General features: G+C 35.4%; 49 protein-coding genes, 4 pseudogenes and 1 riboswitch (2 of these 54 running past the window's edge). Of the genes and pseudogenes, 26 read left to right on the forward strand and 27 right to left on the reverse strand.

The genetic code is table 11. The features are described from left to right. Positions 1–712 (forward strand): annotated as a pseudogene (locus P3T75_RS10415) (metallophosphoesterase) (its annotated part extends 140 nt beyond the left edge of the window); the annotation flags it as partial. 345 nt (positions 713–1,057) lie between these two features. On the opposite strand, the gene yfcC reads toward P3T75_RS10415, so the two are convergent. From yfcC to P3T75_RS10445, 6 genes are all read right to left on the reverse strand, one after another. After that, positions 1,058–2,782, reverse strand: coding sequence for a putative basic amino acid antiporter YfcC (yfcC, locus tag P3T75_RS10420; protein WP_282461538.1), 1,725 nt, complete (start codon positions 2,780–2,782; stop codon positions 1,058–1,060). A gap of 383 nt (positions 2,783–3,165) precedes the next feature. After that, a complete protein-coding gene (locus tag P3T75_RS10425) occupies positions 3,166–4,194 on the reverse strand; it encodes a 3-deoxy-7-phosphoheptulonate synthase (RefSeq protein WP_282461539.1) in 1,029 nt (342 codons plus the stop codon). A 371-nt stretch (positions 4,195–4,565) separates the two neighbouring features. Continuing rightward, positions 4,566–5,243 carry a uroporphyrinogen-III synthase gene (locus tag P3T75_RS10430; RefSeq protein ID WP_282461540.1) on the reverse strand — a complete coding sequence of 226 codons (678 nt, stop codon included), beginning with the start codon at positions 5,241–5,243 and terminating at the stop codon, positions 4,566–4,568. A gap of 117 nt (positions 5,244–5,360) precedes the next feature. After that, positions 5,361–5,663 carry a nitrite reductase (NAD(P)H) small subunit gene (locus tag P3T75_RS10435; protein ID WP_206902356.1) on the reverse strand — a complete coding sequence of 101 codons (303 nt, stop codon included), beginning with the start codon at positions 5,661–5,663 and terminating at the stop codon, positions 5,361–5,363. Further along, positions 5,663–8,092, reverse strand: coding sequence for a nitrite reductase large subunit NirB (nirB, locus tag P3T75_RS10440; protein WP_282461541.1), 2,430 nt, complete (start codon positions 8,090–8,092; stop codon positions 5,663–5,665). Before nirB ends, P3T75_RS10435 begins: the two co-directional genes overlap by 1 nt. Before the next feature lie 183 nt (positions 8,093–8,275). Then, the gene (locus P3T75_RS10445; protein WP_282461542.1) at positions 8,276–8,734 is read right to left on the reverse strand and encodes a precorrin-2 dehydrogenase/sirohydrochlorin ferrochelatase family protein; all 459 of its coding nucleotides are present in this window, start codon (positions 8,732–8,734) and stop codon (positions 8,276–8,278) included. 143 nt (positions 8,735–8,877) lie between these two features. On the opposite strand from P3T75_RS10445, the pseudogene P3T75_RS10450 reads away from it, so the two are divergent. Next, a pseudogene (locus P3T75_RS10450) lies at positions 8,878–9,066 on the forward strand (aldo/keto reductase); the annotation flags it as partial. 114 nt (positions 9,067–9,180) lie between these two features. Here P3T75_RS10450 and P3T75_RS10455 read toward each other — a convergent pair. The 5 genes from P3T75_RS10455 to P3T75_RS10475 all read right to left on the reverse strand — a co-directional run bounded on the left by P3T75_RS10455 (position 9,181) and on the right by P3T75_RS10475 (position 14,730). Further along, positions 9,181–9,966 (reverse strand): Cof-type HAD-IIB family hydrolase, encoded by a 786-nt coding sequence (locus tag P3T75_RS10455; protein ID WP_282461543.1) that lies wholly within the window; start codon positions 9,964–9,966, stop codon positions 9,181–9,183. 112 nt (positions 9,967–10,078) lie between these two features. Then, positions 10,079–11,371 (reverse strand): hypothetical protein, encoded by a 1,293-nt coding sequence (locus P3T75_RS10460; protein WP_282461544.1) that lies wholly within the window; start codon positions 11,369–11,371, stop codon positions 10,079–10,081. Positions 11,372–11,386: 15 nt separating this feature from the next. Beyond that, on the reverse strand, positions 11,387–11,902 hold the full coding sequence (locus tag P3T75_RS10465; protein ID WP_230710142.1) for a hypothetical protein: 516 nt from the start codon (positions 11,900–11,902) through the stop codon (positions 11,387–11,389). A 221-nt stretch (positions 11,903–12,123) separates the two neighbouring features. Next, positions 12,124–13,089, reverse strand: a complete 966-nt coding sequence (locus tag P3T75_RS10470; protein ID WP_282461545.1) for an AEC family transporter — start codon at positions 13,087–13,089, stop codon at positions 12,124–12,126. A gap of 18 nt (positions 13,090–13,107) precedes the next feature. Then, positions 13,108–14,730 carry a malolactic enzyme gene (locus P3T75_RS10475; protein WP_282461546.1) on the reverse strand — a complete coding sequence of 541 codons (1,623 nt, stop codon included), beginning with the start codon at positions 14,728–14,730 and terminating at the stop codon, positions 13,108–13,110. Between the two features lie 159 nt (positions 14,731–14,889). Between P3T75_RS10475 and P3T75_RS10480 the strand changes: the two genes are divergently transcribed. After that, entirely contained in the window at positions 14,890–15,801 is a 912-nt protein-coding gene (locus P3T75_RS10480; RefSeq protein WP_282461547.1) for a LysR family transcriptional regulator, read from the forward strand. A 36-nt stretch (positions 15,802–15,837) separates the two neighbouring features. Here P3T75_RS10480 and P3T75_RS10485 read toward each other — a convergent pair whose 3' ends face one another. The 9 genes and pseudogenes from P3T75_RS10485 to P3T75_RS10525 form a co-directional block, all read right to left on the reverse strand. Further along, entirely contained in the window at positions 15,838–16,161 is a 324-nt protein-coding gene (locus P3T75_RS10485; RefSeq protein ID WP_282461548.1) for a hypothetical protein, read from the reverse strand. Between the two features lie 9 nt (positions 16,162–16,170). Continuing rightward, a riboswitch (SAM riboswitch) is annotated at positions 16,171–16,265 on the reverse strand. A gap of 55 nt (positions 16,266–16,320) precedes the next feature. After that, entirely contained in the window at positions 16,321–16,788 is a 468-nt protein-coding gene (locus tag P3T75_RS10490) for a flavodoxin domain-containing protein (RefSeq protein ID WP_206902336.1), read from the reverse strand. A 259-nt stretch (positions 16,789–17,047) separates the two neighbouring features. Further along, complete coding sequence (locus P3T75_RS10495; RefSeq protein WP_206902335.1) at positions 17,048–18,895, reverse strand: ABC transporter ATP-binding protein; 1,848 nt, start codon at positions 18,893–18,895, stop codon at positions 17,048–17,050. A gap of 12 nt (positions 18,896–18,907) precedes the next feature. Beyond that, positions 18,908–21,298: an ABC transporter ATP-binding protein gene (locus P3T75_RS10500; RefSeq protein ID WP_282461549.1), complete on the reverse strand. Its 2,391-nt coding sequence runs from the start codon at positions 21,296–21,298 to the stop codon at positions 18,908–18,910. 14 nt (positions 21,299–21,312) lie between these two features. Next, a pseudogene (locus tag P3T75_RS10505) lies at positions 21,313–22,004 on the reverse strand (TetR/AcrR family transcriptional regulator). A gap of 573 nt (positions 22,005–22,577) precedes the next feature. Further along, positions 22,578–23,315 carry an alpha/beta fold hydrolase gene (locus P3T75_RS10510; RefSeq protein ID WP_282461550.1) on the reverse strand — a complete coding sequence of 246 codons (738 nt, stop codon included), beginning with the start codon at positions 23,313–23,315 and terminating at the stop codon, positions 22,578–22,580. 10 nt (positions 23,316–23,325) lie between these two features. After that, positions 23,326–23,853: a dihydrofolate reductase family protein gene (locus P3T75_RS10515; RefSeq protein WP_282461551.1), complete on the reverse strand. Its 528-nt coding sequence runs from the start codon at positions 23,851–23,853 to the stop codon at positions 23,326–23,328. A 162-nt stretch (positions 23,854–24,015) separates the two neighbouring features. Beyond that, entirely contained in the window at positions 24,016–24,222 is a 207-nt protein-coding gene (locus tag P3T75_RS10520; RefSeq protein WP_282461552.1) for a hypothetical protein, read from the reverse strand. Positions 24,223–24,271: 49 nt separating this feature from the next. Beyond that, on the reverse strand, positions 24,272–25,228 hold the full coding sequence (locus P3T75_RS10525) for a DUF5655 domain-containing protein (RefSeq protein WP_282461553.1): 957 nt from the start codon (positions 25,226–25,228) through the stop codon (positions 24,272–24,274). Positions 25,229–25,343: 115 nt separating this feature from the next. Here P3T75_RS10525 and P3T75_RS10530 point away from each other — a divergent pair, with 115 nt between their 5' ends. Both P3T75_RS10530 and P3T75_RS10535 read left to right on the forward strand, forming a co-directional pair. After that, the gene (locus tag P3T75_RS10530; protein ID WP_282462599.1) at positions 25,344–26,405 is read left to right on the forward strand and encodes a restriction endonuclease subunit S; all 1,062 of its coding nucleotides are present in this window, start codon (positions 25,344–25,346) and stop codon (positions 26,403–26,405) included. Positions 26,406–26,484: 79 nt separating this feature from the next. Next, positions 26,485–27,414: a site-specific integrase gene (locus P3T75_RS10535; RefSeq protein WP_282461554.1), complete on the forward strand. Its 930-nt coding sequence runs from the start codon at positions 26,485–26,487 to the stop codon at positions 27,412–27,414. Positions 27,415–27,459: 45 nt separating this feature from the next. Here the strand turns inward: P3T75_RS10535 and P3T75_RS10540 are convergent, their stop codons facing one another. Genes P3T75_RS10540 through P3T75_RS10550 form a run of 3 tightly spaced genes read right to left on the reverse strand, consistent with a single transcriptional unit; the run spans position 27,460 to position 33,273 of the window. Beyond that, positions 27,460–28,674 (reverse strand): restriction endonuclease subunit S, encoded by a 1,215-nt coding sequence (locus P3T75_RS10540; protein ID WP_282461555.1) that lies wholly within the window; start codon positions 28,672–28,674, stop codon positions 27,460–27,462. Then, positions 28,671–30,263 carry a type I restriction-modification system subunit M gene (locus tag P3T75_RS10545; RefSeq protein ID WP_282461556.1) on the reverse strand — a complete coding sequence of 531 codons (1,593 nt, stop codon included), beginning with the start codon at positions 30,261–30,263 and terminating at the stop codon, positions 28,671–28,673. Before P3T75_RS10545 ends, P3T75_RS10540 begins: the two co-directional genes overlap by 4 nt. 22 nt (positions 30,264–30,285) lie before the next feature. After that, on the reverse strand, positions 30,286–33,273 hold the full coding sequence (locus P3T75_RS10550) for a type I restriction endonuclease subunit R (RefSeq protein ID WP_282462600.1): 2,988 nt from the start codon (positions 33,271–33,273) through the stop codon (positions 30,286–30,288). A 352-nt stretch (positions 33,274–33,625) separates the two neighbouring features. Here P3T75_RS10550 and P3T75_RS10555 point away from each other — a divergent pair. Beyond that, positions 33,626–33,884: pseudogene (locus tag P3T75_RS10555) on the forward strand (tyrosine-type recombinase/integrase); the annotation flags it as partial. 392 nt (positions 33,885–34,276) lie between these two features. Here the strand turns inward: P3T75_RS10555 and P3T75_RS10560 are convergent. Next, positions 34,277–34,828, reverse strand: coding sequence for a hypothetical protein (locus P3T75_RS10560; protein WP_085389096.1), 552 nt, complete (start codon positions 34,826–34,828; stop codon positions 34,277–34,279). Positions 34,829–35,102: 274 nt separating this feature from the next. On the opposite strand from P3T75_RS10560, the gene P3T75_RS10565 reads away from it, so the two are divergent. The 3 genes from P3T75_RS10565 to P3T75_RS13565 all read left to right on the forward strand — a co-directional run bounded on the left by P3T75_RS10565 (position 35,103) and on the right by P3T75_RS13565 (position 36,524). Continuing rightward, positions 35,103–35,699, forward strand: coding sequence for an ApeA N-terminal domain 1-containing protein (locus tag P3T75_RS10565; RefSeq protein WP_282461557.1), 597 nt, complete (start codon positions 35,103–35,105; stop codon positions 35,697–35,699). Positions 35,700–35,961: 262 nt separating this feature from the next. Further along, positions 35,962–36,318 (forward strand): hypothetical protein, encoded by a 357-nt coding sequence (locus P3T75_RS10570; protein WP_282461558.1) that lies wholly within the window; start codon positions 35,962–35,964, stop codon positions 36,316–36,318. Then, positions 36,228–36,524 (forward strand): HEPN domain-containing protein, encoded by a 297-nt coding sequence (locus P3T75_RS13565; protein ID WP_407649845.1) that lies wholly within the window; start codon positions 36,228–36,230, stop codon positions 36,522–36,524. Before P3T75_RS10570 ends, P3T75_RS13565 begins: the two co-directional genes overlap by 91 nt. Before the next feature lie 409 nt (positions 36,525–36,933). Here P3T75_RS13565 and P3T75_RS10575 read toward each other — a convergent pair whose 3' ends face one another. Together P3T75_RS10575 and P3T75_RS10580 are read right to left on the reverse strand one after the other, a co-directional pair. Then, a complete protein-coding gene (locus P3T75_RS10575) occupies positions 36,934–38,352 on the reverse strand; it encodes an LA2681 family HEPN domain-containing protein (RefSeq protein WP_085391359.1) in 1,419 nt (472 codons plus the stop codon). Positions 38,353–38,458: 106 nt separating this feature from the next. After that, positions 38,459–38,683: a DUF6037 family protein gene (locus P3T75_RS10580; protein WP_282462601.1), complete on the reverse strand. Its 225-nt coding sequence runs from the start codon at positions 38,681–38,683 to the stop codon at positions 38,459–38,461. A 137-nt stretch (positions 38,684–38,820) separates the two neighbouring features. Here P3T75_RS10580 and P3T75_RS10585 point away from each other — a divergent pair. Next, positions 38,821–39,947 (forward strand): IS3 family transposase gene (locus P3T75_RS10585; protein ID WP_113624675.1). Its coding sequence is split into 2 segments (ribosomal slippage): positions 38,821–39,049 and positions 39,049–39,947, totalling 1,128 coding nucleotides; the frame shifts between segments, so codons are not numbered across the junction. Here the strand turns inward: P3T75_RS10585 and P3T75_RS10590 are convergent. Further along, entirely contained in the window at positions 39,908–40,288 is a 381-nt protein-coding gene (locus P3T75_RS10590; protein WP_282461559.1) for a DUF6037 family protein, read from the reverse strand. The genes P3T75_RS10585 and P3T75_RS10590 overlap by 40 nt on opposite strands. 175 nt (positions 40,289–40,463) lie before the next feature. Between P3T75_RS10590 and P3T75_RS10595 the strand changes: the two genes are divergently transcribed. The 16 genes from P3T75_RS10595 to P3T75_RS10670 form a co-directional block, all read left to right on the forward strand. Next, entirely contained in the window at positions 40,464–42,632 is a 2,169-nt protein-coding gene (locus P3T75_RS10595; protein WP_282461560.1) for a SpaA isopeptide-forming pilin-related protein, read from the forward strand. 57 nt (positions 42,633–42,689) lie between these two features. Continuing rightward, positions 42,690–43,816, forward strand: a protein-coding gene (locus P3T75_RS10600) for an IS3 family transposase (RefSeq protein ID WP_113624675.1) whose coding sequence is annotated in 2 segments (ribosomal slippage) — positions 42,690–42,918 and positions 42,918–43,816 — 1,128 coding nt in all. Because the reading frame shifts where the segments join, the coding sequence is not laid out codon by codon here. 28 nt (positions 43,817–43,844) lie between these two features. Further along, complete coding sequence (locus P3T75_RS10605; RefSeq protein ID WP_282461561.1) at positions 43,845–44,408, forward strand: MSCRAMM family protein; 564 nt, start codon at positions 43,845–43,847, stop codon at positions 44,406–44,408. A gap of 57 nt (positions 44,409–44,465) precedes the next feature. Continuing rightward, positions 44,466–44,786: a hypothetical protein gene (locus P3T75_RS10610; protein WP_129160102.1), complete on the forward strand. Its 321-nt coding sequence runs from the start codon at positions 44,466–44,468 to the stop codon at positions 44,784–44,786. Positions 44,787–44,801: 15 nt separating this feature from the next. Continuing rightward, on the forward strand, positions 44,802–45,200 hold the full coding sequence (locus tag P3T75_RS10615; RefSeq protein ID WP_085389011.1) for a DUF961 family protein: 399 nt from the start codon (positions 44,802–44,804) through the stop codon (positions 45,198–45,200). Positions 45,201–45,216: 16 nt separating this feature from the next. After that, complete coding sequence (locus P3T75_RS10620; RefSeq protein ID WP_085389010.1) at positions 45,217–46,653, forward strand: FtsK/SpoIIIE domain-containing protein; 1,437 nt, start codon at positions 45,217–45,219, stop codon at positions 46,651–46,653. A gap of 373 nt (positions 46,654–47,026) precedes the next feature. Then, complete coding sequence (locus tag P3T75_RS10625) at positions 47,027–48,328, forward strand: XRE family transcriptional regulator (RefSeq protein WP_085391360.1); 1,302 nt, start codon at positions 47,027–47,029, stop codon at positions 48,326–48,328. 12 nt (positions 48,329–48,340) lie between these two features. After that, entirely contained in the window at positions 48,341–48,826 is a 486-nt protein-coding gene (locus P3T75_RS10630) for an antirestriction protein ArdA (RefSeq protein WP_085389008.1), read from the forward strand. Then, positions 48,823–49,197: a hypothetical protein gene (locus tag P3T75_RS10635; protein WP_085389007.1), complete on the forward strand. Its 375-nt coding sequence runs from the start codon at positions 48,823–48,825 to the stop codon at positions 49,195–49,197. The genes P3T75_RS10630 and P3T75_RS10635 overlap by 4 nt, the downstream gene beginning before the upstream one ends. A gap of 4 nt (positions 49,198–49,201) precedes the next feature. Further along, positions 49,202–50,221 carry a conjugal transfer protein gene (locus tag P3T75_RS10640; RefSeq protein WP_125180785.1) on the forward strand — a complete coding sequence of 340 codons (1,020 nt, stop codon included), beginning with the start codon at positions 49,202–49,204 and terminating at the stop codon, positions 50,219–50,221. After that, positions 50,222–50,560, forward strand: coding sequence for a TcpD family membrane protein (locus P3T75_RS10645; protein WP_003744475.1), 339 nt, complete (start codon positions 50,222–50,224; stop codon positions 50,558–50,560). A 2-nt stretch (positions 50,561–50,562) separates the two neighbouring features. Further along, positions 50,563–51,252, forward strand: a complete 690-nt coding sequence (locus P3T75_RS10650; protein WP_282461562.1) for a TcpE family conjugal transfer membrane protein — start codon at positions 50,563–50,565, stop codon at positions 51,250–51,252. Positions 51,253–51,266: 14 nt separating this feature from the next. Next, positions 51,267–53,789 carry an ATP-binding protein gene (locus P3T75_RS10655; RefSeq protein ID WP_085406756.1) on the forward strand — a complete coding sequence of 841 codons (2,523 nt, stop codon included), beginning with the start codon at positions 51,267–51,269 and terminating at the stop codon, positions 53,787–53,789. 12 nt (positions 53,790–53,801) lie between these two features. Continuing rightward, the gene (locus P3T75_RS10660) at positions 53,802–55,571 is read left to right on the forward strand and encodes a CD3337/EF1877 family mobilome membrane protein (protein WP_282461563.1); all 1,770 of its coding nucleotides are present in this window, start codon (positions 53,802–53,804) and stop codon (positions 55,569–55,571) included. Next, positions 55,558–56,583, forward strand: coding sequence for a lysozyme family protein (locus P3T75_RS10665; RefSeq protein ID WP_282461564.1), 1,026 nt, complete (start codon positions 55,558–55,560; stop codon positions 56,581–56,583). Before P3T75_RS10660 ends, P3T75_RS10665 begins: the two co-directional genes overlap by 14 nt. A gap of 812 nt (positions 56,584–57,395) precedes the next feature. Beyond that, positions 57,396–57,671, forward strand: a protein-coding gene (locus tag P3T75_RS10670; RefSeq protein WP_113624675.1) for an IS3 family transposase whose coding sequence is annotated in 2 segments (ribosomal slippage) — positions 57,396–57,624 and positions 57,624–57,671 — 1,128 coding nt in all (it continues 851 nt past the right edge of the window). Because the reading frame shifts where the segments join, the coding sequence is not laid out codon by codon here.

Raw genomic sequence — 57,671 nt, forward strand, 5'->3', positions numbered from 1 at the left:
TGACATGTTCGCCCATGAAGGCGATGTAACAATTGCTCATATTAGCGATCTTCACTTTTCTCGCTGGTTCAAGCCACGCAAAATGAATAAAATTATTCGTTCTGTCATGGAGATGCAACCAGATATCATTGTTTTTACAGGAGACTTAATTGATGATTATAAGCATTGGCCAAAAAAACAAACCGATCGCTTAATTGAAAAATTAAAACGTCTAAAAGCTCCGATGGGAAAAATTGCAGTATTAGGCAATCATGATTACAAGCACGGTGGCCAATACTTTGTCAAAGAAGTATTAAAAGAAGCTGGTTTTACTACCTTAGTTAATGAAGAAGTTTTTGGTTCTGATGCGAAGATTTCCATGAATATCGTCGGAATTGATGATTTAAGTGGTGGGAAACCCAACTATAATTTTGAATCAACATTAGCTGAATGGCATATTTTATTAGCCCACCAGCCTGATCAAATCGATGCTATTAATAATTTGGAACAATACGATTTGGTTTTATCTGGTCACAGTCATGGTGGTCAAATCCGACTACCGTATTTATACATCAAAACAGAAGGCGCAAAGCACTATACTGACAGCCTGTACTTACCAACGAAAAATACAATTTTATCTGTGAACACCGGTATTGGCACCACAATGATCCCTGCTCGTGTTGGTGTACCACCAGAAATTGTTTATTATCATCTTTCCAATAAACGCCAAATCTTTGAAAATTTTGATGACAATTTTAATTTTGAAAAACAAATTACGGTCGAAAAAAATGAAGTTGTGAAACAAGAAGAAAAAAATGACTATCTTACACCCGACAGGACAACTGTTCCACAAGAGCCAGCTGAAACACCGACTGATACCCCAGCCGAAAAAAAGACGGATAAAACCGATAAAGTAGTGGATATCAACTTATTCCGCCGTCGTTATAAAAATAAAAAAATTATCTAATACAAAACAATACGACTTTCAAAATTTGATTTTGAAAGTCGTTTTTTTTATCCTATCCAATCTAGCCTACAACAAAAAAACTCCCTCTAAAAAGAGGAAGTTAATTGCGTGCTATTGTAGACCAATTGCAATTGCGATCACGATGAAAATTGACCCTAATACAAAGAAGAAACCTTGCATCTTGATTTGGAATTTCGCCCATTTGGCCCATTCAATATGTGCGACACCTAAAACCCCAATTAAACTTGCTGAAACTGGTGTGAAGGCATCAACAAACCCTGCACCTAATTGATAAGCTAAAACTGCAACTTGGCGAGAAACGCCCACAAGGTCAGCCAATGGCGCCATAATTGGCATTGTTAAAGCTGCTTGTCCTGAATTTGATGTTACGACTAAGTTGAATAAACTTTGGAAAACATACATTGCCCAAGCACCAACCATCGCTGGAACACCGCTTAATAAACCACCAACGCCGTGTAGCATTGTGTTTAATGCAGATGGCATGTTCGCATCAGAACCACCTAAGACAAGTAGAATTCCTTTTGCCATCCCTACAACGATCGCTGTGCCGGCTAAATCAGCCGCACCGCTTTGGAAACTTTTGGCAATATCATTCCAACCCATTTCGTCCAATTTGAACAATACTGCAATAATACCGGCAACTAAGCCCATTACAAAGAATTGAGATGCAATTTCAGGAATATAATATCCTTCTTGGGTTACTCCCCAAACGATCCAAATTAAAACAACTAACATTTCCAACAAAATTAATTTGTGACCTAATAAGAAAGGTTTCTTTTCATCTGTCGTTTTTTGAATTTGATCACGGAAATGTGCATCTGATTCATAAACTTCTGATTTCATTGGATTTTTACGAATACGTTCTGCATATAATGATAAGTAAAGTGCAGAAAGTGCGGTAATAACAAACCACATAACTAAACGGAAGGTTGCACCAGATAAGACTGGAATTCCGGCAATCCCTTGGGCAACTGCCACACTAAATGGACTCATCCAAGAAGCGGCATTCCCCACCTGCGAGGCAACATAAGTCACGGTGACCGCCACAATAGAGTCATACCCCAGCGCTATGACAAAAGGCACCATCACCATTGAAAACGGAATAACTTCTTCGGCCATCCCAAAAGTGGCACCACCAAAAGAAAAGGCAAAGAATAATAACGGAATCGCTAGCCGTTCTAGACCACGCGTTTTGGAAATAAAGGCAAAAATACCAGCATCAATCGCGCCTGTACGCATAATAATCCCAAAGGCACCACCGACGACGAGAATTAAAGCAACAATCCCAACAGCTGAACCGTACTTGTCACCAGAAACTAATCCTTCAAAAACAAAGTTCATGAAACCAAAACCATTAAAATCATCGGTTCCCCAAATCTTAGCTGTCTTGTGAAGCTTTTCTGACTTATCATAAATTTTGTCACCGTATAATTTATACAGCGCATCATCGGTCAGATTAATGCCATCTAGTGTTTCTTGAGAAAGTTTACTTTCCCCGTCTTTTATGACACCTTCAACATCTTCTTTGGCAACATCTAATTTTTCTAATTCATTTTGATTGCCCGCTAAATCTTCTAGTTTATCAAAGACAAACTCTTTATTTAACGGATAATCATAGCGGAAGGTATCTTGCTCCAAGACCGTCCGTGTTGCTACTTCCCCATTGGCATCTTTGTACTCAACTTCAGTGGTAGAAAACTTACCTGCTGGTACAATAAACGTCAATAGCCACGCCGCGATAACAACCATAAAAATAATGACATAAGTATGGGGCGTACGCATTTTTGTTAAATCACGTTTTTTCTTGTTCTTCATATCTCTATCCTCTCTTTATACGATAACAATATTATAAGTTATTCTAGTCAAAAATCATACGTTTCTTTTGTAATTTTTTTAGATAAGCTGAATAATTATTGAAATTCCTTTTACAGCAATACCTTGATAGAACGCGATTTTAAAAGTTTTTAATTTCTGAAAATTCAAATTATTACCGCTAACAATGATGCTTTTTCCTTATTTTAACTAATTGGATAAAGTTATCTTATACAAAATAAATGATAGCTATAAAATAATAATAAAAAATTAAGGGGTGATAATTCCCACCTTTTTAGGCAATAGAATAACCCAAGATAAATTTTATTTTTTATCTTGGGTTATTTTATTGCCTGTTTCCTGCATCAATTTGTTACTTCAAAAATTTATTCGGCATGTTTTGCAATGTAGCGAACTAACTCTTCTGTTTTTTCCCAGCCGAGACAAGGATCGGTGATCGATTGACCAAAAACGGTTCCATCTGGTTCTTGACGACCATCTTCTATGAAACTTTCAATCATAAAGCCACGAACCATTTTTTTAATTTTTTGATTGTACTTGCGGTTTTCTAAGGTTTCTTTGACAATTCGAATTTGTTCGAAATACTGTTTACCAGAATTATCATGATTGGTGTCCACTACCACAAAAGGATTTTTAAAGTTTCCAACTTCATAACGATTTGTAACTTCGATTAAATCTTCATAGTGATAATTGGGAATATTTTTCCCTACTTCATTTAGTCCCCCTCGTAAAACAACGTGGGCTAATGGGTTAGAAGAAGACTCCACTTCTGCGCCATTATAAATGAACTCTTGTTTTTGTTGCGCAGCATATAGTGAATTGAATAGAACGGTTAAATTCCCACTCGTAGGATTTTTCAGCCCCGTTGGCTGATTGATACCACTGGCCACAAAACGATGTTGCTGATCTTCTACAGAGCGGGCACCAACTGCAATATAACTTACCAAGTCTTCAACGAACTCTAAATTTTCAGGGTAAAGCATTTCATCAGCAGTCGTTAAACCTGTTTCAGTTAAAACACGTTTGTGTAATTTACGTACAGAAACAATCCCGCGAATTAAATTACTTTCTCCATTGGGATTTTGCTGATGCAACAGGCCTTTGTAGCCATCGCCATTGGTTCGCGGCTTATTCGTGTAAATGCGTGGTACCATGAATACTTTATCAGCGACTTCTGCTTGTAATTTTGCTAAACGATGTACATATTCCATCACAGCTTCTTCTTCATGAGCTGAACACGGACCAATGATTAATAAAATACGTTGATCTTCACCGGTAATAATTTTTTCTAATTCTAAATCACGTGCTTTTTTTTGCCCCGCCTCTGCTTCTGATAATTTTGCTAATGACTTTACTGACTCTGCGTTAATTTTTTTACTGATTGCTTTAAACATGTCCTTTTACCCCTTTATTTTAAGATTTAAATACAAAGAAAAAGACCTCATCCTTTCAATTTGAAAGGACGGGTCTTGAAATAGACTCGTGTTACCACCTTTTTTTATAGTCTGCTTGCGCAAAACTACCTCATTAGGTACAAAAATACTTATACCCTGGCAAATTTAACGAAGGCACACCATCCGTCGCAGCCTACTTGATTCGGTGCGAAGTTCAAAGAGGAATTCAGTAAAAATAATTGCGCGCCTCTCAATTACCGGCAACTTCCTGTCTTCTTATTTTTACTTACTATTTCTTGTCATCACTTTTATTTATTGCACTTATTGTATACAGCTACTTTTCAATTGTCAAGAAAATTCTAACAATTATTTTAATCAATCTTTTCTACGTCACTTTTCAATCGTGCAGTATACCCGGCTTTTTCAATTGCTTTTTTTGTTGTTTCGCCAATAGCAACAAACTGTAACGGCAAAGCCGAATAATTTTTATAAACCTTAATAAAACGTCTCCAAGCAGAAGGACTCGTAAAATATACGGCGGTGATTTTTTTTGTCTCCAACACCTTTTCTAACTTTTTTTGACTCCTCAGTGGAAAAAGGTTGTCATACGCAATAAAACTCTGTACCTCGTAATTTGTTAGCATCTGTTCCACATTATTATCTGCCAATTGACTTTTCGGATATAAAATACGTGTTTTTTTAGGGTAGGCTTTTTGCCAAGTCGTTAACAGCATTTCCTTTGTCTCTTTGGGACTAATAAAAGTAGGGGTAAACCCTGCATTTATCACTGCTTGGGCAGTTTTTTGTCCAATTACAGCGATTTTCACACTAGATTGGGCATGCTTTAAAATACTTTCAACCGGGACTTGACTTGTAAAAAAAAGCCACTGGGTTGCTTTAATTTCTGCAATTTCGTTAGCGGATAATTTTCGTAAGGAAATTTCAGTTAAAGGTAAAATTTGCGTCTGATAACCCTTGGCTATAAAAAAAGCTTGATCCAATTCATTTAAGTCAGCTAAACGTGTTAGCAAAATGCACGCTTTTTTCATGATGTTTCCTTTCTAAAATAAATACCCAAACCATTTTTTAGGTCACAAAAGTTAAAATTGTCGCCACCTAAGCTTAAGTTTGGGTATTTTTGTCATTTTGAGTTACACACGCCAAATTTAGATTTCAACGTAAACTTCATCTTCGTCAATCATAACTGGAAAAGTCTTGATCTGACCTTCATCAGGTTCTTGAATCCTACCGTCAATAAGGGAGATTTTGTAATCCCGCATCGGTTCATAGAGGTAATCTCCTGCAACCATGCCTTCTAAAATTGGTCCTTTTGTTAAGGGACAGTAATCAGCTAAAGCGTAAATTTTCCCTTCAGAAGTCGTAAAAATCGCAATTTTTTCATCCTTAAGGGTGACCGAACGCCCCACTCGTGGAATGAGTTTACTTTTTTTGGTGGCTAAAACTTTCATTACGAAACCTCCACTTTTTCCGGTTTTTCAATCGTATACATTTTTTCTCGTAAATCAACATCTTTTGTAATTGGTCCCCACGGATCCCGCTGACCTTTTGCCTCTAATGATTCACGTAATGCTGTCCATAGCTCTACTCTTTTTTTCGTATCCAATAAGACGGTCTTCACATTATCAAAGCCCATCCGTTCAACCCAAGGCGCTGTCCGTTCACCGTAAACGCCTGTTTCACGATAATATTGCAACATTGCACCACAGAGTTCAATGACTTCAGCTTCTGTTTCAAAAGTCCCTAACATTTTGGCTTCAACAAGTTCTGTTCCGCCGTTGCCGCCAATCATTACTTGAAAGCCATTTTCCACACCGATAATCCCAAAGTCTTTTACCGCCGATTCGACACAGCTGCGTGGACAACCCGAAACACCGACTTTAAATTTGTGGGGCGTATCCAAATACTCAAATGTCTCTTCCAATTTTACCCCTAAGCCCATTGTATCTTGGGTACCAAAACGACAGAAGCTTTTCCCCACACAAGTTTTAACAGAGCGGAATACTTTGCCATACGCTTGGGCTGCAACCATATCTAATTCTTCCCATATTTTTGGCAGGTCAACTTTTTTCACACCGTAAAGGCCGATGCGCTGAGAACCGGTGACTTTGACCAATGGGACATTGTATTTTTCCGCTACTTGTGCCAATTTTAATAATTGTTGCGGTGTTGTTTGACCACCACGCATCCGGGGAATAACCGAAAAAGTCCCATCTTTTTGAATATTGGCATGCATTCGTTCGTTTACAACCCGCGATTCACGTTCATCCTCATGCTCTTTTGGCCATGCTACATTTAAATAGAAATTGACCGCCGGACGACATTTAGGACAGCCCTCTTTATTTTTCCAGCCGAGGATTTCAAATACTTCTTTGGTACTCAACAAATGTTTAGCATAAATTTGTGTTACCACTTGATCTCGATTTAAATCTGTACAACCACAGATTCCTGTTGCCGCTGTAACACTATCGCCCAGTTCAGCTTCTAACAAAGTTTGTACTTGCGGTTTACATTTACCACATGAAGTTCCCGCTTTTGTAACTTTCCCAACTTCAGCGACACTGGTTAATCCTTTTTCCCGGATTGAACGGAGAATATCGCCTTTTGAAACACCATTACAGCCACAAACCGTTTCATCCTCATCCCATGATAAAACATCATCGCCTGTGCCAGCACCTTCGCCAATCGCTTGTAAAACTGCGATTGTTTGTAACTCATCTAAAGATTGTCCTTTTTTCATCATGTTGTAATAGCGACTGCCGTCTTCTGTGTCGCCGTACAAAACGATACCGGCAATTTTTCCGTCTTTTAAGAAAATCTTCTTGTATTTTTTACTGCTACTATCAAAAGCTTCAATACTTTCTAGACCTTCTGTATTTACAACATTGCCCGCAGAATAAAGATCTGCCCCCGAAACTTTCAACGAAGTAAACGTCGTTGAACCTTGATAAGGCTTAATATCGGCTTGTTGTGTTAATTTATCTGCTAAAACTTTGCCCTGTTCAAATAAAGGTGCCACCAGACCATAACAAATACCATTATGTTCAGCGCACTCCCCGACTGCGTAAATATCTGGTAAATTGGTTTCCATATAGTCATTTACCACAATTCCACGATTAACCGTCAAGCCGATTTCTTGTGCCAACTCTACTGCCGGACGAATTCCAATCGACATAACAATTAAGTCGGTTGCAATCTCACTACCATCACTAAAGCGCATCCCTTCTACTCGTGTATCCCCTAGAATTTCTTTAGTATTGTGTTCTAACAAAAATTTCAATCCTTGATTTTCAAGCTCAGCTTGTAATAACTTGCCTGCTTTTTCATCTAGTTGAGTTTCCATTAACCACTTTGCTAAGTGAACGACGGTAACGTCCATTCCTTGGTCATATAACCCTTTGGCTGCTTCTAAACCTAATAATCCACCACCGATTACGACTGCTTTTTTATATTTTGCAGCAGCTTGTAACATCGCTGCTGTATCATCAATCGTACGAAAAGCGACCACACCTTCTTTATCAACACCAGGAATCGGTAAGAGAAATGGATGTGAGCCGGTTGCAAAAAGCAGTTTGTCAAAAGGAACGACTTGTCCAGAATTGGTAGTAATAATTTTGTTTTCAGTATCGACTCCGACAGCTTCATCATGATTAATTAATTGAATGTGGTTTTCTGTATACCAAGCAATTGGATTAGTAATAATTTCTTCCACTGTCATTTTATTTTGCAAAACATTGGATAACATAATGCGATTGTAATTTGGATAAGCTTCTTTACCAATAATAGTTACTTCATAGCGATCTGGATCACGACTGATAATTTCTTCAATCGTTCGAACTCCCGCCATTCCGTTTCCGATTACGACTAAACGTTCTTTCATGGATTTTCCACCTTTATTGTTAATAGCTTCACAATAAAAGAAATCACCCTTGAAACCTATTGGGGAATCCCCTATATTTGTTGTTTATTTCACAAAGCAACCAAAAAAATGCTGTCTTTTCCTACAAACACCAAAGTAGCCCATCACCTTTTTCTTATCCTTCGGTCAGATAAAAAAACAGCCTCAGCTATTGAGACTGTCTTCATTTCTTAAGATTTGCTGCAATTTTTCTTTTAATTCTTTTGTTTGACTTGGGCTTTTCCCCTTAGAAGAAAGTGCAATTTCAAAATCATGATACGTAAAACTCGCCAAATTAAAAAAATTACTGTTGGCTTTATTTGTCGTATCATTCACAAGTTGTGTTGGTAAAATCTCTCTTGTGATTTCATGATTCACCCTATCATCATTGGTACAAATGAAAATCATTTGAAAATCAGCAGTGTCCCCTATTTGGTAGATTCGCTTGTGCCACGTTATCTTTTTTGCCACTGCTGCTTTTTGCACATAATCGCTGGCAACAGGTGCAATTACCGTCGGACTATTTCCGGCTGCCACTAGTTTTTGAATTTTTCTAGTAGCAATCTTCCCTGCCCCGACAACTAAAATTTTCATAGTGACAACATCAAGCATGATGGGTAACATTGCTATCTGCCAACCTTTCTAAAATCGCTGCGACCACTGCTGGACTATCCGCCAAAGTGGGTAAAATCGTATCTTTAGTTCCTCGTTTTGTCACAATATCTTGTTTAATTTTTGTCGGTAAAAATCCTTCTGTGAGAAAAAGCCTACGTTGGCATTATGAACGAGGGATTATCCCAATTCCCAAAGCAAGTTCATTAATTCATCAACGATTAAATCTTGATATTTTTGATTTTGCTTTAATGCCAAATGAGATCGCGGCAATTACAGCTTTAAATAAGCCCGACGGTCGGATTAACGACCAAGATCCTAACGAATACGAAGAGTTTGAATAAAATATAAAACACCTGCTGATATTTATGCTTAAATGTAGCGACCGCTAAAGATTAGATCTTAGTCTAACTTTTGAGGTAGCTACAAAAAACATAAACTTCAAGCAGGTGTTTTCTTTATTTAACTAGCCCTAACATCTCACATGCATGCCAAATCCCGTCATCTCCGACTCTTTTGGTTACAAACTTCGCTTTTGCTTTTAGCGCTTGGCAGGCATTGCCCATCGCGACCGGATAACCGACAGCATCAAACATCGCCAAATCATTTTCCTCATCACCAAAAGCTAAAGCTTCTTCTGGTTGAATGTTTAATTTTTCCAATATTTCATGTACACCCGTTGCCTTTGAAACTTGAGCTAAGTGAACATCCATTACGACTGGTGCCACTTTTTCAGCTATCAGTAAATTATTTTCCACTTGGATATAGTTACGATCTTCCATGCGGACAATTAACTGAATAACATCTTGCGGTAATTCTTGAATATCTTTAACATATTCAATATATTTTGCAGCAGCATCTTCTGTCGCAACTTCCATACTTGTTGCTAAAAAACGTTCCGGTGTTTCAATAATGTAACGAATTTTCTGCCGATCAAATTCCGCCATCGTCGCTTTCAATGTTTGCTGATCGATTGGATGAAGCACTAGCTCTGCTCCTTTATACAAAACCTGTGTACCATTAGAAGCAACTAAACTTTCTACCCCCAACTCTGCTGCAAATTCCCGCAGCATCAAATGATTTCGACCTGACGCAATGACAGGCTCAATCCCATTTTGCTTTAGTTGCCGTAATGCTTCTTTAGCTGATGCTGGAATTCTTTGCAAAATTCCCATCTCATGGGGCAATTCGTTGTCAGCTAATGTTCCATCAATATCAAAAAATGCAATTTTAAATTGTGTCATAGTAAACCTCTTTCTACTTTCTCTTAGCTCAATTTTATCAGTTAATGAAAGAGATTACATCGGGAAATAGAAAATAAACTTAAGAACAAAGAGTGTTCCTAAGTTTATTTTTTTACTGCTTAGCTGAGCCATTTCCATGCCCTGGCGTATAATTTGCTGCTTCAGCTTCTGTAATTAGACGAAAATTACCAGGATTTTTTACTTGCCCGTAAGTTTTGCTACTTTCTACCTTTAAGAACTTATAACCTGGTGGTGCCTGATGCCAACCACCAGCGCTTGGAATTGGGGCCGGTATTTCATTATTTGCTGCGGCGTTTTCCCCTTTTTGTGCCTGTGCTGCTTTTTGTTGCTCTGCTTTTTCTTGTGCTTCTTTACGTTTCGCAGCTTTCTTTCTAGCAGCTTCTTCTGCTTGGCGCTTTGCTTCTATTTTGCGCTCATTGCTTACTTTATACGAACTATCATAATTTGTTTTTAAGGCTGTATAGTTACTGGATAAATCCCCCGGTTGGTAATTTTTTAGGCCCAGTGCGTCATTTAGCGCTGTCCTGACTTGGTTTAATTCTGTTTTTTCAGTGGGATTTAAGTTTCCTTTAGCTAATAATTCATTTGCAGCTTGAATTAACTTACGTGCGACTTCTTCATTTTCACTAAAATCTTGTTCGGTATCTTTTGCCCTGTCTTGTAATGTAAAAAGTAGGCTATTAGAAGCTTCGCGCCGACTTTGCAGCGTTATTAGATCATCAGCATCTTTAAAATATTTTTCGTTTTCTTTTTGTAGTTTTCCTAATTCATTTTTATCTGTTTTAGCTAAAAATTTATTTTTTTGTAGTGCCACAGCTGCTTGATTATCAGCTTTTAGATTCGCAACGAAATTTTTCATTTCAGTTTGGTTATCTGACATTTTTTCTGCTAGTGCTGCTGTTTTTTTAGCCAGTTGCCGCACTGGTTTTACTTTTTGTGGTGCGGTAATTTCAGCAAGCTCTGTTGCCAGAACTTCAACTTGCTGCTCATCTGCTTTCTCAATGAAAACTTCCTGACTTTTTTTCGTTAACATATCTAATTCGTCAATTATCTTGTTATATTCGTGAGCTGCTGTTTTGGCTTCATTTATTTCTAGTCTACTATTAATTTTTGCGAGTAATTTTTTTTGTTGCTTAATTTTATCTTGTAGTGAATCACGATTTTCTTTAGTTTTGGCTTCATCAAAAGCGACCACTGTTTGTTTTAATTCGTTTTTATCTTGTGGCGTAATAAATTCTGAAGCAATCGCTTTTTGTACTTTTTGTTCTTGTTTAGCCTGTGTATCATAAACTTCTTGGTAAGCGCTGGCATTCATCCCCGTTGCGACAAAGCCGGCACTCATAAATGCCAGTACTACTCCGATAACATCGCGTTTTAACTTCATATGTATTTCCCCTTTTTACACCAAGTCTTGTTTGCGGTTTTCAATCGAATTTCGATACCATTGCAAGGAAATCTCGATATCTTCTTTTAGTTGTTGGTCGTAGGCAATGTAATTATAGTAAGCGGTAATTTCGCCAATAATCTCATTCAAATCAGCAATTGCTTGCGCATCATCTGTAGTATTTTTATTTTTTAACCTAGCAAATAGTTGGCCCGCTTCGTAATCAAAGTAATGCTTTAATTGATAATCAACAAAGAAAACCAGCACGTCATTTTGTAAAATTTCAGGCTGATAATTTTGCAAGAATTCGATCAATTGATGATAATATTCACTTTCTGGCTTCATTTTCTTCATTTGGAATAAAACAATCCCCATTGCAATTACGTACCAGATAAACGGACTAATTCGAAATATATCCAGTGCTGCAATAAAACTTGCCACGCCTAATAAAAGCGCAGATAAAAGAATAAGTTTTGTTAAATAGCGTTTTTTATTCTTATATAGCGATAAAATATAATAGTACTCGCTCATTTTTTACTCCTCCAATTCACTTTATTTTTTTATTTAATTTCATTGTAGCTTATCCTTTAAAATAAAAGCAAAAAATAAAATAATTATTTAATAATTGAATTTGAACTGTCTATTTTAACAACAAAAAAACTCAAACACGCAAGCTCTTCTTACTGCTCCTGAATCAAGCATAAAAATAGCGCTGTGTTTGAGTTTATTTCAACTTTATGATCTTACTTTTACTAGATATATTGCACAATTGTCATTAAAATTGGGACAACGACAACAAATAAGATGGTACTGGTAGTGACTAGATTTGTGGCGTATTTAACATCTCCATGGGCATCTGCTGCCAAAATTGGCAAGACCGCTAACATTGGTGTTGCCGATTGAACGACTAGTGTTTGTTTCAGCAAGCTGACCAAGTGAATGCCAAACATAGAAGACCCCAAACTGATTAATCCAATTAAAATAATCGGTGACAAAACAAAGCGACCAATTAAAGCAACCACGGTATCGCGGTCAAAGCGGATACTTTTTAATCCAGCATCATATAAGACAATCCCAATATAAAGTAGCGACAATGGTGTCACGATACCTCCAATGTAACCAAGCGTTGCATTTATAAAATTTGGTACTGGAATGCTAAAGATCAAAAAGATTAATGCCACAATAAAGCCCAATAAAGGTGGTGGCAGTAACTTTTTCCAATTCAATTTTGCTTTACTACTACCTTTTTCCTTCGTTGGATCATCATTGGAAATTAAGAACACACCAAAGGCCCAAGTCGACACCGTATTGGTAACATAATAAACCAAAAAGTAAGGCAAAGCTTTTTCCCCAAAAAGGGCGATGTTTAATGGTAAGCCAATAAATATCGTGTTGGCATTTACCACTGCATTCATAAAAATCCCTCGTCGTCCCGGACGGATCTTCATAATTTTAACTAACAGATACGCGATAAGATAGCCAATTACAACTCCTAAGAGGGGAAATAATAAACTCCCTGACAAAGAAATCAAACTGTCTTTAGTTAAATACTTTAAAACCGAGACAAAAATTGAAGCAGGCAGGGCTACTTTTGTAATTAGTCCTGAAATATTTTTGCCAAAATTCTCGTCAAACCAACCTTGTCTTTTCAAAATATAGCCCAAAGCAATCATCAAAATAATGCTAATGACACTTTGAATAGATTGGAAGAAAACCACAATAAACCCTTCTCTCTTTTAATATTCAGGAATCCATTTTGTTGCTTTAACAGCAGTTTTAATGTCGCTGATTTCTTCTTTATTTAGTTTTTGATCTAAAACACTTTGACCAACTACTTCGGCGATTTTTTCAGAAAATGCTGCTAATTTTGCTACTAGTGGTAAAACAGGTGCGCCAGGTTGTGTCGTATCTACGATTCCGCCTAAAGCATGACTTGCTTGGGATAACATTTCTCCATTTACACGACTGGCGGTAGAGGCGATGATCCCCAAACCAAGACCTGGATACATTAGTGCATTGTTGGCTTGACCAATTTGATAAGTAACACCATTATATTCCACGTCTTTTGCTGGAATACCAGTTCCAATCAAGGCTTTCCCATCCGTCCATTTAATCAAGTCTGCTGCAGTTGCTTCAGCTAATTTTGTTGGATTTGATAATGGAAAAATAACTGGACGTTTGGTGTGAGCAGCCATTTCTTTCACAATACTTTCGGTAAAAGCACCTGGTTGTGTGGAAGTTCCAATCATGACCGTAGGGTGAATAGCCTTCACCACATTTTCTAAATTGGTTAAATCCAAATCAGTAGAAAATTCACTCCGTTTACGGGCAAAAGCTTTTTGTCCATTGGTTAAATCAGCTGTATCTTCAAATAATAGACCTTGTTTATCCACCAAATAAAAACGGGCACGCGCTTGTTCTTCACTTAAACCTGCCCGCATTAGCTCATCTAACAATTGGTTGGCAATTCCAACACCGGCCGTACCAGCACCAAAGGTTAGAAAAATTTGATCGCTTAATTTTTCTTGGGAAATATTCATTGCTCCTAAAACACCTGCCAAAACCACAATACCAGTACCTTGAATATCATCGTTAAAGGTTGTGATTTTATCTTGGTATTTTTCTAAAATTGTGGCAGCATTGCTACGGCCAAAATCTTCCCAGTGTAACAATAGTTCTGGAAATAATTTTGTAGCGGCCTGAACAAATTTATCAACAAAATCCATATATTTTTCACCATAAATCCGTTGGTGTTTATTGCCAAGATACAAAGGATCGTTTAACAATTTTTCATTATTTGTTCCCGCATCTAACGAAACAGGTAATACTTGGCTTGGATCAATTCCTGCAGCGGCGGTGTAAACCATTAATTTACCAATGGCGATATCCACACCATTGACACCCCAATCTCCCATGCCCAAAATACCTTCTGCATCCGTTACAACGATTAAGCGAATATCGCGGCCTGCAGCTGCATTTTTTAAACTTGCTTCGATATCTTCTGGTGCATCAATCGATAAAAAAGCTGCATCTTGAGGTTCAACGAATAATTCATTGTATTGTTCAATTGAATCTGCCACCGTTGGATCGTAAACAATTGGCATAAATTCCACGATATGTTGTCCCATCAATTTGTAAAACAATGTGCGGTTCGTATTAAAAATGTTCATTAGAAAAATCCGTTTTTCCAAATCACTAGGTTTACTTAAATATTGTGCATAGGTTTGAACTGCTTGCTCTTCTAGCGTTTGAATACGACTTGGCAGCATCCCAGTTAAACCTAATTTTTCACGTTCAACTTTAGTAAAAGCTGTTCCTTTGTTTAAAAATGGATTGTTTAAAATTTCCATACCTTTCATTTTGAAAGCCTCCTCTTAATTTTGCGGTTATCCCTCGTTGACAATGACAAGGTTAATCCTTATTCCTTGCTATAGTCAAAAGCTGCAGTTATGATAAATTTAATTTATATGATAAGACTACCAAGAACTATTCATTCCAAGCAAATAGGAGGCTTTATCATGAATATTCGTGACTTAGAATACTTTCAACGCCTAGCTTTAGAAAAAAATTATTCTAAAGTAGCCGACTTTTACCACGTTAGCCAACCAACGATTACTTATGCCGTTAAACGCTTAGAAACTGAGCTAAATGTCAGTTTGGTCAATCGTAATCAGGCTCACAAAAATATCACCTTGACCCCAGCCGGTCGCCAATTTTTATTACATGCAAATAGTATTTTGCGGGAGTTGCGAATTGCCAAACAAGAGATGACACATTTCACGGCAAAAAAATTGCCTTTGGGATTGCCACCGATTATCGGCAATTATTATTTTCCAAAATTATCTCCGAAACTTTTACAAGCAGATATCCTTCCCCATCTCATTATTCAACGAGAAGGTTCTGAAAACTTATTGCGCCAAATCAAATTAGGCCGTCTGGATGTTGGCTTAATCGGCTCTTTAGATGCCATTCATGAAGATTCTTTAAATACCGAAATCTTAACTAAGAAAAAATTCAAGATTGTGGCTGCACCAACACACCCCCTAGCTACAAAAAAAACAGTAGCTTTCGCTGACTTAGGGGACGAAAAATTTTTATTACTAAGTGAACAATATGTACACCACCATGCCTTTGCTCGCTTAAGCCAAAGTGGCAATACAGATCCAAAAATTATTTATCAAAGTGATGATTTGGATATCTTAAAAGGTATGATTAAGTCTGGTATGGGAATCGGCTTTTTAGCTGAACTTGCCGTTAGTCCTGATGATAACTTAGTAACGATTGACTTATCGGATTTAACACAGCCGCAATTTCTGATTTCTCTCATCCATCGCAACAGCAGTATCGTAACACCAATTATGGAGGAATTATTGGCATTAATTCGACAAGTTGTCACTGAAGATGAAAATAAAAAAGTTCAAAAAGACTAAATTCCATGTCTTTTTGAACTTTTTTGATAGATTGGTTTATTTTCTAGGTCTAAAGGGAATTACATTATCCGGCAAATGCTCTGGCGGAATTGGCGTTCTGTTATTACTCGAGAGAAAATTGTTAGCACTTTTCTCCGGTTGAAGTAGCCTCGCCTTCATTTGTTCAAGTTCTCGTTTTCCTTCTTCTTTTTCTTCTGCCATTTGTTCTTTAATCGCAACTATATCAGCGGGATCAATCGTTAAATGCTGATACTTTTCCTTAAGGTGATGAAAAGCCATGGCTTCAGCAAAACACTTCGGACCACCACGTGCGACAATTTTCAAATACGTTGCATACTGTCCTGTAAATCTTTTTTTCATCTTAAATTCCTCCTATCTTTCCTTTGGGCAGGATGGAGCACCTTGCTTTTAGCAGGTTGCTGAAGCGTCATAGAGCCTGTTCTCTCAGCTTCTCGTGATAGATGAGTTCAGTATAACATGAATTTTTTAAATTTTTTTTAACAATATTCGTTTGCATACTTAACTAAATATCTTAGCTAATTCGTCAATTTTTTCATGCTTAAGCAGATTAGTGTAATTGGTTAATCCCGCTACCTTTTTTATAATAAGTCTACTAAAAAAAGGACATTGTTTCGGATCATAAATACCACCCACAAATGTTTTTATAGTGGCGTGTTGTAATAATTCTGCAGGAAAATTTTGCTCAAAAACTTCTGTCGCCTTTTCTGGCTGTAGCCCACAAAGAAATAATCCCAGTCTATATTGTTTCAATTCTTCTTGATAGGTTGTCATAAAAGTTTTCATTTCTTTACTAATCATGCCGGCAGTTACAGGCGAGCCGATAATGATTGTCTGATACATTTTCAATTCATTGAAATCAGTTCCTTTTAAAGGGAGTGCAACAGCATCAGGAATCTTTGCAGCAAGTTGAGTGGCAACTTGTTTTGTCGTCCCCTGTTTTGTCGTGTAAACAATTGCAGTCTTCATATTTTCTCTCTATTCATCAGTATTTTGTACTGTTTTATTATACCAAATAATTTTGTAGACTTATTTTCTGAACTTTCGTGATTATTTTATTCTAGTCATCACTTTCCTGATTAACTATACTAACGCTAAATTTTGTTTCGTGTTTTATAAATCATTTTAGAAAAATTGATTTAAACGATCCTTGTCATAAAAAAACGTCCCACACTTAAACAATTAAGTTAAGTGTGGGGCGTCATTGTATTTCTAAATAAATTTTAATCTAGCCTGCCAACTCTTCAAATTGAGAATTGTAAAGTTGTGCGTAGTAGCCACCTTTAGCTAATAATTCTTCGTGGGTACCTTGTTCTTTGATATCCCCATCTTGCATGTAAAGAATTTTATCGGCATCTTTAATTGTCGATAAGCGGTGGGCGATAACAAAGGAAGTTCGTCCGGCCATTAAATTGTTCATAGCATTTTGAATTAAGACTTCTGTCCGTGTATCAACAGAAGATGTCGCTTCATCTAAAATCAAAATTGGTTTATCGGCTAAGATTGCTCGGGCAATGGTTAACAATTGTTTTTGTCCTTGGGAGATGTTAGAAGATTCTTCGTTTAACTCCATGTTGTAGCCACCAGGCAATGTTTCAATAAAGTGATGAACATGGGCTGCTTTTGCTGCTGCGTAAACTTCTTCATCTGTTGCATCTAAGTTCCCATAACGTAAGTTGTCCATAATGGTTCCTTTAAACAACCACGTATCTTGTAGGACCATCCCGATATTTTCCCGTAAGTCGGCACGATTGAAATCGCGAATATCATGCCCATCAATTTTAATGGCGCCTGAGTTTACATCGTAAAAACGCATCAACAATTTGACCATTGTTGTTTTACCAGCACCAGTTGGTCCAACGATGGCAACAGTTTGCCCAGGATCAACATGACTGCTGAAATCGTTAATGATGATTTTATCTGGTGTGTAACCAAAGTGTACATGTTCAAAGTCCACTTCACCTTTAACTTTACCGATCTTCACTGGATTTTCGACTGTTTGTGCTTCTTCTTCTTCACCTAAGAATTCAAAAACACGTTCAGCTGCGGCTGCCATAGATTGCAGCATATTCGAAACTTGTGCCAATTGGGCAATAGGTTGTGTCAAGTTACGAACGTATTGGATAAACGCTTGAATATCCCCAACGGTAATTGTACCGTTATACGCCAAGATACCCCCGATAATCGCGACTGCAACATAACCTAAGTTACCAACAAAGTTCATAATCGGTTGCATCAAACCTGAAAGAAATTGTGATTTCCAAGCAGATTTAAAAAGAATGTCATTTTGTTCTTTGAATTCATTCAACGCATTTTCTTCATCGTTAAATAGATGAACAATATTGTAACCACCGACAGTTTCTTCTACTTGACCATTAATTTTACCTAAATATTTTTGTTGCGTAGCAAAATATTTTTGTGAGTATTTTACGACAACCATAATTAGGAGTAACGAAATGGGTACGATCAAAATAGAGATACCAGTCATTTTAACAGAGATCGATAACATCATGATGATTACACCAATAATAGTAAAAGTTGACGTAATCAACTGCGTAACCGATTGGTTTAAAGATTGTCCCAGCGTATCCACATCATTTGTGATACGGGATAAAACTTCACCAGTTGTCCGGCTTTCAAAGTAATTCATTGGCATCCGGTTGATTTTCTCAGAAATTTCTTTACGCATACGATAGGTAACTTTTTGCGTGACCGTGGACATAATCCAACCTTGCATCACACCAAATAGTGCAGCTACTAAGTACAAACCTAACATGAAGAGTAAAATTTGACCGATTTTATCAAAGTTGATGCCGCCGGTACCTTGATATTTTTTAATTAAGCCATTAAAAAGTTCTGTAATGGCTTTAGATAAGATTTTTGGTCCCCAAATATTGAAAACAGTTGATGCTGCCGCGAATATCATGACGAACAAGACAGCAATCTTATAATTTGCCATATAGGAGACTAATTTTTTGATAGTACCTTTGAAGTCTTTGGCTTTTTCGCCACCGGCCATACCGCCGCCCATTGGTCCATGTCCGCCCCGCGGACGTTGTTGTTTACTTTCTGCCATTTTCTTCGCCTCCTATTCTGCTTCCAAACCTAATTCAGCATTACTCAATTGTGATGAAGCAATTTCTTGATAAACAGCAGATGTTTCCATCAATTCATCATGTGTACCTTGCGCCACAATCCGACCTTCATTTAAAACGATAATATTGTCAGCATGCAAAATAGTAGAAATTTTTTGTGCCACAATAATTTGGGTAATATCTTTAACATTTTCTGCTAATGCGCGTCGCAGTGCAACATCCGTTTTATTATCCAAAGCAGAAAGTGAATCGTCAAAAATCAAAATTTTCGGATCTTTTGCTAACGCACGTGCAATGGACAAGCGTTGTTTTTGACCACCAGAAACGTTTGTCCCACCTTGTGAGATGGCACGATCATAACCGTCATCATTGGAGTCGATGAATTCTTCTGCTTGGGCAATCATCGCGGCTTTTTTCATTTGTTCGTCTGTAATACCTTCCACGTCACCAAATTTAATATTAGATTTAATATCGCCAGAGAATAAAATTCCTTTTTGCGGTACAAACCCGATTAAATCATGTAATTTATGCAAACTCATTTGGCGAATGTCTACGCCATCAATGGTAATGCGACCAGTCGAAACATCAAACAAACGGGGAATCAAGTTGACAACCGTTGACTTACCAGAACCCGTGGAACCGATTAAAGCTGTTGTTTGCCCAGGTTTAGCAGTGAAATTCAAATGATGCAATACATCTTCATCTGCATCTGGGTAACGGAATGTTACACCTTCGAATTTTACTTCCCCATTAAAGTCGTGATCATCTTGAGGTTGTTCAGGATTAGTAATTGTTGGTTTTGTTTCTAAGACTTCGTCAACGCGACCAGCAGATACGTTAGCACGTGGTAAAATAATTGAAACCATCGAAAGCATCATAAAGGCCATTACGATTTGCATTGTATACGTAATAAAGGCCATCATATCCCCAACTTGTAATTGTCCGGCATCCATATTGTGACCGCCAACCCAAACGATTAAAACAGAAATACCATTCATCAACAACATCATAATTGGCATCATAATAGACATCGCCCGGTTAACAAACATTTGCGTTTTCATTAGGTCTGTATTGGCACCATCAAAACGTTTTTCTTCGTATTTTTCACGGGAGAAGGCCCGAATAACTGGTAAACCAGTAATGATTTCACGGGAAACTAAGTTCACCCGGTCGACCAGTTTTTGCAAGCTCTTGAATTTTGGCATTGTAAAACCAAGTAAAGTCAAAACTAAAATCAAGACTAAACCAACGGCAACACCAATAATCCAGCCCATACCAGTACCTGTTTTATATACTTCGTAAATCCCACCTAAACCTAATATCGGTGCGTACAGTACCATCCGAATTGTCATAACCAAACCCATTTGGATTTGTTGAATATCATTTGTACTGCGTGTGATTAAGGAAGCTGGTGAGAATTTTTCCATTTCAGCATTTGAAAATTGTAAAATTTGATTGAATTGTCCCACCCGCAAATTTTTACCAACAGAAGAAGAAACCAAGGAAGCAATTAAACCAACTAAAATTGCAGCGGCAGCAGAGATTAACGTTAAAATAATCATTTGCGTACCCTTTTTCACCATATAATCAGTTTGAATTTGCTTAGTATCTTTATTCAAGGCTTTATACTCGGCTAATGTCAATTGGACTCCAACTGTTTTCATGGAATCACTTCCCATATCGCCAAGCTCGTCTTTGGTTTCTTTTCTTGCAGCTGCTAATTTTGCTGGCATCGCATCATTGGTTTTTTTCAACTCGTTTCCAAGTTCTTGGGCCTGGGCACCTTTGGCTTTGGCTTCATCCCCAAGTTTTTGGGCCTCGGCACCTTTTTCTTGGGCGGTTGCTATATCACCACCTGCTGCAGCTTGTTGCGCTTGGGCTGCGGCTTGTTGGGCTTGTTGTCCCAATGTTTTAGCTTCGTTACCAAGTGCTTGGGCTTTTTTGCCGTCTGTGCCTAATTTTTGATAGGTCGTTAAAATTTCTTTGGCAGCATTCCCGTCTTTTGAATCTTTGGCTTGAGAAGAAGCCAGCATCATCATTGGCAATTCAAAAATCTTGGCCAATTTTTCTTTTGTCATACCATCTTTTAAATCAAGATTGTAAACATCAACTTTTTTACCATCTACTGTTTTTGTAGTGGCTTTATAATTTTCTTTAATCGTATCTTTTTCAGCATCCGTCATAAATAACTCGATAGCTGATAGCGTGGACTTGCGAATTGTTTCTGGTGTCGCAGTTTCTAGTCCTCCTTGTTGAATACCTACGTCGACGATGTCTGACGTAATACTTGGTAATGTCAAATCACTATGCGCTTGGATTCCTAAAAGTACCAGTGCTGCTAGGATTGCATACCAATATTTTCCCAGATATTTAAATAATTTCACGTCTGCAACCTTCCTTATCTACTTAATTTTTCATCTTTAGGTTTTGTAGCACCACTTTTTAGCCAATTGAGCTTTAAAGTAAAATCCTTTAAAACTTCTTCCATATCAAAATCGTCTTTTCCAACTAACTGGCGATACCCTTCTGCAACAGACGAAAATACCATGTGCATCAACATTTTGACTAAAATTTTCAACTCATCTTCGTTTGCAACTTTTAAAGTCGTCAGATCAATCATATTGTAAAATTCCTGCATGGTTTCTTTATGTTCTTGGCGTGCCTCTTCAGAATGAAAAGCCACATGGGGATGATTTCGTTTATCAAAATGGGGTGAAACTTTATGGAAAGAACGATAGTCCATATTCATAAACAAGTTCTTATAAAAGGCTGCATTCTCACCTTGCAAAACTTCTTTCACCATTTTGATAAAGTAAATTTCAAAACCGTCAAAAAGTTGTCCTTTTGCCTCTCTCATGGCATTATTCAACTCATGTTGGGTATTGCGCCGCATACTTTGAAAATAATAGAAATATAAATCTTCTTTATCTTCAAAATATTGATAAAAACTTCCCGGGGAATCCCGGCATCTTTAATAATTTGCGCAATTGACGCATCCACTAAAGGTGCTCTGGAAAACTCTTTTTTCGCAGCTTTCATAATTCGTTGCTGCTTTTCTCTTGTCAGATGAAAAAAGGTTTCCTTTGGCATGATCTCTCCTCCTTACTTTAAAAATTTTCACTTTAAATAAATGACGCTATGTCATGTGACAATGTGTCATTATACGCTCATTTTTGGCAATTGCAAGCATTTTGCATAATTATTTTCATAAAAACCTTCAAACAAAAATTGTTATTTAAAAAGTTAAAAATATTGATTTGTCAGCGTTTAAACGCAAAACGTATATTATCTTTTGAAATAAAGTCAGCATTTTACTATTTTCAAACAAAAAAATTTCATACTTTCTTCATATATCAATTTGAAATAACGGTTTCAATTTTATCAAGACAATAACAATTGATTATATTTCTTGCAAAAAAATATACCAATTTGTTTTCACGTTTTTTAATCGTTGACGTTAAGGTTATCAAAATTTTGTTTTTTAAATTTGCCAAGCCATCTCGCCGTTTTTTCAAAGCTGAAGATTAAACTTTAGTACTTTTAATTTTGATTGTCTTAAAAAAATCCTCACATAAAAAGTCGTCCTAACTTTCAAAACTTAAAAACTACACCAACTTATCATCTTTAGGTTTGCTACTACGACTTAATCCTTGAGAATTTTTCCTATTTTATTTCTTGCAACCAATGAATAATAATCTGACCAATTTTCCTTTGTTGTTCATCATTGGAGATTGTTGCTTGTCCATCACCTTTTTGTGCTCCGTAACTGCCAAAGCCAGCATGATTGCCACCTTTAATGATTTCATAAGTAGCCGTCTTTGGTAAATAGTTTTTGGCTTTTTGATACTGTTTATGATTTAATACCTGATCTTTACTAGCTGTAATTGATAAAACCGGTATATTGTTCTTTACAAGTGACCCTTTCTCATCAGGATAACTAGCTAAAAAAATCATACCCGCAATATCTTTGGGCTGGTTATGTGCATAACGACTCGCCATCACCCCACCTAATGAATGACCGACTAAAATATTTCTTTCATGTGGATTCATCACAGCATCTGCTTTATTTGGGGCCATTACAGCTAAATTCAAAGGTAACTTCAAAATATAAACCCGATAACCTGCCGCAGCTATTTCTTGGGCCCAAATGCGATAACTCGCCGGATTGACCAAAGCCCCCGGATAAAAGATAAGATTTGTCTTTTCTTTTGTTTTATCTGCCTGTTGACTAGTAAATAATTCGTAATCTTTTGTAACTTTTACCGGCTTAATTGTACTTGCAGCACTTGTGGGGGTGTAGGTGTTCACTTTTAGATAGAAAACACCACCTGCTATTACTAAAATAAAGGCAACAAAAATTCCCAGCAGCGTTTTTTGCCACCAACGCCATTTCTTCAACATAAAACCTTCCTTACGTCATTTTTTTACGATAATGTAATTCCACCAATTCACCCATTTGCGTTGTCGCAACAAACGTTAGCCGTTGTTGATAATTGCCTGTTGGAAATAACCGTTTACCACTGCCTAGTAACACTGGCGCAATTTGTATCCAGTATTCGTCCAATAGATCAGCTTTCATTAATTGAGTTAATAAATTGCCGCCACCAACAATCCAAATATAGTCCTTGACTTGATTTTTCAAATCACCAATCACTTTGACAGGATCTTCACTGGTAAAATACCCCTCATGAATTTCATCTGTTCGCGTGCGGGAAAAAACGATCTTCTGTTTATTTGGATACAAGGATTCTTCTTGCAGTAATTTCAATACTTCATCGTACGTAACACGTCCCATAACGACCGTCGCAACTTTTTCTGCAAAACTTTCATAAGTCGAAACACCAGCTAAATCCGTATCAAACAACCATTGCAAATTATCATTACTGTCTGCTAAATAGCCATCCAAACTAATCGCACCATAAAACACGACTTTACCCAAGTAAATACCTCCATTATGTATTTAAAAATTTACACAAAAAAAGACCACTTCTTGATTATAGCAACAAGAAGCAGTCTTATAAAAAGATACGACTGAAAGATTTTATTATTATAAGCAAACTCATTTCATACTCAAAAATTATAAGCATTCCAAAATTTTTACTTAATACATTTCAGTTAACTCCAAAGCATCGCGAATATCGCCATTTTCATAAACACGGACTTGAGCTAAAGTTCCAGTTCCACCTTGAGCTCGCCATTCTTTACTTGCTATCTTAATTTGCCAATAATGACCATATTCATCAATTCCTTCCCCCATATCATTATATAAAAGATCATCATTATAATTCACTAGTGTTGTATGAAACATTATATATTTCGTACAACACTAGTGATATTTTCTCTAAATTACAATTGTATCAACGATAATGTTTCCAAGCTTGCTTAATTAAGCTCGCGATATACTCAATATTCTGATTGTCCTTTAGAATAATTTCGTAGTCCCCATTTCCCCAATGGCCTGTTTGACTCACATCTCGTGCCATATTTTCCGGGTCATTTAGCTCACCCGCTTTTAAATTGATCCAAAGTTTCAACGCATTCTTCTGTATATGGATATCCACAATATTGCGCTTTAATTTAAAGGAATTATAGAGTTTCACGGGTTTAATTTGAATATTTCCATCCCACCCAAGAATAATTTCCCTTAAATCATCATACAAATTTTGAATGTCTAGATTACCAATTTGACGATTTTTTTCTTCCGTGTAAATCATTATTTCTTTTGATAAGCCTTTCTTACTAACTGAATTCAATTCATTAGTCTCAATACTTCTTATCTGTCCAAAGTTAGTTTTTTTAAGGAATTCAACATCAAACAAACCATTCTCATATTTTTTTGCCACGAGTAAATCAATTGGTAAGTCAGGGTTATTAAACGCACCATACTGATAATTGGTGTAGTCTCGTGCTATAAACAAAATTTTTGTTTGAGACCAATCAATATCTTTTACCCGCTTCAAATTTGCAGGATAATGTTCATTATAACTTAAGGTAAAATCCCCTTTATGCGCCAAAAGACTGTTGAGATAAGCATAGCCTTGATCAACCACGCTAAATTTTTTTCCCATTTTGTATTCAATGATCACAAAACTATTCGTCTCCTCGTCAAACGCAACTGTATCAAGACGAAAATTGTCCACAACAAATTCAGTTGCCACGAATTTTAAATTGAACAGCACCTCTAAATTGGACTCAATCAAACATTGAAGCTCCTTTTCATTGCTGAACATAACTTCTTTGACTGCAACTAGTTCTTGATTTTTTAATCGATATAAAACCATTCCTATACCTTCTTTTCCGATAATTCTTTTCACTTGTTATCTAAATGATAGCACAGAAGAGGTTTAGGTAAAAAATTGAAAATAGCTGGTTAAAGATTGGGAACAGCGTAAGTTATCAGAAGTAGCAAACCATCGGGGAGGAACGGCTATCGAAAAATACTTCAAAGAAGATGGTAGGTACAAAGTTATTTCAATCGGTAGCTATGGATTAGATAGTAAGTATGTTGACCAAAATATTCGTGCAGTATCAAATGAAGTTACAGATGGTCGAGTTGTTCACAATGGAGAGCTTACTATGGTGCTAAATGATAAAACTGCTAATGGAACTATTATAGGGCGTTCATTGCTGATAGAACAAGATAACCAATATATAATCAACCAACGCACTGAGATTATTTCGCCAAAAGAAAACTTTGATTCTGAATTTGCGTACACAATACTTAATGGACCATTTAGAGAAAAGGTAAAACGGATTGTTCAAGGTGGAACACAAATTTATGTGAACTATTCAGCAGTTGAAAATCTGGCTCTTGAACTTCCATGCTTTGAAGAACAACAAAAGATCGGTACCTTATTCAAACAACTAGACACCACCATCACCCTTCATCAGCGTAAGCTAGATCTTCTAAAGCAGATGAAGAAAGGCTTTCTGCAAAAGATGTTTCCAAAAGATGATGGGAAAGTCCCTGAACTGCGATTTGCTGACTTTATTGATGAGTGGGAACAGCGGAAGTTGGGAGAAGTGACAGATGTTAAGTCTGGTAGAGACTATAAACATCTAAATTCAGGTGTTATTCCTGTTTATGGAACCGGGGGCTACATGCTTAGTGTTGATGAGGCTCTGTCTTATGATGAAGATGCTGTTGGGATTGGAAGAAAAGGAACAATAGATAAGCCATATATTTTAAAAGCCCCATTTTGGACCGTAGATACTTTGTTTTATACACTTCCAAACCAAGAAATTGATTTGAATTTTATTTACGCTATCTTTCAAAATATAGATTGGAAATCTAAAGACGAATCGACGGGTGTTCCTAGTCTTTCAAAAACTACTATAAATAAAGTCAACATTTCTGTACCCAGTAAATCCGAACAACAAAAAATCGGTGACTTCTTCCAACAGCTCGACCAAACCATCACCCTTCATCAAGAAAAGCTAAACAAACTAAAACTACTAAAGAAAAGCTATCTACAAAACATGTTGATTTAATAAAACATTTACTCTCATAAAGATAACAAAGATAATTGAAAGGATGATTTAATCATCAATTATTTTTTGGAGGTCTTTTATGAAAACGAAAAAAAGAAATGAACAGTTATTCCACAACTATTTTAAGGAGTGGGTGAGTCTTTATAAAGTTGGAGCAGTGAGAGAAGTGACTCTGCAGAAGTACCGCATGACTGAACAAAAACTAAGAGAGCTAGTTCCTGATTTAAAATTACGTGAACTTGATCGATATAGTTATCAACAAATATTAAATGACTACGCTCTTACCCATGAAAAACAAACAACCATGGACTTTCACCATCATTTAAAGGGCTCTATATTTGATGCGGTGGACGAAGGATTGCTACAACAAAATCCTACTCGAAAAGTTGTTATTAAAGGTAAGGTGCCTCGGGCAAAAAAGGCAAAATTTTTGAACCAATTTGAAGTACAGCGTTTATTAAGAGAGTTGGACTTATCAAATGATATTAACTGGGATTGGTTTATATTATTGGTTATAAAAACAGGCCTTCGCTTTTCCGAAGCTTTAGCACTGACACCTGCAGATTTTGATTTCTCCATACAGAAAATCGTTATAAGTAAAACTTGGGATTACAAGAAAGCCAATGGATCTTTTCAGCCCACCAAAAATGAGTCCTCTAATCGAAAAATTCAAATTGATTGGCAATTAGCCATGCAGTTTTCACAGCTCATTAAGTCAAAGGAGCAAGATAAACCCATTTTCATAAAGAATAGAGTGTTCAACTCTACGATTAATAATCGATTGAAAACTCTATGTCTTCAAGCTGATATTCCAATTATTACTGTACACAGTTTGAGACACACTCATGCCTCCTTGCTTTTATTTGCAGGAGTTTCTATTGCCAGTGTAGCAAATCGATTGGGACATTCTAGTATGACAACTACCCAAGAAACATATCTTCATATTATTCAAGAATTGGAGAATCAAGACAACGATAAAATTATTCGCCATCTATCTATGTTGATGTAATAGGAAATCCCCACCTAGTTTCTCTTTGCTAGATGGGGATTTGATTTATATAAACAATTTTTGTAGATAAGATTTTTTTAAGGTAACTAGTTTATCCAGTTTTTCTTGACGAAGGATGATGATATCGTCTAACTGCTTAAAAAAGCTACCGATTTTTTGTTGTTCTTCTTTTTGTGGATAAAGTAGGTTTACTTGTTTCAAATCAGAATTGTGCAGATGAACAACAGATTTTCCTTGTGCTCTTTTAGACATTTCTTTTTGTTGAGTTCCATTAGAAATCGTCAAAGCTAAAAAAGTTGAGTCAATTTTTTTGTTAGGTTTGATTATGTTTAAATCCCCACCTAAGATAATCCCTGACTTACCAACAACCGCTGCTCGAGAAATATCTTCTGACTTTTCCCCTGATGCAGGAACAATAACTTCGTTGCCTTCACTAACAACAGACTTATCTTTCTTTTCAACAAATGTATCTACACGATTAATTATAGTTTCATATTTTGTGTAAAGACGCCCATAGAGAATAATTGGAGAACCTCTTTCAATTAAATCATTTTTTTTATATCCATTACCTTTTGAGAAGTTTGCTAAAGTGCCCAACTTACGCTGTTTCCACTCACTAATAAAATCATCAAACCGTAGCTCGGGAACTTTCTCATCACTTTTTGGAAACATTCTTTGTAGAAAGCCTTTCTTCATCTGCTTTAAAAGATCCAACTTACGCTGATGAAGGGTGATGGTATTATCTAAGTGTTTGAAAAAAACGCCAATTTTTTGTTGTTCATCAATAGCAGGTAATGAAATATCCGTATCAAGAATATTCTTATTATAAAGCCTTTTAATTGTACTTCCTTCAAGACCTTTCCATTTAACAACAGAATAAAACTGCTCTAAAAAAGAGTTATCAACCTGCTCGTCATGTTCAAGCCAAACTATGTTGCTGTCTTGAAAATACTCATCTTTCCCTTGGTATACAACTGTCCTTCCAATACTTCCTGACGCAGAAATTAAGATGTCTCCAACTTTGGGATAAGGATACTTGTTTTTATATTCCTCAAATAATTCTCTTGAAATAAAAGAATCTGGACTTCCTCCGAAAGTTCCAATTTTGTAAAAAGGAACATCTCCAGAGTCACTAGTTTGTTCCTTGAATATCCGACGATTCATCACAACAGAACCAACTTCCCCCAACTTACGCTGTTCCCAATCGTCTTTAAATCCTCTAAACCGCAGTACAGGTACTTTTTTATTGTCTTCACTCATTTAAATACCGCCTTTGTTGCTTCGATTATTGCTTTTGTTTCTGGAGTTTCTGCAAGTTCATCTAGCATTGAAAGAAACTCTTGCTCTGTTTTTTTTATTTCTGAATTTAGGGAAACCAATTCATTACTTAGTTCAATCATATCAATTGGTTCCTCCTCTTCGAAAGTATCGACATAACGAGGAATATTTAGGTTATAGTCATTTTCTTTTATCTCTTCTAGTGTTGCTACGTGAGAGAATTTTTCAATTTCTTTTCGCTCTACCACAGCTTCAACAATATTTGTAATATCTTCTGGACGTAGTCGATTTTGTTTTTTTAATTTTTCATATCGCTCACTTGCATCGACAAACAGCACATCTGACTCTACTCGGTTTTTACTTAAAATCAATACGCAGACCGGAATTGATGTATTTAAAAACATCTTATCTGGAAACCCGATAATCGTTTCGATTTGATGCTTTTCAAGTAATGCTTTCCGAATACGGCCTTCTGCTGCTCCTCTGAATAAAACCCCATGTGGTAGCACAATAGCCATCTTGCCGTCATCTTCCAAGTGATACAAACAATGCAAGAGAAAGGCATAATCTGCTTTCGTTTTTGGCGCTACCCCATATTCACGCCAACGAGGATCATCTTCACGATCTTTACTATTCCAATGTGCAGAATAAGGCGGATTCGCCATAACGGCATCAAATAAACGAGGACTGTCTTTCCCATCAACAATCCCATCTGGCCAGTCGCTTTTGAGCGTGTCCGCATGATTAATAAAAATATCGTTATACTCTACACCATGCATCATTAAATTCATGCGTGCTAAACGAAATGGTGTGGCATCTTTTTCTTGTCCATAGTATTTGATCATGCCTCGTTTATCTGAATTTTTCATATAACTTGCCGTTGTCAGTAAGAGGGAACCTGATCCAACTGTCGGATCGTAGATAGAAAAACGCTCTTTATCTTCTCTACCATGGGTTAAAATTTGCGCCATAACGGCAGAAATCTCTTGAGGTGTATAATATTGTCCCATATCCGAAGCTAAAACTGTTGCAAATTGAGCAACTAAATATTCGTAAATATCAGAAACGGTATCATCACTAGCTGATAAGTCAAATTCAGGGGTGGAAAGCAAATCAATCATTGAAATCATCACACTGGCTCTGGCTTGCGCGTTAGCTCCAAGATCGGCGCTATCAAAGCGCATTCCATCAAAAATACCTTCAAAATCACGTTTAGCATCCGGTGCAATCTGCTGATTAAAATGACCAAATGTTTCAGACATCATCCCAATACTAAACTGATCCTCATCAATTGCTTTTTTCCAATCTACAAAAAAATCTCCTGGTTGGATAGCATAGCCTAGATTTTTCCCCATATAGGACAATGATTTAACAGAATCTTGCGCGTAGATACTTTCCCAGGTTTCGTTTCTACGTAGTGTACTTTCTAGCCATCGCATTGCCTTTTCGGAAAGATATTTATAAAATAAAATGCCAAATATATAATCTTTATACGCTGTTAACCCTATTTGACCACGCGTCTGGTTCAACATCGCCCACATTTTTGTCTTTTGTTCATTTGAAAGAGCCATTTATTTCTCCTACCTTTTCTATTTATAATGAGTTGAAAAACTCCATTAAAGATTCTTCAAAATCCGATGCTTCAAAAAAGCCTATATCTTCCTTCTCTTCAACTTTATGCACCAAATCTGCTAAAGATGGATTGTCAATTAGCGTATGCCCGGGTAAATAAAGATCGTAAGCCTCCATTATCATATTGCCGTTTACATTTCTATCAGCTGCCCACCGACGAATTTCTAATTCACGGCGCTCAGAGCGATAGCGCTTGCGTGTTTCTTGTAAAGATTCGGTTGTAAAATGTTGCTTAATTTCACCAGATTCAATATCCTCAACAATTTCGTTGATCTCTTTTCTATTCTCCTCATTCATTGGAAGAATATGCTTATCAATTGCTTCTTTATTTTTGTCACTTTTCTCATCAATAAAGGCATTTAAGAGCTCCACTAACATGTCATAATCAATGATTTCATGGTGATAGAATTCGATTCCGATTTTTATTTCTGTCAAATCAGGGCGATCTTCGGGAGGAAGTTTTTCTCGAGCATCATTTATTCTTGCTTGCAAAGCACCGAACTCTTCGCTACTGGAAATATCTAACCGTACCTTTTCACCAGTAAACTCATTATTCTGATCCATCACATTCAATTCGCTACCTAGCTCATAACCTTGTTGTACAAGCTGTTGAATTTTATTCTGCGTCTTCAACCCCAGCGTAACAAACTCTATCAAGTTAAGGTGTCCTCGTGGAATTTGACTAAAGTCCGGTTCAGCAAGCTCTTTTAATCTTGCTACTGGTTCTTCTAAATCAATAATCTGCAAACTTTGTGGTTTTGCCAGAATATTGTCATCCTCCAACTCTTTTGATTTCAAGTCTTTTGTTTCAGCTTCTGCCTCTTGTAGCGTATCATTTCCGCCTTTAGTATAAATTCGCAGAGCATTTTCGACATAATCTCGCATCTCGTCCCCTTGGCGGTAAAAACGTACTTTTCCATAGGGCTTACTATTAATATCGTAAACTCGGTTTGTGCGAGACATCGCCTGAATTAGCATACCTTCCTTAAGCATTTTGTCCATATAGATCATATTCACATACTTGGAGTCAAATCCCGTCAGTAATTGATCTGAAACAATCACCAAATCAAGACGCTCTTCTTCTTTCCCTTGATTATAGGGCTGTTTACGTGCTAATCGTTTGGTGATATCCAGCATATACGCCCTTGCCGGATCTTTGGCATCTAATATACTGGGCATATTGAACTTTTCTACATACTCTCTTATTGCTTTCTTCAGTGACTCATTCAGTTCTTTTGTCCCATGTTCATTGGACTCGTCCCGTGAAAAAGTCATCGCAATATTGAGATGAGGCGCCTTATCTTTAAAAATGTTGTAATAGTGAACAACAGCTTGCTTGCCTGAAACTGCTAACATCGCCTGAAATTCATTCTCTTTACGTTGCCCGGCAAATAATGCCCCACCAGAAGTCTTTTTCCAATTCGTCAATATATCCTCTACTACCTGCTGCCGATAGACATCACTTTGATAGACTGCCTTTTCATATTCATCTTCAGAAAATTCATTTGAAGAGTGTTCCACTACCCAATGCGGTTTGAAATACGTGACATCAAAGCCGAGCACATTCCCATCACCTATCGCATCCTTAATGGTATATGTATGCAATCTTTTCCCAAAGATATCATGTGTCGAAATATCACGAGTTGTTTTAACATCGTTAATCTCATCACTATAGAAGTTAGGTGTACCAGTAAATCCAAACCAAGTTGTATTTTTGAAAGCATCCTTAATAAGTTTTACGGAATCTCCACTCGCACTACGATGAGCTTCGTCCATGATAATGACGTTCCAGTCATCATTTTTCAGTCCATTTTTTACAGCTTTGGCTAATCCTTGCACAGAAATCAGTAGAATTTTTGATGTTCCTTTGCTTCTTAATTCTTTTCGTAGTTCATGTCCGTTGACTTTCTTTATGCGTTCTCGAATATGGATGTACGCATAGTTTTTAAAATTTTCTAATGTCTGATCAACTAAGTCCACTCGATCAACAATGAAGAGTACATTCCGAATTTTGGGGGATGAGGCCAATAACTGTGCTACTTTAAAAGAAGTAACGGTTTTTCCCGATCCCGTTGTATGCCAGATATAGCCTCCCTCTTTTTTAATAACACCATCATTTTCCATTTCTCTAACTCGCTGAATGATTTCCCGTGTTGCTTGAATTTGATAACTTCTCATAACCATTAAGTTTTTGTTAGATATATCCGGAATCATATTCACGGTTACTAGACGGTGAAGAGTGGGAATACCCATGACTTGTTGGGCAAATTCAAATGCATCGGTAATGTCTTTATTTCTTTCATCACGCCAGCCAAAAACATATGTTTTATTGTAATGTTCAATTGAGCTTGGTCGGGCGAAATAGTGGGCAGAATGCTGGCTCAGAATAAATTGAACTTGTACAAATACGAAAAGTCCTCGGTAAAGACCATCGGCTTCATATCCTTTAAGCTGTTCAAACGCATTCCATTGATTTTGTAAGTGCTCATCTTTTTCTTCCACATGCGCAACAGGAATACCGTTTATCAATAATGCAACATCTATGATTCGTTTACTTGCTAGGCTGTCTGATAAATTTGTAAAAGAAATTTGACTAACTACCTCATATCTTGAACGCCCACCAGCCACATCATCTTCATAAAAAACCTCTACTTCAAGACTAGAACCATCATCACGCGTGATTGGAATCGAACCCACTCCTCCCGCACCAACTAATAAAAGTTGTGCATCATAAGGTGTCCTAACTTCTCGTACGCGTTGCATTATTAAACCAAATTCAATATCTGATAAAGGTTTCCCACTTAGTTTAGGTGCGTTCAACTCATTAAGAACTTTTCGCCAATTATCTACCAGCTTTTCGAGTTTACAACCTGACAAATCTTTCCGATACTTCCAGCCTAAATCCTCTAGCTTATTAATCAAAGCTGCTTCAAATTTTGCTTCAGCCATCATACCTTTCCTTCCCTTAGTAAATTTTATGTACGTTAGAAATTACTTTACAGCTCTATTCATTTAAACTTTCACTGTTTTCAAGCGTAAGTATGTTGATATCATTATTATACCATTAAGAAAAAACTAGGTGATAGAAACTATATGTGTGTAGAAAAGTACCCATCCCCCGTGAAAAGGGTAGATTTTCCCTTTCATTCTCCTTAACTTAGTTTATGATAAGTTAAAAATTGGTTAATTGCTTTAGAATTAACCGTATCCTGACTATTATATAAAATCGTAATCAAATAATTATTGTAATTTTTAATTTCATGTTCAAAGGAATTGAAAGATTCAATTGCTGATTCTATATCAAATTTATTATCCGCAAGTCGTAATCGATTGGCTAGACTGGATTTAACAAAAGATATCGATGAAACTTCAAATTTACTCCACATGGTTTTCGGCATACACACTGTAGTCTATTGTTTGAAAGTGGCGCTTCGACAAAAGAGGTACAGGAAAGATTAGGCCATAAAGATATCAAAACAACCATGAATATCTATGCTCATGTTACCCCTCAATTGATCAAAGAAACTGGCGACAGATTTGCTAAATTTATGGGAGAATAATCCTCAACGTAGCCAAAAGAGTACCCAAAGTAAAAAAGAGTCAAATAAAAAAGCTCGAAACGCTGTAATATCAACGTTTCGAGCAAGCATTTCAGTATTACCCCACAGACCCTTCCAGCAAAAGGTTAGCTTTTCCTAAAGTCTCTAACGGATTCTAAACGTTGATATAACAGCATTTCGTTTTTCTAGTAAATACTGTTGTATCCCGTTAATTTTTATCAATTGTAGTTAGTTTTGAGTTAGTTTCAAACTGTTTCAACTAGAAAAATATGGATATTTTGGATAATTTTAGTAAGAAAATTGCGAGCTGGAACGAATACTAAAATTACTGATACTATTTATAAAAAAACGAACTTCACTTTTTATTTCTAACACTTAGGAGTGATACAATTTTAAAGTTTATTGTGTCTTTTTAAGTACTCTGATAGAAGTAAAACTTCCAGAGCACCATCAGAAGCTTTGTCTACAATAAAATATTGATTTTTATTATCAGGAGTATTGTTAGCAATTTTATGCGCCATAATTAGAGCGTCTATATATTTTTCAACTTCTTCTGAAGAAAGCTCTTGATCAATAGATGCAATGATTTCTCCTGCATCAGTTTTAACCTTAATAACAGCGTTTACGGGCTCCGGATCTTTATTGGCACGTAAAAGTTTAACATTACTATTCCTAATTTTTTTTACTATAATAACTAAGCTATTTTTTAGAACATCGTAGGCTGCGGGCATTAATACCCCTCCAACTAACATATTGAATAAGTTGTTGTTTAATATGATCTCAATTCCGTCAAATATAGAATTTTTAATACCACGCTCCTCTAAGAAAAAGAGTTCTATATTGTTTTCTTCAAAATTTTGTTTTAATTCTGTTCTCTCCTCTGGAGTGAAGAACATATAACTATTTATCAAGATCATCCCATTAGAATTTAACATTTTTTCCATAAGTACTACACTCTCTTTCCTTGGCTAAAATTTATTTTTTATTCTTGCCAACATCTTCTATTTTTAACTACTTAGAAAATAAAGATGGCTATTAATATTCAATCTTAACCTTGTATATTATTGAATTTCTGATTCAAGAAGTTTATCTGACTTATCTGAAAAAATAATACCATCTATTGACTAATAATATACCACAAAAAATATTATGTCAGTAGCCGTTAGATAACAAAAGCAGTATACTAAGCTTATCATATAAACAAGGAGCTTATACAAAATGAAGAAATATGACAGCAAAGTAACGATGCTAGAAGATTTTGAAATGAGAGGTTTATGGTACTTACCTGAATCAGATTTAGATAATGGAATTTACGGAACTTTAACCTTTACTCATAGTATAATTTCATTAAAATTAATGGGTAATTTTGTAGACTTCCATGATCATAAAAATTCAGTCGATGATAGTGTAATCTGCGGTTTTTCTGAAAATGGCAAATATGTATATTTAGATAGTTGCTTCATTACTAAACAAACTAATAATATGCCTGGTATTGGAATGTCTGAATATCAAGTAAACTCCTTATTTATTTCATCCAAACCAATTTCGTTAATTGATGATTTAAATGTCACAAAATTTGCTTTTTCTTTTGACTCATATGAAAGTTGGGACAAAAGTTCTCCCATTGAAATATTTATGAATACAGCAGAAAAATCTGAATCTGTAAACTATTCTCAGGAAAGTCTAAAATCAATTGAAAACTCATATCTAATAGAGAATGATACCATGGAATTTTTCAAAAAAGCTGTAGTAACACGTAGGCATATTGATGGATTTACAAAATTAGAAATCTCTCTAAAAAACATTTTGAAATAAAAATTTTAAACAACAGCGTATTTTCTTTTGATAATTTAAAGGATAGTTTACTTAAAATCAATAATTTTTATTCAATATTTTGGGGACAAAGACTAAATAATAAGCTCTTAAAAATATTTACAGATTCACAAGAGATTTCTGTTTTTTTGTACAAAGAATAGCGAACTCGAAAAAAACGGTTTTAGATTACGAAAATATTCATGAATCAATTGAAACAATTTTTCATAAGTTTGAGAAAGAATATGATTCTTTACAAGTTATTTTGAATACTCGAGCAAATCAGTCTTTTAAGAACGGGTTCGACTCTGATACATTTATAGATACATCCAAAAACTTAGAAGTATTTGCAAGACAATATTTAAATACAAATCCTGAGTTACCAACTAATTATGAAGAAATTAAAAATGAATTATTTGATATTTTGGAGCTAAAACTAGATCAAAATATCATTAACCAATCTGATTATCAATTTTTTGAAAATAAAATAAATTTTGTAGGAGAAAGAGCTCTCCGTTGGAAAATAACAAATTGTATAAAGTTACTTCCCGAAGAACTACTAATAAAATTATTTGGCTCAGAAAAAGAAGCAAAACAATTAATAATTTCTGTAGATCTATAGCCGATACAAGAAACTATCTAACACACGGAGATTCATTAAGTAAATATGAATTAGCTATTACCAATGCAAGAGATTTATATTACGTAACTTTGAAATTACAATGCATTTTAGATGTTCTTATACTAAAAAAGTTAGATTTAGATGATTTAACAATTGTAAAAAGCATCTCTAAATACGACGGCCCATATCAGTCTCTTTTCTATTAAAACAAATCTACTCAATCATAAAAAAAGTTTTACACTCTCTTCTCACACTTGCATGACGCCTCATTAATAAATGAAGTTTACACAATTTTATGTCTCTTAAGACTCCCCCTATAATAATTGAGAAGAGAAATATCTTGTGATAATCAAGCGAAAATTTAAGATAACGAACATGAAAATTACTACTGATAAGATAAAGGTAATTATGAATGAAAACTTATTAAATAATTAAATGACTTCTTCTGTTAAAAAATTACTGAAAAGTTAATTTTAAATAGTAAAATAATCTAATAGTATGATATCAATCTATTGGAATTTAAGATTTCATTCATAATTACTGTGTACTTCTTTCTATTTAAATTTCAATTATTTTTTTATATCTAGTTTAACTGTGGATTAGAACAAAAATAGTTTAAAATAATTGATGATCTAAAACCGTTATATTTATATCTCTTTTACCAGTTTCTTGGTCAGTTAGTCTACTTTCAACGTCTAATAGACCAATTATTGAAAGAATCATATTTCTAACCAGTTGCATCAATCTTAATGTTCTTGACTCTAATAATTGAGGATCAATATAGTATAACTCAGAATCTCTAACAAAAGAATATGCTTTATGTTCTAAAAAATTACGATAATCTGATAGTTCTTGAGCATCTGGTAACAAATAATTTCTTAATTCCAAATCATTTTCATCTCTATATTCTTTTCTCATCCAGTAAAGATTGAAAAGGAAGGTATTCTTATAATCTAGTAATTTATATCCCTCAGAATCACTGCAATTCCAAATACTGTTCATGTTCACTCTTCGCTCATTATTGCTTGGTGGGATTAGTTGAAAATGCTTATATAAGAAAAATGACACCTTATCGAAAAATGAAAATAATAAACAGAAAATATTTGCTAATTTATAATAATCTTCTTTTCCATTAGTAAAGTTTTCATATAAATCTTCCCTTAAACCAACAAAATTATTTAACATATTATTAAGCATCACTTTAGATGCGTCAGGTATCTTTCTGTCTGTACAAAATTCATTAGTTTTTATATCAAACTTTGCTTCCTCAAAACCCCAGTAGTCATTTAAAAAATTTAAATATAAGACATTTTTTACACACCAGTTCTCATAACTTTCTTCATTATAGTCAATCCATGTTAGTAAATTTGAAGGGCTGTAATGGGGGTCTTCTCCTCGAGCAAGACTAGCCAAATAAGATTTTTTTAAAGTATTGTATCGTAACATCCTTGTTAAGAAAAGCTCCTCACCATTCTCTATTTCAGTAATATCAATAGCAAAGTATTCATCATGTATATAATTAAATATCTTATCTTGTTTATTAAAATCAATAAATGGTGAGTGCTTTTCTAAGCAAAATGCTCGATTACCTCTAGCCATTGAAAACGTAGAATCAAGTAGGAGTGCTTTATTAAAATAGTGTAGAGCATCAATCGTTCTAAAATGATTACTCAGCTCATTTCCTAAATTCACATAGCATCTTTTCATTATTTCATCAATGAATGATTCATCGTATCCCAAAATATCTAGATTATTTTCAAAAATCTTTATTCCTTGTAAATAACAGTATATTGAATAATAATAATCACTTGCGTTTCTGAATATATATTGAATATACTCCTCTTGCTTAAAATTAATATCTTCTTCAAAATACTCTGAAAAAAATAAACCTAAATTATAGAGAAAAGAGATTTCCTCTGCCAAACTATTAAAAGAATACATATCCTTTTTGTATTGCTCAAATAGTTTTTTCAAAAATTCAATCTTGTTTGATTTATCATACATTTCCTCATAGTCAACCTGTATTTTTTCCATCTATGCACCACCTAACAAAGTAAAATTATCACTTGCTAAACTAACTGATAATAAATTCAAAAAGCTCAAATAGTAAATCAACTTTGAACAATTACTTTCTAACTTCTTAAGCTAAAAAATTTTCCAAATCTGGATCAGTTCTTCTTTCTATTAAATCGGTCCATTTAGAACTAATATTTCTTTCACAACATCTTTTATAAGCTGCTTCACCCATTAAAAGTCGTGTTTTTTCAAGATTTGGAGGTTGAGCATTACTTTTGGTAGTATGATAAATCCAACCACAGAAATATACTTTGTCTGCTTCCTCTACGTCTCGTTTATATCGAAGAATATCACTATTTTTTACTCTTTCTGTATTTCTAAACTCAGGTACATTGTTATTAACAAAATGGTGTTAGTATTAAATCTTAGACAACTTTTCGTAGAGACAAAAATAAATTAAACTTAGCTACGAGAGGATGATTTTTTATGACCCGATATGAAGAAAATTTTAAACAGATGATTGTTGAACTGAATCAAACTGGACGTTCCGTTCGAGGGTTGGCGAAAGAATATGGCTTATCTGAAGCGACGATTTACAAATGGAAGAATTTATATTTGCCTAATCAGTCCACAGGACTGACTGGAAAAGAAGTGGCTGAACTAAAAAAAGAAAATGCTCGTTTGAAAGAGGAACTTGAAATCTTAAAAAAAGCCGCAGCCATATTCTCTCGGAAAACCTAAATTCGCTTATTCAGTTTATTGAAAAATGGTGTAAGGACTACACTGTTTCTTTGTTATGTCGGTTATTAGAAATCCCTAGAAGTGTCTACTATTTTTATAAAAACAAGCCATTGACAGCTACAGAAATCAGAAATAATACGTTGAAAGAGACTATTTCGACAGTTTTTTTTACGAATAAACAGCGCTATGGTGCCACTAAAATTCATCAAGTTTTATTAAAAGATGGCATTTCAGTATCTCTTAAACATGTCCAAAAGCTAATGAAGCAATTAAATTTAAGATCGATTGTAGTAAAAAAATTTAGACCTCAAAGGTTAAATAAAGCGATTATTTCAAAAGAGAACATATTAAATCAGGACTTTTCTACTAAAACTATTTGTGAGAAATGGGCGGCTGACATTACATACATTCCTACTAAGAAAAATGGCTGGTGTTACTTGTCTTCCATCATGGATCTACACACGAAAAAAATTATTAGTTATACATTTTCAAAAAGAATGACGGTGGATTGTGTCATTCAAACGTTGAATAAAGCAAAACTAAAGTATCACATTCCGGAAGGAATGATTCTACACACTGACTTGGGCAGTCAATATACAGCAACAGAAGTAGAAAAATGGCTTGAAACCAACAAAATAAGGCATTCCTATAGTAGAAAGGGAACACCTTATGATAACGCAGGAATCGAATCTTTCCACGCCTCATTGAAAAAGGAAGAAGTTTACACGACTAGCTACTCAAATTTTGAAGAAGCAAATCGTGCACTATTTAGCTATATTGAGGGATTTTATAACCGGAATCGACTTCATAGTTCGATTCACTATCTAACCCCTCAGGAGTTTGAAGATTTGGCAAAAGAAAAAATGACATAACCGTCTCTACTAAAATGTGTCCAAGATATTGACTCAAATCCAAAACTTAAGAAGTCATTGGGTGTAAATTTATGATCCGGATCATACTGAATATTGAAAATCTCTATCAATTTCCGATACAGTTCTTTAGCGAAAAAAGAATTAACTTCAAAATCCTGATTCATTTCCAACTCAAAATACTCATTAGTTCCTTGAATACCAAAAATCAAAAGAAAGGGTTCAACATCAGCTAAAAATAAAACATGTGCTCTAACTCCATTATACTCTATTGTAAATCTCTGTTTTTTCTCACCTACTTGATTCATCGCAATAAATAATGGCTCAAAATTTTCTAGTCTCATAAATTCCCTCCCAAAATAATCTAGTTTTTCTTAATAAGTTAATTCTATCATGTTCTATACCATTTGAATAATGCTTTTAGCAAAAAGGAACTGAACCAAAACCCTTGTCCCCACTAATCAGAAGTCCCTCTCTTAACCTAAAAAAAACAAATAAACTCAAGGAGGAAAAGAAACAATGACAACTAAATATAAAAAGCACAAACTAGCCAGCTATCTCGCATTGATAGTAATCATGGCTAGTTTTTTTGTAACTCCTATCACTGCTCTTGCTGCTACCGTCAATTACACAAGAATTGCTGATTATGTTTCTACTTGGTATTTAGCGAATCCTGCTGGTCTTCATTGGACAGATGATGGTGTTCACATGATTAAAGCAGAGGGTGAGCCTGCCTTTTGTATTGAACATGGTACCATTTTAAACGGCGGTTCTGGTTTTGATCCATCTGAACTCACTATTGCTGAAAAAGACCGCTTGTCTCTGATTGCCTATTATGGCTATAAAACGAATCCTACAAGTGAAAACTATGGAATCACTCAAAATATGATTTGGGAGTCATTTGGCGATCAGCTACTGTCTACTACCCTTCCCAACTATCAAAATCGGAAAAATGAAATTCTAGCAAAAGTGAATGCACACAATACAAAACCTTCATTCAATAATCAGACGATCACTTTAAATGTTGGCGATACAATCACACTTAATGATACAAACGGTGTTTTAAGTAAGTATGGCAATCTAGCTAGCAATTCTGCTAATCTACAACTAAATAAATCCGGAAACCAATTGAAGCTAACCGCAACCAGTTCATCGAAAGAAACAGGAAAATTACAGTATAATATTGCAAATGCCAATGATGTAGGTACAAGTTTTGTTTTCAACAAACCCAATGAACAAAAAGTAGCTACTTTCAAATTATCTAATGCCGGTTCCTTTCAGCTAAATATCAAAGTCAATTTAAACGGTAATGTCAAATTGAAAAAAGTAGATGAGGATACTGGACAGCCTGTACCCAATACAAAAATGAAATTTGAGTTTAACGGACAATCCAAAGAAATTGTCACTGATCCTAATGGTTTAGCTCAAATGAATAACTTAAAAGCTGGCACAAAAATAAAAATCACCGAAGTAACTGCCAACAATGGCTTTGTAAATAAAGGCGAATCTAAAGAAATTACGATTGAACCCAATAAAACAATTGAAGTGGTATTTAGAAATAAAGCCCAACAAGGATTGCTTCACCTAAAGAAAACAGGACAAAAAGCTTCTAGTATTACAGCAAAAGATTCAGACTACGGAAAGCTACATGAAATCACTTTCGATTACGTTCCTCTGGCGGATGTCACCTTTACAATTAAAGCTCGTGAGGATATTAAAGTAGGCAATTATGTTCATGCGAAAAAAGGAAGTATAGTTGCCACTGTTCAAACGGATAAAAATGGTGAACTAATGAATATGCCAAAACTATATCTAGGAAAATATGAAGCCATTGAAACAGCTGCACCTGCTGGTTACTTGATGAATACAACGCCTCTCCCTTTTGAATTCACCTATGAAGGGCAAAACGTTGAACTTGTATCTCAATCTATTGAAGCAAAAAATGATTTCCAACAACTCAAGATTACTCTCCATAAAAACGAAGAACAAATTAAAGAATGGAAAGAAAATAAACCCGTTATCGAAGAGATCCAAGCCAATGGCAAAATATTCGGTCTGTTCACCAATCAAGAGTTTACAATGACGGATAAAACAATACTGCCCGCTGATTCTCTACTAGGATTTGGCACAGTAAAAGATGGTGGGCTTACGTTCCCTACTCAACAATTAATGGAAGGAAAATATTATGTCCAAGAATTAGATGCTGGTGAAAATCATGATATTGATACTAGCCATCATGAATTCGAGTTTACAGCAGCAGACCACGAATCAGAAAAAGTGATCGACATTTATGCAGCTAAAGAAAACTCAGAAGATGAATCTGCACCACTTTTAAATAGGCTTCACTTCAATCAGTTTTCACTAAAAAAAGTGAATGAAGAAGCCACTTTGAAAGAGAAAATTGGCTATGAATTTGCTTTTATAGGTAATGGAAAAGGCGCTATTTTCACTCTAGAAACTGAGGAAAAAGAAGTGATTCAAACAGTCACTGTAGATGAACAATCTCTTGCTACCTTTACCAATATTCCAGTAGGAATGTTTTATCTGAAAGAAAAGCAACCAGCTTCTGAACAGTATGTTCTGTCTCCTGAGACCTATCAAATCGTCTCTACCCTAAAAGGTATTCAAGCCTATGATAGTAAAGGTACATTACTTGGTGAAAACTTTGGTGTTAGTATTAAATCTTAGACAACTTTTCGTAGAGACAAAAATAAATTAAACTTAGCTACGAGAGGATGATTTTTTATGACCCGATATGAAGAAAATTTTAAACAGATGATTGTTGAACTGAATCAAACTGGACGTTCCGTTCGAGGGTTGGCGAAAGAATATGGCTTATCTGAAGCGACGATTTACAAATGGAAGAATTTATATTTGCCTAATCAGTCCACAGGACTGACTGGAAAAGAAGTGGCTGAACTAAAAAAAGAAAATGCTCGTTTGAAAGAGGAACTTGAAATCTTAAAAAAAGCCGCAGCCATATTCTCTCGGAAAACCTAAATTCGCTTATTCAGTTTATTGAAAAATGGTGTAAGGACTACACTGTTTCTTTGTTATGTCGGTTATTAGAAATCCCTAGAAGTGTCTACTATTTTTATAAAAACAAGCCATTGACAGCTACAGAAATCAGAAATAATACGTTGAAAGAGACTATTTCGACAGTTTTTTTTACGAATAAACAGCGCTATGGTGCCACTAAAATTCATCAAGTTTTATTAAAAGATGGCATTTCAGTATCTCTTAAACATGTCCAAAAGCTAATGAAGCAATTAAATTTAAGATCGATTGTAGTAAAAAAATTTAGACCTCAAAGGTTAAATAAAGCGATTATTTCAAAAGAGAACATATTAAATCAGGACTTTTCTACTAAAACTATTTGTGAGAAATGGGCGGCTGACATTACATACATTCCTACTAAGAAAAATGGCTGGTGTTACTTGTCTTCCATCATGGATCTACACACGAAAAAAATTATTAGTTATACATTTTCAAAAAGAATGACGGTGGATTGTGTCATTCAAACGTTGAATAAAGCAAAACTAAAGTATCACATTCCGGAAGGAATGATTCTACACACTGACTTGGGCAGTCAATATACAGCAACAGAAGTAGAAAAATGGCTTGAAACCAACAAAATAAGGCATTCCTATAGTAGAAAGGGAACACCTTATGATAACGCAGGAATCGAATCTTTCCACGCCTCATTGAAAAAGGAAGAAGTTTACACGACTAGCTACTCAAATTTTGAAGAAGCAAATCGTGCACTATTTAGCTATATTGAGGGATTTTATAACCGGAATCGACTTCATAGTTCGATTCACTATCTAACCCCTCAGGAGTTTGAAGATTTGGCAAAAGAAAAAATGACATAACCGTCTCTACTAAAATGTGTCCAAGATATTGACTCAAATCCACTTTAATGAAGAGAAGCTAGAAGAAAATACAAATAAGCAATTAGCTAATGAAACTACCCCAGCTGAGGAACCACAAACCGATCAAGAATCGCCTCTACTGCTGGAGATTAAAAATCATTTAGTCAAAGGTATTGCTGAACTAACAAAAACGGACGTGTCAAATGGAAAAGAGCTGCCAGATACAGGCGTTCGTATTCTTGATAAGGATAAAAAAATCATCATTGAAGGAAAAACAGATAGTCAAGGTCATTTTAGTTTTGAAAACTTACCACGAGGAGTCTATTATTTCCAAGAATTTGAAGCCCCTACTGGCTATCAAATAGACGAAACACCGATTAAGTTTGAAATCCTAGAAGATGGTGAGTTTGTCAAATGTACCATGACGAACGAGATGATTCCAAGTAAAAAAGAAACCTCTGTAACAAGAAGCTTGCCACAAACTGGCGAAGTCATTTCTATCGCTGGGGTCATTTTAGGTAGTGCACTATTAGTCAGTATTGCTGGTTATTACTTCTACAACAAGAAGAAACAGCATAACAAAAATAACTAGAAAACTGGAGGCATTTCTATGTCTCCTTTTTTAATAAAAAAGAAAGAAGGAATAAAGATGTCCAATCGTGTCACAAGCATTGTCTTAAAGGACAATCAATTAGGAAATAAAATCAAAGCAACCGTTAAAGAAGAACGAGAAATTTATGTAGAGGGAAAAAGAGTCCCTTGTCGTATTTTTACAGCCTCCACTGCTCTTCATCCTGACTTTGAAATCATCGTTCCAAATTTACGAAACTCCCTACGTTTTGAAGGTCGTAAAGAAGTTGAGCTGCGTGAAGTTACACTTGTTCCTAGTGCCAAACGAAATAATATTGGGACAGCAAGCCGCTCACTTGAATTACAAATTTTTGCTAAACAACTGCTGACACTGAACTAGAAAAGGAGAAAAATGATGAGTTTAAAATTTGAAGACAATATTGTTAAAGATTTTGATACACGAAGAACGTTTGGAAAATTATTTTATTTGAATAGCAAAAAAATTTATGAAACAGATACAGAGGGCAACCGAACAGATTTTGTTCGAGAACAACGGATCACTGTCTATTCCGAAGCTAAAAATGACCAAATTGATATCACTGTCCCTGAAACTGTTGATACCACACCTTTCTCTTATGATGATGAAGTAGAACTCACTGGAGAAGTAACTGCACTTGCTTGGCTTTCTTCTTATACTGGCTATAATGATTCAATTCAGTCTGAACAAGCCTTCAAAATCAGAGCAGAATCACTAAAAAAAGTAGAACCAGTTATTGTAAAGCAGGCTAAAGGAGATCAAAACGCTAAAAATTAATTGAATGGAGGCAACTATGAACACATTCTTTCATTATCGTGGGCGTAGAATTCGTCCTCTGCATCTATCTATTTATCGTACCTACCTTCTACTAACTTGGTTTCCTTTTCTATTATTTGCTGGTTACTATAGCTACCTTTTTATCTATCCATTAATCCTAATTATGCAGCAAAGACAAATAATTGATTGGATTGCCCTCTTAGTTCCCATTGGAGGGCTTTTTTTAATACTCTTCTTGCCGTTGTTAGTTTTGGTCATGATTCGCAGAGTTTCTTTTTTAAAAGGTGGCTTCTTCTATCGAGTCTACCAACGGCAAATGTTAGCTCGTCTCTTGAAAAGCAATGGATTGTATGAGAAAACGGAACGGAAATCAAAAGAACCCACAACTGAGAAGATAATTTTTCCGAAAGTTTATTACCGTAATACCAAGGAAATTCTTTATTTGACAGTTCCTACAGATGGGATGAAATGGCATGACCGTTTTCAAAAAATTGCAAAGACCTTTGAAGAAATGTACATTGCTGACTTCATTGAGGAACAAAAAGAAATGGGCTTCACCACCTATTTATTGATGATTGATGTGATCAGTAAGCGAATTGGAATTGAAGATTGCTTCGTAACAAATGGACAAGTCAAACTCATGGATGGCGTTGTATGGGACTATGCCGAAGTGCCTCACATGTTAGTAACTGGAGGCACAGGGGGTGGCAAGTCCTACTTTCTGCTCACCTTAATTCATGCGCTCATTCAGATTGGAACGGTTGATGTATGTGATCCAAAAGAAGCAGATTTAAAAGATTTAGAAAGTCTACATTTATTCAAAAATCACGTATTTTACGGGACAAAATGGATTACGAAATGTTTAAAGAATGCTGTAGAAGAAATGAATCGACGTTATGTTTATATGAGGGCTCTCCCTAACTATACAACAGGGAAAAACTTTGCATACTATGGTATTCCTCCCTACTTTATTATTGTTGATGAGTGGGCAGCCTTTTTTGGCACCTTAACCTATAAAGAACAGGACGAAATTCTGCGATATGTAAAGGAACTTGTTCTAAAAGCACGACAAGCAGGTGTTTTTCTCATTTTAGCAACCCAACGTCCTGATGCAGATAACTTTGGTGGCGGTGTACGTGATAATCTTCTATTTCGAGTTAGCTTGGGAAAGCTATCAGAACAGGGCTATTACATGACTTTTGGATCGGATCAAAAAGGAAAAGCGTTCATCAATAAACGAATGAAAGGCAGAGGCTACTGCGATAGTGGCTCAGGAGTTCCTCGTGAATTCTATGCCCCTATTGTTCCGAAAAAATATGATTTCCTAGCAGAACTTAGACAAATAGGTACTATGCAAACATTAAATATAAAAGAGCTTTTACAAGAAATGACTACTGAGGAAATTAATGAAGCACATTCAGCTTTTGGACTTTCACAGAAAAAATTAGGATGAGATACTCCCTATATCAATGAAAAAAGGGAAAGGGAAAGCTTTATCTTTTGTTGCCCTTTTTTCGTTGCCTCAGCGGATGGAAGAAGCTGATACTAACCGCTTCGTTTTATGAACAAGGTTTCCTTGTGAAAGCCGCACACTTTGGTGTGTGGCGATAGAACGAAAAGGAATAGGCAGGTTTCCTGCCTATGACTGTGCGTGGTTAGGGCGAGCAGCGCTCGCTCTAACCTGTTACCCCCGCTTAATAACATGGGGGTAACTTTTTGCAAGAAAGACAAATTGGTTGTCAAAATCCCTTATTAATAAAGCTTTTCTTTAAGAATAAAGCTGTAAACAATTTTCATTTATTTAGTGAACACAAGGCAGGTGACCCATGAATAATCAAGAAATAAAAATTTTACGAAAGCGACTACGGTTAACACAACAGCAATTTGCCGAAAAGCTTGATTGGAGTAAATCATACCTCTCTATGATTGAAACTGGTAAACGAACGATCACAAAAAAATCCATAGAAAAAATACGCAAAACATTCCATATGGACGGTGGCATTCTACCCATGGAAGCAAAAATTGATTTTCTTCGTGTTCGCTTCAAAATCCACTCCCCTTCTCAAGTAATTGAGAAGATATTACAAATGAATCCAGATGTGTTCATTTACAAAAACTATGGCTTTAATCATTATACAGAAAGCTATTGTTTCAGTGACATCTTTGTTTTCTCAAATCCAGAAAACCTAAATATGGGGGTAATGATTGAACTGCGTGGACAAGGCTGTCGAGAATATGAATTGGTACTAGAAGAACAAGAAGAAACTTGGACGACATTCTTTTGGCGGCTTTATCAATCGAATATTTTTGGTGAAGGTCTAATAATTGACACCAAAATTACACGAATTGATTTGGCTCTGGATGAACATCTATCCCTTCTTTATCCCAATTACGATTTATTTGAATTGAAAGAAAAAGTTGAACAAGGATTAGTCGATACCACTTTTCGCAATTTTGATTTTACAGGAGGAATTGTTGTGAAGAATGGACAACAGCTCAACAAAGGACTCTCTCTTTACTTTGGTTCCAGACAGTCCCCATTTTATTTAAACTTTTACCAAAAAGATTATGAACTAGCAAAAAAAGAAGAAATCTCTGTTGAAATGGCTCGGCAAAAATATGGCATTAAAAATCGTTATGAAATCCGTTTAGCTGACGAAAAAGCCTATCTCTTTGTTGAGTATTTACTTTCTACAGGAGAAACAATTGAATGGATCGTCAAAGAATTAATTGATACTGCCATCAAAGTATATGATTGCGACTCAAATGGACTACGCACTCATTACAGTCAAAATTGGCGCATGGTCATTGAAAGCATGCAAGAATTACGGTTGACCATGAAGGGTGAAAAACCAAATTATGATAAAGCGTTACGCTGGCTCTCAAACTATCTTGCTCCTACGCTAAAGAAAATTTGGATTATGGATCAAACGTTTGGCAAAAATGAGTTAATGTCTAGAATTCAGCAAGCAGAGCTAAAAGAAAAAGATCAAGAAGAGCTGGCAAAACTTACAACAACAATAAAAGAATTATTGCTACAAGAAGAAACTCAAGCAGCTACTCCCTCTTCTGTAACTGTTACACAAGATGAAGTCGAACAGCTATTAGCACAATTTTTATTTAATTGAGAGGTGAAAAAAATGATTGAATTATATATCGAAAATCTTCATACCCATAAAGGGCGATGGTTTGAACTACCTATTGATTGGGAAGAGGTAAAAGAAAAAATCGAATTGGACGATGGGCAGGAACATTTAATAACAGACTACATGGCACCATTTACCCTTTCTCACTATGAAAATTTTAATGAAATGAATGAAGTAGCAGAACAACTGGATGAGCATAGTGGACACCCAGCCATTCACTATTTAGGTGAACTTGTAGAGTACGGATTTTTCAGCGATATTTTAGATGCATTTGAACAAATTGATGAAATTCAAGTCTACTCTGACTGTTATTCTTATAAAGACTATGCAGAACAATTAGTGGATGATCTTGGCTATTTATCTGGTGTTCCTGATTTAATCAAGTGGAATGTTGACTATGGGGGAATTGGTGAAGATTTACGCCAAGATGGACGCCTCTATCAAGCAAACGACAATACTATTATTGAGGTATTGTCATGAATCAGAAATATCTCAAAGAAGAACTCAAAAAATATGGCTTTCTCTATTTAGAAGGACAAATTCCCGAAAGACAAGCTCGGCAATTTCTCACTGTAAAAAAACTAACTCAACGAGAAAATCTGGTTTTTATTCCTAAAAAAGAAGTCTGTTTTGAACGAATTCTTTCTAAACACACCAGTCTTTATATTGAAGGACTAGAACGTTATAGCGATTCCGGTGTTTATCTTGGTTATTCGTATGATTTTTACAAAGCTACCTATCTATTCAATTCTCAGCCTAGTCGTTTAAAAATTTATGGTACGCAACTTTCTGCAAAGGAACTTCTTTATTTGGTAAAGGGGTTCCCTTTTTTAATAATCGCAAAGGAGTAACTCAATGAAATTTATCAAAGAGAAAAAGAATCATCCCCCAGCTTTACCAAAAGAAGAAAAAGCCGCTAGTATCCGAACGACTCGTACCTTCTTTCTAATCCTAACGCTTTTGTTAATCAGCAGTGGTCCCTTTGCCTTTGTTAAATCTACCCAAATGCAAAGTCTTATTCGCAAAGAACAAACCACATTAACTGAAACGATTCACAAAGAATTAGCAAAAAAGACAAATACAGCTGTTACATCAGAATTGTATAAACAGTTTCTACAGCCTTTCATTACAGCTTACATTAATATTCCTACCGAGCAGCAAGCATTTGAAAAACGTTTTAATTCACTCCAAGAGACCTATTTCATGATTACCCTAGATGAAGAAAAGAATACGGGGACTGAACGAAAACTACTCTCTTCTGATTTTTATAATCTAATCAGTGAAAATGGACAATTGGTGGCTCAATACCGTATTGCTTATGAAATCAATGCTCCAGTTACAAAAGAACGTGATGTAAAGAAAAAAGAAGGTAATAAAGAAGTAGTCACCAAAGAAAAATATATTGACTACGAAAAAATTGAAAATCGTGTGTTGTTAAATATCCCTTTTATACAATTAAAAAATCAATCGTTTAAAGTGACTGCCTATCCTTATTTTACTCTTGAGCCTTCACTAACTTCAAAAAATGGGCAACTAAAAATGCCTGATATTTCTCAGTACCAACAAGTGGATACCAAAGAAGAAAAAATGGTTGTCAGTTTCATCCAGTCATTCCTTGATAAATATGTATCTGCTTCATTGGAAGATATGGCATTTATGATGAAAGAACCAGAAATTCTAACAGGTCATTATCAGATAAGCAATAGCCAAATTAAACCCTTCTTCAAAGACAAACAACTCTTTGCTTTTGTTACATTTGATGTTATTGATGGTGAAACAAAAATAGGTCACAAGGAAACCATGACTTTATTGTTGAAGCAACGAGAAAACACTTATTTCATTGAAACCATTCATCATTATTTAGGAGGAATTTAAATGAAACAAAAGAAAATAGTATGCTCTCCTCAGCAAAGACAACTACTAACTGTCAAACTCACCACACTATTCAGTAGCCTTTTATTCTTTTTCGCTCTATCTCCTGTCGCTTATGCTGATGCAAACGCTAAGGAAGCCAGTAACTATATCTTGAATGACTGGATTGCACCAATTTTTGGTGTAGTTGTTGTTTATTTAGTCATCAAAGAATTTCTAAATTCAAAATGGATTCAAGGTTTTGCAATCCTCTTTTTTGGCGGTATCATTTACGCTGTTATCAAAGACCCTACAGGCGTTCTTAATTCACTTTCTAATCTAAAAAGCTACTTTGGGTTATAGTCATGAATATAGAAAAACAGATATTAGACTATAGAGAGCCCTTCAATGCACCCTATATGATCAGAGAAATTGCCAAAAATGTCCACTTACCTTTTGTTGTTTATGCACAGGATTTCACTGTTGCAACAGTCAGTTTTGCGATTGTGTTTAGTGCTCTCTTGATACTTTTTGGAATGAATCAATTAGTCGTCATAGTTTCTCTAGCTATTCCTTATGGATTAGTACAACTATTTAACCGAGTTGAGCCGGATGGAAAGAGAGCGGATATTTTTTTGAAAGATTATTTTCTCTATCTTCTGACCTTTGTATTTGGGCATAAATCACTGTATCATGAGCAACTTCACTCATTTAAACAAGAAAAAGTAATTTATGATCGCTGTACCGTTGAACAGCTTTCCATAAAAAAAGAAGGAGAAGCAAAAATGAATACATTAGATGTTGACCAATTGAAACAAGAAATAAAAGATAGTGTTGTTCCAGAACTAATCCATGAATTTGAATCCTTAAAGGCAAGAGAAGAAGGTTTCTATGAATTGTTTGAAACAGATGATGAAGTATTGCTAATGAAGAAAATACTCTTTCGACAATTTGCAGACGGAGTTATCCCGATGTCAGAAATTACTAAATTAAAGGAACAATATCAGTCATTAATCAAGCAATCCATTCGTAAACGAATCACTAGATTATTATAGAAAGGTGGAAAAAAATGAAGTTTAAACAGCCATTTCATAAGGTTTATCATAATTTATTGCTTACTACAGAAAATGAAGTTTGGGCATATTTTACTTGTCCTAGCGACTATGTTATTGGTCAAAATAAAGAAATTCAAGAAAAGCATAAACAAAAATGGAATCAATTTTTACAAAGCTTACGCCGTTTTGAGGACTTTGAACTATTTCTAAATCCGCATTCTTACAATCTTAGTGAGCGGCTAGCAGCTTTCTCCGAAAATTTTGATGAACAAGCAAAATCAATGGGCGATAGTTTAGTTGATCGAACACTTTCCGAATTAGAAAATCAACTTCGAGTTCTCACAACGGAAAAATTTTATATTGGGGTTAAACTTTCTAGTTTATCTTCTGCAACAACTGTAAAAGGAAAAGCGATGGAAGTCGTTGACTATTACGCAGGAAAGTTATTATCCTTGAACTACTATCACCTAACTGTTGATGAAGATTTTTTAAAACGATACCGTTCAATAGAATCAGAAATTTTTCAACTTGTTGGAACGGTTAATGGGCGTAGACTTACTGAACAAGAAGTGCTACAAGCCTGCCGTTATCCCTATGTACGTGGAATGAAGACTTCCTTTGATCTTGATTTTGTTGAAAATAGCAACTATTCATTAACAGATACTATTCTTGATCCTACAGAAGAACAAGGCTTATTAAAGTTAAGAAGCTCAGAAGGAACTAGCTACATTGCTCTGCTTCCTATTCATAAATTCGCCCCCAACTTGGCATTCAATCATATAGCAGAAGTGGTGCAAAGTCTCCCCTTTCCAGTAGAATTCCGACTCAAAGGGCATTTTGAACCCTTAAAAGGTGGTAGAGGATTAAAAGGAAAGTCTTCTCGTGCTGCCAAGCGATTAAAAAATAGTGCAAAAGAAACGGTTTCTATGGGCGATTCCGAAATGAAATCCAGTCGCTTTAATCGTTATGCTTTGACCGACTTAAACAATAAAATAGACTTAAGAGTCCCTGTCATTAAATGGCTGGGACTTTTTGGTGTCTTTGGACAAACACCAGAGGAATGTCGTAGTCGGATTCGTACCGTCATTTCTTTATGCCAATCTCGAAATGTTGAAATAGTCAAAGGCTTAGCCGATCAAGTATTTCTCTTCCATCAATTTTTAGCTGGTAACAAACTAGGTTCTGAAAAAAATTGGCTTCACTACACCACAGTTGAAGGAATTAGTGAAATGTTATTGAGTGTTGAAAATCGGATTGGTGATAACGTAGGAATTCCTATTGGTATGGTCTCGGAATTGAAAAACACTCGAAACTTAACACCAAAAGAAGTGGCAAAAACGAGTCGAAAACCCATTTTCTTTAATCCATCTATTGGGAACCAAAATGATATCGCTGATAAAAAAGCCAATAGCCCGCACATTGCCATCACTGGACCCACTGGAAACGGAAAATCCTACTTGGCAAAGTTTATTTTCTTCCTTTCAGTTTTAATGAATGGAAAAGGATTGTACGTTGATCCTAAATCTGAGTTCTTCGATTGGATTATGGAGGTTATCAATCATCCACTTTATCAAGAAAAGTATCCCGACACTTGTGCTTTCATTCAACAGCACTTCCACCAAGTGAGACTTGATCCAAATAAAACCAGTAACAAAGGCGTTCTTGATCCCTTCTGTTTTATTCCTAATCGAGTAGCTGCAAAAGACATGGCGCAAGACTTATTTGAAGAGCTTTATGATTTTACTAGTGCTAGAGAGAAAAAATCAAGATTGGCAATGCTAGAAGGAATCGAAACTGTATTAAAAAGAAGAGATCAAGGTGAACGAATAGGCTTACTTCATGTAGTTGACTTCATGCTGGAAAGTCCACATGAGGAGGTACGAGATACAGCCAGCTTAATCAAGAAATCAGTACAAGGTTCTATTTTAGAATTAGCTTTTAGTTATGGCGAAAATGAAGGACTAAATCTTACGAATAAGGTGACTATCTTAGAAGTTTTGGGGTTAGAAATGCCTCGTGCAGAAACACTTAGCAATGATTACAGTGCTACCCAAAGAAAATCGGTCATGTTGATGATGTCTATTGGAAAATTCTGTGAACTTTTCGGCTTACGTGACCGAGAGGAAAGCACTGTTGTTCTATTTGATGAAAGTTGGATTTTTAATTCTTCTAAAAACGGTCGTGCGATTATCAAATCCATGCGCAGAGTTGGTCGAAGTTTTAACAATACCCTGATTATTGTCACTCAATCTGTTAAAGATACAGCCGAAGAAGATGATACAGGAAACTTTGGACGAATTTTTGCATACGATGACAAAGATGAACGAGAAGATATTCTTCGTCATTTAGGATTAGAAATCACTAATGAGAATATTGAGTGGTTAAAAAATCTACCAAAATATCATTGCCTTTATTTAGATTTACGAGGACGTGTTGGCAAAATGCTTGTCTACTGTCCTTATGAAGAAATCCATCAAATGCTGCAAACGGTCAAAAAAAATACAAGTGCAGATGTGGAAACGACCTTTAGCACTTAGAAAGGAGCTGCTATGTTACTAAAAGATTTATTTGATATTGACAGTTTCCAATCCTTTTTTGAAAAAGGCGGCTGGTTTAGCATCAATGAAAATTTACAAAGTGTGCTAAATGCGTTGCTCAATATTGCCTTTGGCTTAATCAAATACCTTGTTCTGGCATTAGATTATGTGATAGACAAACTCTTTAGTTTAAATTTATTAGAAGGAGTATTACCAGATTTATTCTCCACTACCGGTGCTATTTACAACAAATTATTCAGTGTTGTAGGGATTCTCCTTTTTACATTTGTGATTGTCATTTCAGTGAAGGATTTTTTTGAAAAAGGAATCAGCAAGGCATTAATCCGTTTTGGTATTTTCACCTTAATCTATGTGGGCAGTATGACATTTTTCGCTGATGGTGCCAACAAAGTTCAAGAAGTGAATACCCTCTCACAAAATGTGCAAGGACAATTAGTTGATTTAACAAGTGGTAGTCTAACCAAAAACACTGGCAATATCTCAGAAAATTTACTTGGATCAAATCAACAACTAGACGGAACAAGTAATATCCGAAATCTCATTTTTGATGAATTTGTTATTAAACCTTATGCTCTACTCAACTTTGGAAAAACAGACGTATCAAAAGAGCAATTTGAATCCTATCTAGTTAAAAGTGGTGAAACATTTGACCAAAAAAAGACAGATGAGATTGCTGATAAAATAAAAAAAGACTCAGAAAAAAATTCTTATCTCACCTCAGATCGTATGACTGAAAAAGTTGCTGTTTTATTAAATACATTTATCATGCTAATCGTGATTGGAACGGCTGTACTAATTATCGGAGTTGCAAACATTTTAATCCAGCTATTAATTTACGGCATCCTCTTTCTCTTTCCTTCACTACTATTTTTAGCTTTGATTCCAAATATGCACCATCTGTTAAAAAATGGCTTCATGTTACTAGGGACACTGTTTGCTTCAAAAATAGGGATTGGATTCAGTTTTGGTCTCTTGTTTTCTATTTTAAATTTGTTAGATACTTTTTTTGTTGTCACAAACATTGTCACTATGATTGTAGGACTGTTTGTCAAAGTTTTGTTGGGGCTATTCATCTGGAAGAATAAAGGTCAGATTGTTCGTTCATTGACGAAAGGCAAAGCAGAATTAAAAGACTTTTCTTTCAATCCCAAGCAAGCTATTCAAGAAAGGCAACAACAACGAGCACAAAAAGAAGATCAGCAAAATCGCTATGTTGAACAAGACTATAAAACACAAACCGCAGAAAATGATTACCTTCGCTCTGGAATAGAATTGGATCACGCTTATCGTCAAAATGAACTACAGGATAATTTATTAGTACAAGCTGGAGAGGAAGAAACTTCTCTTCATCAAACTACAATGCCTTTTGATGAACAACAAATGGAATCCAAAGAAGAAACACCCCCTACAGATACTTTTGAAGTAAAAAACTCAAAAGTAGTACTTAACGATCCTGTTGAGAACACTCCTGATTCTGTCTCAAATACAGAGCCATTACTCACAGAAACCGCGTTACCTACAGAAGAAGTTGATGATCATTTGCTTACTCCAGATGATTTAACAGAAGAAACAGAAATACCTGTTGAATCACTCATTGAAACAAGCAATGTAGAGAACGACTCCTCAGAAACAGCGCTACACCTCCCTTCTCCAGTTACAGCACAAGAAGCTCAGCAACTAGAAAAAGAAATCAGTCATCTAAGGAAAGAAACCTATACTACGTCAGAATTCAGTGAGGAACAAGCCTATGAAAATGCGTAAGTTATTTCCCTTGCTTTTTTTGGGCTTCTTTTTCGTTTTTTTTATGCTCATCGCTGGCAGTGATTCTTCTACCACACACACTGCTTCCGAAGAAGGTCAAAACCTCCCAGAAGCAGTGCTCCGATGGAAAAACAAAGTTACAAAGGAAGCCACTAAAAATGAAATTCAAGAAGCAATTCCTTGTTTATTAGGAATTATAATGGCAGAAACTGGAGGGAATTCAGAAAAATATCCCGATATAATGCAATGTTCCGAAAGCCAAGGAAAGCCACCAAATTCAATTCAAGATCCAAACGAATCCATTGAAGTTGGCGTAAAATATTTTGCAGATATGTGGAAGGGGCATCGTAATTACGATGTTTTAAATATTGTACAAGCCTATAATTTTGGCGGTGGCTTTCTAAGTCATTCAGGTAAGAGCTACTCTCTGGATAATGCGATTCAATTCTCAAAAACTCAAGCAGGTGGAAAAACAGTCACTTACACTAATCTTATAGCTGTAAGCTTAGGCTATGATTATCGTTATGCGTACGGCAATATGTTTTATGCTCAAATTGTTAAACAATACATCACGTCTACTTCCAACAACAATAGTCAAGGGAATGCAGCAATTGTAAAGGCAGCACTTAAAGAATTGGATGAAGGAACTCATGATGGTGGTGAAAAATATTGGCGTTGGTACGGCTTCAATGGGCGTGTAGAATGGTGCGCTATTTTTGTTTCTTATAATGCGGAAAAAGCTGGGGTTAAAATGGAACGGTTCGCTTATTGCCCAACAGGTATTGAAAATTTTAAAGCTAAAAATCAGTGGTTGGGGAAAGGAAATTTGCCTAAAAGTGGTAATATCATTTTTTTTGACTGGGATGGTGATTCTGTCAGCGACCATGTAGGAATTGTTGAAAAAACAGAAAATAGCATTGTTTACACAATTGAAGGGAATTCAGGAGACAAAATTGCTAAACTAAGTTATGAAAAAAATAGTCCTTATATTATTGGATATGGGACGCCTTAATCAATCAAATTCTATGTTACTGACTTAAATACGGTCTTCAAAAAAAAAAAAGAGCATGGGACAAAACTAATCAAAATTAAAAATACAGTCAGATTAAGGAAATTTAAACTTTGATTTGACTGCATTTTATTTAACTGATTTTTCTATATTTTAGTAAATTTAAGACTTTTGACCTAGACACAATTCATTTCTTTTACTTACATGTATATCTCAGATCATCTGTATAGTACTTTTTTAACATACAACTATCTTTCAACAATTTATTTTGATGAATAAAGATTTTTCTTAAAATATATTAAATCTTGAGCATGTAGAATCTGTTTTAACCTATGAATTAATAATTGAATTTAATAATTTTAAGAATTATCTGAAAAAAGAGTATGTAGTAGCTACATTAATTACAGAGTTTGTCTAAGATTTGTCACTCAAACAATTCACCTCACTAAGAAAAGAATGATACCAAATAATATTTTTAATATTGAATTAAATGAGCATATTACAAAACTCAACACCGTGCTAGATACAGAAAAAATCTTTATATTTTGCTTTGAATAGAAGTATTAAGCACTTGGTTACAGTCTATTAACTGCTAAAAAACTATCCAACCTAAAAATCAATCTAACAAGCAAGGATTTATATTTGCTTGTTAAAATACTACCACATTTAAACGTTCCAAGTAACATAAAAAATGTTATACTATAATTGTGATCTATTGTTTAATATAATATAGGTTTGGTGTTAGTATTAAATCTTAGACAACTTTTCGTAGAGACAAAAATAAATTAAACTTAGCTACGAGAGGATGATTTTTTATGACCCGATATGAAGAAAATTTTAAACAGATGATTGTTGAACTGAATCAAACTGGACGTTCCGTTCGAGGGTTGGCGAAAGAATATGGCTTATCTGAAGCGACGATTTACAAATGGAAGAATTTATATTTGCCTAATCAGTCCACAGGACTGACTGGAAAAGAAGTGGCTGAACTAAAAAAAGAAAATGCTCGTTTGAAAGAGGAACTTGAAATCTTAAAAAAAGCCGCAGCCATATTCTCTCGGAAAACCTAAATTCGCTTATTCAGTTTATTG

Origin of the sequence: Enterococcus montenegrensis (assembly GCF_029983095.1) — a bacterium.
GTDB classification, from domain to species: domain Bacteria; phylum Bacillota; class Bacilli; order Lactobacillales; family Enterococcaceae; genus Enterococcus_C; species Enterococcus_C montenegrensis.

Bases quoted from the DNA above. Each gene is read 5' to 3' on its own strand.
- yfcC (WP_282461538.1), bottom strand. From the start codon at position 2,782: ATGAAGAACAAGAAAAAACGTGATTTAACAAAAATGCGTACGCCCCAT.
- P3T75_RS10425 (WP_282461539.1), bottom strand. From the start codon at position 4,194: ATGTTTAAAGCAATCAGTAAAAAAATTAACGCAGAGTCAGTAAAGTCA.
- P3T75_RS10430 (WP_282461540.1), bottom strand. From the start codon at position 5,243: ATGAAAAAAGCGTGCATTTTGCTAACACGTTTAGCTGACTTAAATGAA.
- P3T75_RS10435 (WP_206902356.1), bottom strand. From the start codon at position 5,663: ATGAAAGTTTTAGCCACCAAAAAAAGTAAACTCATTCCACGAGTGGGG.
- nirB (WP_282461541.1), bottom strand. From the start codon at position 8,092: ATGAAAGAACGTTTAGTCGTAATCGGAAACGGAATGGCGGGAGTTCGA.
- P3T75_RS10445 (WP_282461542.1), bottom strand. From the start codon at position 8,734: ATGTTACCCATCATGCTTGATGTTGTCACTATGAAAATTTTAGTTGTC.
- P3T75_RS10455 (WP_282461543.1), bottom strand. From the start codon at position 9,966: ATGACACAATTTAAAATTGCATTTTTTGATATTGATGGAACATTAGCT.
- P3T75_RS10460 (WP_282461544.1), bottom strand. From the start codon at position 11,371: ATGAAGTTAAAACGCGATGTTATCGGAGTAGTACTGGCATTTATGAGT.
- P3T75_RS10465 (WP_230710142.1), bottom strand. From the start codon at position 11,902: ATGAGCGAGTACTATTATATTTTATCGCTATATAAGAATAAAAAACGC.
- P3T75_RS10475 (WP_282461546.1), bottom strand. From the start codon at position 14,730: ATGAAAGGTATGGAAATTTTAAACAATCCATTTTTAAACAAAGGAACA.
- P3T75_RS10480 (WP_282461547.1), top strand. From the start codon at position 14,890: ATGAATATTCGTGACTTAGAATACTTTCAACGCCTAGCTTTAGAAAAA.
- P3T75_RS10485 (WP_282461548.1), bottom strand. From the start codon at position 16,161: ATGAAAAAAAGATTTACAGGACAGTATGCAACGTATTTGAAAATTGTC.
- P3T75_RS10490 (WP_206902336.1), bottom strand. From the start codon at position 16,788: ATGAAGACTGCAATTGTTTACACGACAAAACAGGGGACGACAAAACAA.
- P3T75_RS10495 (WP_206902335.1), bottom strand. From the start codon at position 18,895: ATGGCAGAAAGTAAACAACAACGTCCGCGGGGCGGACATGGACCAATG.
- P3T75_RS10510 (WP_282461550.1), bottom strand. From the start codon at position 23,315: ATGTTGAAGAAATGGCGTTGGTGGCAAAAAACGCTGCTGGGAATTTTT.
- P3T75_RS10520 (WP_282461552.1), bottom strand. From the start codon at position 24,222: ATGTTTCATACAACACTAGTGAATTATAATGATGATCTTTTATATAAT.
- P3T75_RS10535 (WP_282461554.1), top strand. From the start codon at position 26,485: ATGAAAACGAAAAAAAGAAATGAACAGTTATTCCACAACTATTTTAAG.
- P3T75_RS10540 (WP_282461555.1), bottom strand. From the start codon at position 28,674: ATGAGTGAAGACAATAAAAAAGTACCTGTACTGCGGTTTAGAGGATTT.
- P3T75_RS10545 (WP_282461556.1), bottom strand. From the start codon at position 30,263: ATGGCTCTTTCAAATGAACAAAAGACAAAAATGTGGGCGATGTTGAAC.
- P3T75_RS10550 (WP_282462600.1), bottom strand. From the start codon at position 33,273: ATGGCTGAAGCAAAATTTGAAGCAGCTTTGATTAATAAGCTAGAGGAT.
- P3T75_RS10560 (WP_085389096.1), bottom strand. From the start codon at position 34,828: ATGGAAAAAATGTTAAATTCTAATGGGATGATCTTGATAAATAGTTAT.
- P3T75_RS10565 (WP_282461557.1), top strand. From the start codon at position 35,103: ATGAAGAAATATGACAGCAAAGTAACGATGCTAGAAGATTTTGAAATG.
- P3T75_RS10575 (WP_085391359.1), bottom strand. From the start codon at position 38,352: ATGGAAAAAATACAGGTTGACTATGAGGAAATGTATGATAAATCAAAC.
- P3T75_RS10590 (WP_282461559.1), bottom strand. From the start codon at position 40,288: ATGAGACTAGAAAATTTTGAGCCATTATTTATTGCGATGAATCAAGTA.
- P3T75_RS10595 (WP_282461560.1), top strand. From the start codon at position 40,464: ATGACAACTAAATATAAAAAGCACAAACTAGCCAGCTATCTCGCATTG.
- P3T75_RS10610 (WP_129160102.1), top strand. From the start codon at position 44,466: ATGTCCAATCGTGTCACAAGCATTGTCTTAAAGGACAATCAATTAGGA.
- P3T75_RS10615 (WP_085389011.1), top strand. From the start codon at position 44,802: ATGAGTTTAAAATTTGAAGACAATATTGTTAAAGATTTTGATACACGA.
- P3T75_RS10620 (WP_085389010.1), top strand. From the start codon at position 45,217: ATGAACACATTCTTTCATTATCGTGGGCGTAGAATTCGTCCTCTGCAT.
- P3T75_RS10625 (WP_085391360.1), top strand. From the start codon at position 47,027: ATGAATAATCAAGAAATAAAAATTTTACGAAAGCGACTACGGTTAACA.
- P3T75_RS10630 (WP_085389008.1), top strand. From the start codon at position 48,341: ATGATTGAATTATATATCGAAAATCTTCATACCCATAAAGGGCGATGG.
- P3T75_RS10635 (WP_085389007.1), top strand. From the start codon at position 48,823: ATGAATCAGAAATATCTCAAAGAAGAACTCAAAAAATATGGCTTTCTC.
- P3T75_RS10640 (WP_125180785.1), top strand. From the start codon at position 49,202: ATGAAATTTATCAAAGAGAAAAAGAATCATCCCCCAGCTTTACCAAAA.
- P3T75_RS10645 (WP_003744475.1), top strand. From the start codon at position 50,222: ATGAAACAAAAGAAAATAGTATGCTCTCCTCAGCAAAGACAACTACTA.
- P3T75_RS10650 (WP_282461562.1), top strand. From the start codon at position 50,563: ATGAATATAGAAAAACAGATATTAGACTATAGAGAGCCCTTCAATGCA.
- P3T75_RS10655 (WP_085406756.1), top strand. From the start codon at position 51,267: ATGAAGTTTAAACAGCCATTTCATAAGGTTTATCATAATTTATTGCTT.
- P3T75_RS10660 (WP_282461563.1), top strand. From the start codon at position 53,802: ATGTTACTAAAAGATTTATTTGATATTGACAGTTTCCAATCCTTTTTT.
- P3T75_RS10665 (WP_282461564.1), top strand. From the start codon at position 55,558: ATGAAAATGCGTAAGTTATTTCCCTTGCTTTTTTTGGGCTTCTTTTTC.